This window comes from Pseudomonas sp. FG98 (assembly GCF_057808595.1).
On sequence record NZ_JBMDIJ010000025.1, the window covers coordinates 1 to 57,671 of the forward strand.

General features: G+C 65.2%; 46 protein-coding genes and 2 pseudogenes. 36 read left to right on the forward strand and 12 right to left on the reverse strand.

What is annotated here, in order from left to right:
- Positions 1-337: 337 nt before the first annotated feature.
- The 9 genes and pseudogenes from benA to ACODSK_RS16500 form a co-directional block, all read left to right on the forward strand.
- Positions 338-1,693, forward strand: a complete 1,356-nt coding sequence (benA, locus tag ACODSK_RS16460; protein ID WP_489017582.1) for a benzoate 1,2-dioxygenase large subunit — start codon at positions 338-340, stop codon at positions 1,691-1,693.
- Complete coding sequence (gene benB, locus ACODSK_RS16465) at positions 1,693-2,181, forward strand: benzoate 1,2-dioxygenase small subunit (RefSeq protein WP_489017584.1); 489 nt, start codon at positions 1,693-1,695, stop codon at positions 2,179-2,181. Before benA ends, benB begins: the two co-directional genes overlap by 1 nt.
- A gap of 67 nt (positions 2,182-2,248) precedes the next feature.
- Entirely contained in the window at positions 2,249-3,259 is a 1,011-nt protein-coding gene (gene benC, locus ACODSK_RS16470) for a benzoate 1,2-dioxygenase electron transfer component BenC (RefSeq protein WP_489017586.1), read from the forward strand.
- Positions 3,260-3,319: 60 nt separating this feature from the next.
- Positions 3,320-4,084, forward strand: a complete 765-nt coding sequence (locus ACODSK_RS16475; RefSeq protein WP_489017588.1) for a 1,6-dihydroxycyclohexa-2,4-diene-1-carboxylate dehydrogenase — start codon at positions 3,320-3,322, stop codon at positions 4,082-4,084.
- Positions 4,085-4,134: 50 nt separating this feature from the next.
- The gene (locus tag ACODSK_RS16480) at positions 4,135-5,463 is read left to right on the forward strand and encodes an MFS transporter (RefSeq protein ID WP_489017590.1); all 1,329 of its coding nucleotides are present in this window, start codon (positions 4,135-4,137) and stop codon (positions 5,461-5,463) included.
- A gap of 42 nt (positions 5,464-5,505) precedes the next feature.
- On the forward strand, positions 5,506-6,432 hold the full coding sequence (catA, locus tag ACODSK_RS16485; RefSeq protein WP_489017591.1) for a catechol 1,2-dioxygenase: 927 nt from the start codon (positions 5,506-5,508) through the stop codon (positions 6,430-6,432).
- A gap of 159 nt (positions 6,433-6,591) precedes the next feature.
- Positions 6,592-7,794: a benzoate/H(+) symporter BenE family transporter gene (locus ACODSK_RS16490; protein ID WP_489017593.1), complete on the forward strand. Its 1,203-nt coding sequence runs from the start codon at positions 6,592-6,594 to the stop codon at positions 7,792-7,794.
- 90 nt (positions 7,795-7,884) lie between these two features.
- Positions 7,885-9,141 (forward strand): OprD family porin, encoded by a 1,257-nt coding sequence (locus tag ACODSK_RS16495; protein ID WP_489017594.1) that lies wholly within the window; start codon positions 7,885-7,887, stop codon positions 9,139-9,141.
- A 432-nt stretch (positions 9,142-9,573) separates the two neighbouring features.
- Positions 9,574-10,002: pseudogene (locus ACODSK_RS16500) on the forward strand (methyl-accepting chemotaxis protein); the annotation flags it as partial.
- Positions 10,003-10,121: 119 nt separating this feature from the next.
- Here the strand turns inward: ACODSK_RS16500 and ACODSK_RS16505 are convergent.
- Positions 10,122-10,940 carry an NAD-dependent epimerase/dehydratase family protein gene (locus tag ACODSK_RS16505; protein ID WP_489017595.1) on the reverse strand — a complete coding sequence of 273 codons (819 nt, stop codon included), beginning with the start codon at positions 10,938-10,940 and terminating at the stop codon, positions 10,122-10,124.
- A 55-nt stretch (positions 10,941-10,995) separates the two neighbouring features.
- On the reverse strand, positions 10,996-11,721 hold the full coding sequence (locus ACODSK_RS16510) for an oligogalacturonate-specific porin KdgM family protein (protein WP_489017596.1): 726 nt from the start codon (positions 11,719-11,721) through the stop codon (positions 10,996-10,998).
- A 350-nt stretch (positions 11,722-12,071) separates the two neighbouring features.
- Between ACODSK_RS16510 and ACODSK_RS16515 the strand changes: the two genes are divergently transcribed.
- The 9 genes from ACODSK_RS16515 to ACODSK_RS16555 all read left to right on the forward strand — a co-directional run bounded on the left by ACODSK_RS16515 (position 12,072) and on the right by ACODSK_RS16555 (position 22,478).
- Positions 12,072-13,226, forward strand: a complete 1,155-nt coding sequence (locus tag ACODSK_RS16515) for a mandelate racemase family protein (RefSeq protein ID WP_489017597.1) — start codon at positions 12,072-12,074, stop codon at positions 13,224-13,226.
- Between the two features lie 70 nt (positions 13,227-13,296).
- Complete coding sequence (locus ACODSK_RS16520; RefSeq protein ID WP_489017599.1) at positions 13,297-14,907, forward strand: ABC transporter substrate-binding protein; 1,611 nt, start codon at positions 13,297-13,299, stop codon at positions 14,905-14,907.
- A gap of 31 nt (positions 14,908-14,938) precedes the next feature.
- Positions 14,939-15,976, forward strand: a complete 1,038-nt coding sequence (locus tag ACODSK_RS16525) for an ABC transporter permease (RefSeq protein ID WP_489017601.1) — start codon at positions 14,939-14,941, stop codon at positions 15,974-15,976.
- A gap of 43 nt (positions 15,977-16,019) precedes the next feature.
- The gene (locus ACODSK_RS16530; protein ID WP_489017603.1) at positions 16,020-17,618 is read left to right on the forward strand and encodes an ABC transporter substrate-binding protein; all 1,599 of its coding nucleotides are present in this window, start codon (positions 16,020-16,022) and stop codon (positions 17,616-17,618) included.
- A 53-nt stretch (positions 17,619-17,671) separates the two neighbouring features.
- Positions 17,672-18,589: an ABC transporter permease gene (locus ACODSK_RS16535; protein ID WP_489017605.1), complete on the forward strand. Its 918-nt coding sequence runs from the start codon at positions 17,672-17,674 to the stop codon at positions 18,587-18,589.
- Positions 18,590-18,600: 11 nt separating this feature from the next.
- The gene (locus ACODSK_RS16540; RefSeq protein ID WP_489017607.1) at positions 18,601-19,440 is read left to right on the forward strand and encodes an ABC transporter ATP-binding protein; all 840 of its coding nucleotides are present in this window, start codon (positions 18,601-18,603) and stop codon (positions 19,438-19,440) included.
- A gap of 11 nt (positions 19,441-19,451) precedes the next feature.
- Positions 19,452-20,231 carry an ABC transporter ATP-binding protein gene (locus ACODSK_RS16545; protein ID WP_489017608.1) on the forward strand — a complete coding sequence of 260 codons (780 nt, stop codon included), beginning with the start codon at positions 19,452-19,454 and terminating at the stop codon, positions 20,229-20,231.
- Positions 20,216-20,563 (forward strand): 5-carboxymethyl-2-hydroxymuconate Delta-isomerase, encoded by a 348-nt coding sequence (locus ACODSK_RS16550; protein WP_489017610.1) that lies wholly within the window; start codon positions 20,216-20,218, stop codon positions 20,561-20,563. Before ACODSK_RS16545 ends, ACODSK_RS16550 begins: the two co-directional genes overlap by 16 nt.
- A gap of 151 nt (positions 20,564-20,714) precedes the next feature.
- Positions 20,715-22,478 carry a glycosyl hydrolase family 28 protein gene (locus ACODSK_RS16555; RefSeq protein ID WP_489017611.1) on the forward strand — a complete coding sequence of 588 codons (1,764 nt, stop codon included), beginning with the start codon at positions 20,715-20,717 and terminating at the stop codon, positions 22,476-22,478.
- A gap of 147 nt (positions 22,479-22,625) precedes the next feature.
- On the opposite strand, the gene ACODSK_RS16560 is transcribed toward ACODSK_RS16555, so the two are convergent.
- Complete coding sequence (locus tag ACODSK_RS16560; protein ID WP_489017613.1) at positions 22,626-23,369, reverse strand: FadR/GntR family transcriptional regulator; 744 nt, start codon at positions 23,367-23,369, stop codon at positions 22,626-22,628.
- A gap of 98 nt (positions 23,370-23,467) precedes the next feature.
- On the opposite strand from ACODSK_RS16560, the gene ACODSK_RS16565 reads away from it, so the two are divergent.
- On the forward strand, positions 23,468-24,154 hold the full coding sequence (locus tag ACODSK_RS16565) for a FadR/GntR family transcriptional regulator (RefSeq protein WP_489017615.1): 687 nt from the start codon (positions 23,468-23,470) through the stop codon (positions 24,152-24,154).
- Here ACODSK_RS16565 and ACODSK_RS16570 read toward each other — a convergent pair.
- The gene (locus ACODSK_RS16570) at positions 24,151-25,119 is read right to left on the reverse strand and encodes an NAD(P)-dependent alcohol dehydrogenase (RefSeq protein ID WP_489017617.1); all 969 of its coding nucleotides are present in this window, start codon (positions 25,117-25,119) and stop codon (positions 24,151-24,153) included. The two genes, ACODSK_RS16565 and ACODSK_RS16570, sit on opposite strands and share 4 nt — an antisense overlap.
- Positions 25,120-25,613: 494 nt before the next feature.
- Here ACODSK_RS16570 and ACODSK_RS16575 point away from each other — a divergent pair.
- Positions 25,614-25,886: pseudogene (locus ACODSK_RS16575) on the forward strand (helix-turn-helix transcriptional regulator); the annotation flags it as partial.
- A 3-nt stretch (positions 25,887-25,889) separates the two neighbouring features.
- Here ACODSK_RS16575 and ACODSK_RS16580 read toward each other — a convergent pair.
- On the reverse strand, positions 25,890-26,783 hold the full coding sequence (locus tag ACODSK_RS16580) for a LysR family transcriptional regulator (protein WP_489017618.1): 894 nt from the start codon (positions 26,781-26,783) through the stop codon (positions 25,890-25,892).
- A gap of 147 nt (positions 26,784-26,930) precedes the next feature.
- Between ACODSK_RS16580 and ACODSK_RS16585 the strand changes: the two genes are divergently transcribed.
- From ACODSK_RS16585 to metC, 5 genes are all read left to right on the forward strand, one after another.
- Positions 26,931-28,010, forward strand: coding sequence for a 4-oxalomesaconate tautomerase (locus ACODSK_RS16585; protein WP_489017620.1), 1,080 nt, complete (start codon positions 26,931-26,933; stop codon positions 28,008-28,010).
- A gap of 59 nt (positions 28,011-28,069) precedes the next feature.
- A complete protein-coding gene (dctA, locus tag ACODSK_RS16590; RefSeq protein WP_489017622.1) occupies positions 28,070-29,389 on the forward strand; it encodes a C4-dicarboxylate transporter DctA in 1,320 nt (439 codons plus the stop codon).
- 113 nt (positions 29,390-29,502) lie between these two features.
- Positions 29,503-30,807 carry a CitMHS family transporter gene (locus ACODSK_RS16595; protein ID WP_489017624.1) on the forward strand — a complete coding sequence of 435 codons (1,305 nt, stop codon included), beginning with the start codon at positions 29,503-29,505 and terminating at the stop codon, positions 30,805-30,807.
- A 31-nt stretch (positions 30,808-30,838) separates the two neighbouring features.
- Positions 30,839-32,092, forward strand: a complete 1,254-nt coding sequence (locus ACODSK_RS16600; protein ID WP_489017626.1) for an OprD family porin — start codon at positions 30,839-30,841, stop codon at positions 32,090-32,092.
- A gap of 83 nt (positions 32,093-32,175) precedes the next feature.
- The gene (metC, locus tag ACODSK_RS16605) at positions 32,176-33,354 is read left to right on the forward strand and encodes a cystathionine beta-lyase (RefSeq protein WP_489017628.1); all 1,179 of its coding nucleotides are present in this window, start codon (positions 32,176-32,178) and stop codon (positions 33,352-33,354) included.
- 10 nt (positions 33,355-33,364) lie between these two features.
- On the opposite strand, the gene acuI is transcribed toward metC, so the two are convergent.
- Positions 33,365-34,345 (reverse strand): acrylyl-CoA reductase (NADPH), encoded by a 981-nt coding sequence (gene acuI, locus ACODSK_RS16610; RefSeq protein ID WP_489017630.1) that lies wholly within the window; start codon positions 34,343-34,345, stop codon positions 33,365-33,367.
- 47 nt (positions 34,346-34,392) lie between these two features.
- The gene (gene acuR, locus ACODSK_RS16615) at positions 34,393-35,025 is read right to left on the reverse strand and encodes an acrylate utilization transcriptional regulator AcuR (RefSeq protein ID WP_489017632.1); all 633 of its coding nucleotides are present in this window, start codon (positions 35,023-35,025) and stop codon (positions 34,393-34,395) included.
- A gap of 59 nt (positions 35,026-35,084) precedes the next feature.
- On the opposite strand from acuR, the gene gcvA reads away from it, so the two are divergent.
- The 10 genes from gcvA (at position 35,085) to treS (ending at position 49,932) form a co-directional block, all read left to right on the forward strand.
- Positions 35,085-36,017 (forward strand): transcriptional regulator GcvA, encoded by a 933-nt coding sequence (gcvA, locus tag ACODSK_RS16620; RefSeq protein ID WP_489017674.1) that lies wholly within the window; start codon positions 35,085-35,087, stop codon positions 36,015-36,017.
- Between the two features lie 176 nt (positions 36,018-36,193).
- Entirely contained in the window at positions 36,194-38,692 is a 2,499-nt protein-coding gene (locus ACODSK_RS16625) for a CoA transferase (protein ID WP_489017633.1), read from the forward strand.
- 84 nt (positions 38,693-38,776) lie between these two features.
- On the forward strand, positions 38,777-39,934 hold the full coding sequence (locus ACODSK_RS16630; RefSeq protein ID WP_489017635.1) for an iron-containing alcohol dehydrogenase: 1,158 nt from the start codon (positions 38,777-38,779) through the stop codon (positions 39,932-39,934).
- Positions 39,935-39,967: 33 nt separating this feature from the next.
- A complete protein-coding gene (locus ACODSK_RS16635) occupies positions 39,968-41,464 on the forward strand; it encodes a CoA-acylating methylmalonate-semialdehyde dehydrogenase (protein ID WP_489017637.1) in 1,497 nt (498 codons plus the stop codon).
- 93 nt (positions 41,465-41,557) lie between these two features.
- Positions 41,558-43,165, forward strand: a complete 1,608-nt coding sequence (locus ACODSK_RS16640) for a BCCT family transporter (protein WP_489017639.1) — start codon at positions 41,558-41,560, stop codon at positions 43,163-43,165.
- Between the two features lie 244 nt (positions 43,166-43,409).
- Positions 43,410-44,465: an ABC transporter substrate-binding protein gene (locus tag ACODSK_RS16645; RefSeq protein WP_489017641.1), complete on the forward strand. Its 1,056-nt coding sequence runs from the start codon at positions 43,410-43,412 to the stop codon at positions 44,463-44,465.
- Positions 44,466-44,528: 63 nt separating this feature from the next.
- Complete coding sequence (locus tag ACODSK_RS16650) at positions 44,529-45,611, forward strand: ABC transporter ATP-binding protein (protein ID WP_489017642.1); 1,083 nt, start codon at positions 44,529-44,531, stop codon at positions 45,609-45,611.
- A 36-nt stretch (positions 45,612-45,647) separates the two neighbouring features.
- Positions 45,648-46,922 carry an ABC transporter permease gene (locus tag ACODSK_RS16655; RefSeq protein WP_489017644.1) on the forward strand — a complete coding sequence of 425 codons (1,275 nt, stop codon included), beginning with the start codon at positions 45,648-45,650 and terminating at the stop codon, positions 46,920-46,922.
- Between the two features lie 5 nt (positions 46,923-46,927).
- Positions 46,928-47,776 carry an ABC transporter permease gene (locus ACODSK_RS16660; protein WP_489017646.1) on the forward strand — a complete coding sequence of 283 codons (849 nt, stop codon included), beginning with the start codon at positions 46,928-46,930 and terminating at the stop codon, positions 47,774-47,776.
- An 89-nt stretch (positions 47,777-47,865) separates the two neighbouring features.
- The gene (gene treS, locus ACODSK_RS16665; RefSeq protein WP_489017648.1) at positions 47,866-49,932 is read left to right on the forward strand and encodes a maltose alpha-D-glucosyltransferase; all 2,067 of its coding nucleotides are present in this window, start codon (positions 47,866-47,868) and stop codon (positions 49,930-49,932) included.
- A gap of 123 nt (positions 49,933-50,055) precedes the next feature.
- Here treS and ACODSK_RS16670 read toward each other — a convergent pair whose 3' ends face one another.
- From ACODSK_RS16670 to glcD, 5 genes are all read right to left on the reverse strand, one after another.
- Positions 50,056-52,239 carry a malate synthase G gene (locus ACODSK_RS16670; protein ID WP_489017650.1) on the reverse strand — a complete coding sequence of 728 codons (2,184 nt, stop codon included), beginning with the start codon at positions 52,237-52,239 and terminating at the stop codon, positions 50,056-50,058.
- A gap of 28 nt (positions 52,240-52,267) precedes the next feature.
- Positions 52,268-52,666, reverse strand: coding sequence for a heme-binding protein (locus tag ACODSK_RS16675; protein ID WP_489017651.1), 399 nt, complete (start codon positions 52,664-52,666; stop codon positions 52,268-52,270).
- 120 nt (positions 52,667-52,786) lie between these two features.
- Complete coding sequence (gene glcF, locus ACODSK_RS16680) at positions 52,787-54,004, reverse strand: glycolate oxidase subunit GlcF (RefSeq protein WP_489017653.1); 1,218 nt, start codon at positions 54,002-54,004, stop codon at positions 52,787-52,789.
- 6 nt (positions 54,005-54,010) lie between these two features.
- Complete coding sequence (glcE, locus tag ACODSK_RS16685; RefSeq protein WP_489017654.1) at positions 54,011-55,063, reverse strand: glycolate oxidase subunit GlcE; 1,053 nt, start codon at positions 55,061-55,063, stop codon at positions 54,011-54,013.
- Complete coding sequence (gene glcD, locus ACODSK_RS16690) at positions 55,063-56,562, reverse strand: glycolate oxidase subunit GlcD (RefSeq protein ID WP_489017656.1); 1,500 nt, start codon at positions 56,560-56,562, stop codon at positions 55,063-55,065. The genes glcE and glcD overlap by 1 nt, the downstream gene beginning before the upstream one ends.
- A gap of 211 nt (positions 56,563-56,773) precedes the next feature.
- Between glcD and glcC the strand changes: the two genes are divergently transcribed.
- Positions 56,774-57,532 carry a transcriptional regulator GlcC gene (glcC, locus tag ACODSK_RS16695; RefSeq protein WP_489017658.1) on the forward strand — a complete coding sequence of 253 codons (759 nt, stop codon included), beginning with the start codon at positions 56,774-56,776 and terminating at the stop codon, positions 57,530-57,532.
- Positions 57,533-57,671: the final 139 nt, after the last annotated feature.

Sequence of the window (57,671 nt, forward strand, 5' to 3'; positions counted from 1 at the left end):
TGATCCAGGTCAGACGCAGGACCCTGTGGGAGCTGGCGTTGCCAGCGATGAGGCCGGCAAGCACACCTGACCAGCAAGATCGATGTCGAGGCTGATGGCCTCATCGTCGGCAATCGGATCGCCGCCCGGCCGCTCCCACAGGGTTCCGGGTCAGCCGCATGATCCAGGTCAGACGCAGGACCCTGTGGGAGCTGGCGTTGCCAGCGATGAGGCCCGCAAGAACAACACGGACCCGCTCTGCAAGAAACGGATAGCGGTCTGCAAAAACCGGATATCGACCCCACCGCCACCCGCCTAATCTGGCCTCCGTCAGATAATAAAAACGGAGGTCCCGGCCATGACCCTGGGAATCGACTACCTGAATGCCCTGCTTGAGGAAGACAAGGACCAAGGCATCTACCGCTGCAAGCGGGAGATGTTCACCGATCCGCGCCTGTTCGAACTGGAGATGCAGCACATCTTCGAAGGCAACTGGATCTACCTGGCCCACGACAGCCAGATCCCCAACAACAACGACTTCCTCACCACCACCATGGGGCGCCAGCCGATCTTCATCGCGCGCAACAAGGACGGTGAGCTGAACGCCTTCCTCAACGCCTGCAGCCACCGCGGCGCCATGCTTTGCCGGCACAAGACCGGCAACCGCTCCAGCTACACCTGCCCGTTCCACGGCTGGACCTTCAACAACAGCGGCAAGCTGCTCAAGGTCAAGGATCCGAGCGCGGCCGGCTACCCGTCGTCGTTCAACTGCGAAGGCTCCCACGACCTGACCAAGGTGGCGCGCTTCGAGTCCTACCGCGGCTTCCTGTTTGGCAGTCTGAATGCCGACGTGAAACCCCTGGTCGAGCACCTCGGCGAGTCGGCGAAGATCATCGACATGATCGTCGACCAGTCCCCCGACGGCCTGGAAGTGCTGCGCGGCTCCAGCTCGTACATCTACGAAGGCAACTGGAAACTTACCGCCGAAAACGGCGCCGACGGTTACCACGTCAGCTCCGTGCACTGGAACTACGCTGCCACCCAGAACCAGCGCAAGCAGCGCGAAGCCGGCGATGAGATCAAGACCATGAGCGCCGGCAGCTGGGCCAAGAATGGCGGCGGTTTCTACTCCTTCGAACACGGCCACCTCCTGCTCTGGACCCGCTGGGCCAACCCGGAAGACCGCCCGGCCTTCGAGCGCCGCGACGAGCTGGCCCGCGACTTCGGCCAGGCCCGCGCCGACTGGATGATCCAGAACTCGCGCAACCTGTGCCTGTACCCCAACGTCTACCTGATGGACCAGTTCAGCTCGCAGATCCGCATCGCCCGGCCGATTTCCGTGGACAAGACCGAGATCACCATCTACTGCATCGCCCCCCGTGGCGAAAGTGCCGAGGCGCGGGCCAAGCGCATCCGCCAGTACGAGGACTTCTTCAACGTCAGCGGCATGGCCACCCCGGACGACCTGGAAGAGTTCCGCTCCTGCCAGACCGGCTACGGCGGCGGTCGCGGCTGGAACGACATGTCCCGCGGTGCCGAGCACTGGGTCGAGGGCGCCGATGAGGCGGCCAAGGAAATCGACCTGCATCCGCTGCTGTCCGGCGTGCGCACCGAGGACGAGGGCCTGTTCGTCCTGCAGCACAAGTACTGGCAGGACACCATGCTCAAGGCCGCCAGCACCGAGCCGCAACTGATCCCCGTGGAGGCCGTGTGATGAGCGCTCTCTATGCAACCGTGCGCGACTTCCTCTACCGCGAAGCGCGCCTGCTCGACGATGCCCAATGGGACGAATGGCTGGAGCTGTACGCCGCCGACGCGACCTTCTGGATGCCGTCCTGGGACGACAACGACACGCTGACCGAAGACCCGCAAAGCGAGATCTCGCTGATCTGGTACGGCAACCGTGGCGGCCTGGAAGACCGGGTGTTCCGCATCAAGACCGAACGCTCCAGCGCGACCATCCCGGATACCCGGACCTCGCACAACCTGAGCAATATCGAGATCGTCGAGGAAGGTGAGGGCCAGTGCCAGGTGCGCTTCAACTGGCACACCCTGAGCTTCCGCTACAAGACCACCGACAGCTATTTCGGTACCAGCTTCTACAGCCTCGACCTGCGCGGCGAGCAGCCGCTGATCAAGGCCAAGAAGGTGGTCCTGAAGAACGACTACGTGCGTCAGGTCATCGACATCTACCACATTTGAATCACCCGGCAAGACGTGGTTGGCGACCCTCGGGACGCCAGGCCCGCGGCCGCGTGCGAGGTGCACCATGAGCTACCAGATCGCGCTCAATTTCGAAGACGGCGTCACCCGTTTCATCGACGCCACCGCCAGCGAAACCGTGGCCGACGCCGCTTATCGCCAGGGCATCAACATCCCGCTGGACTGCCGCGACGGCGCCTGCGGCACCTGCAAATGCTTCGCTGAAGCCGGTCGCTACGACATGGGCGACAACTTCATCGACGACGCCCTGAGCGCCGACGAACTGGCCCAGGGCTACGTGCTGACCTGCCAGATGCGCGCCGAAAGCGACTGCGTGGTGCGGGTGCCGGCCTCGTCGCAGCTGTGCAAGACCGAGCAGGCCAGTTTCGAGGCGACCATCAGCCAGGTGCGCCAGTTGTCCGAAAGCACCATCGCCCTGTCGATCAAGGACGAGTCGCTGTCGCGCCTGGCCTTCCTGCCGGGGCAGTACGTCAACCTCAAGGTGCCCGGCAGCGAACAGACCCGCGCCTACTCGTTCAGCTCGTTGCAGAAGGACGGCGAGGTCAGCTTCCTGATCCGCAACGTGCCCGGCGGGCTGATGAGCAGCTTCCTCAGCGGCCTGGCCAAGGCCGGCGACCGCATGACCCTGACCGGTCCGCTGGGCAGTTTCTACCTGCGCGAGGTCAAGCGCCCGTTGCTGCTGCTGGCCGGCGGCACCGGCCTGGCCCCCTTCACCGCGATGCTGGAAAAGATCGCCGGGCAGGGCAGCGAGCATCCGCTGCACCTGATCTACGGCGTCACCAACGACTTCGACCTGGTCGAGCTGGAACGCCTGGAGCGCTTCGCCGCCGAGATCCCCAACTTCACCTTCACCGCCTGCGTAGCCAACCCCGGCAGCCAGTACCCGAACAAGGGCTATGTCACCCAGCACATTGCCCCTGGCCACCTCAATGACGGCGATGTCGATGTCTACCTGTGCGGCCCGCCGCCGATGGTCGAAGCGGTCAGCCAGTACCTGCGCGAGCAGAACATCGCCCCGGCCAATTTCTACTACGAGAAATTCGCTGCCGCCGTGTGAACCCTTTTCATGGGGCTGCCCCGTCGTGCGGGCAGGGTGGCCCCTTTTTTATTCGAGGTCGTGATGAACAGATTCGACGACAGGATCGCGCTGGTGACCGGCGCAGCCCAGGGCATTGGCCGCCGGGTGGTCGAGCGCTTGCTCGGCGAGGGGGCGAAGGTGATCGCCGTGGACCGTTCCGAGCTGGTGTTCGAGCTGGAGCAGGGCGACAGCCTGCTGGCGCTGACCGCCGATCTTGAGCAGTACGGCGATTGCCAGCGGGTGATGGCGGCGGCGGTGGAGCGCTTCGGCCGCCTCGACATCCTCATCAACAATGTTGGTGGCACCATCTGGGCCAAGCCGTTCGAGCATTACCAGCAGCACGAGATCGAAGCCGAAGTGCGCCGCTCGCTGTTCCCCACCCTGTGGTGCTGCCATGCGGCGCTGCCGTACATGCTGGAACAGGGCAGGGGGGCGATCGTCAACGTCTCGTCCATCGCCACCCGCGGGGTCAACCGCGTGCCTTATGGCGCGGCCAAGGGCGGCGTCAACGCGCTGACCGCCTGCCTGGCCTTCGAGAACGCCGGGCGCGGCATCCGCGTCAATGCCACCGCCCCCGGCGGCACCGAGGCGCCACCCCGGCGCATCCCGCGCAACGCCGCGCAGCAGAGCGAGCAGGAGCAGGTCTGGTACCAGCAGATCGTCGACCAGACCATCGACAGCAGCCTGATGAAGCGCTACGGCAACCTCGATGAACAGGTCGGCGCGATCCTCTTCCTGGCCTCCGACGAAGCCTCCTATATCACCGGAACGATTCTGCCCGTAGGCGGTGGCGACCTCGGTTGAGCACCGCTGCAACACGGTTTCTACAACAACAAAAACAAGAGATGGATGCCATGCGAAAAATCGACGTACACCAGGTCATCGACCAGGCGCCCTTTACCCGCTTTCACTGGATGGTGATGTGCTGGTGCGCATTGCTGCTGATCTTCGACGGCTACGACCTGTTCATCTACGGTGTGGTCCTGCCGGTGCTGATGAAGGAATGGGGCCTGACCCCGTTGCAGGCCGGCGCCCTGGGCAGCTACGCGCTGTTCGGCATGATGTTCGGCGCCCTGGCCTTCGGCAGCCTGGCCGACAGGATCGGGCGCAAGAAAGGCATCGCCATCTGCTTCGCCCTGTTCTCCAGCGCAACCCTGCTCAACGGCTTCGCCAGCAGCCCGACCGAGTTCGGCATCTACCGCTTCTTCGCCGGCCTCGGCTGCGGCGGCCTGATGCCCAATGCCGTGGCCTTGATGAACGAATACGCGCCCAAGCGCCTGCGCAGCACCCTGGTGGCGATCATGTTCAGCGGCTACTCGGTGGGTGGCATGCTCTCGGCCGGTATCGGCATCTACATGCTGCCGCGCTTCGGCTGGGAGTCGATGTTCTTCGCCGCCGCGCTGCCGCTGTTGTTGCTGCCGGTGATCCTCTACTACCTGCCGGAATCCATCGGCTTCCTGGTGCGCCAGGGCCGCAGCGAACAGGCCAAGGCCTTGCTCAAGCGCCTCGATCCGTCCTGCGCGCCGCAGGCCGACGATGTGCTGGAAGCCCACGACAACAAGGGCAAGAGCGTCTCGGTGCTGGAGCTGTTCCGCGGCGGCCTGGCGGTGCGCACCCTGTCGGTGTGGGTGGCGTTTTTCTGCTGCCTGCTGATGGTCTACGCCCTCAGTTCCTGGCTGCCGAAGCTGATGGCCAGCGCCGGCTACAGCCTGGGCTCCAGCCTGTCGTTCCTCCTGGCGCTGAACTTCGGCGGCATGGCCGGGGCGATTCTCGGCGGCTGGCTGGGTGACCGTTTCAACCTGGTCAAGGTGAAGATCGCCTTCTTTATCGCTGCCGCAGTGTCCATCAGCCTGCTCGGGGTCAACAGCCCGATGCCGGTGCTCTACCTGCTGATCTTCATCGCCGGCGCCACCACCATCGGTACGCAGATCCTCCTGTATGCCGGCGCCGCCCAGCTGTACGGCCTGTCGATCCGCTCCACCGGCCTTGGCTGGGCCTCGGGCATCGGCCGCAACGGCGCCATCGTCGGCCCGCTGCTCGGCGGTGCGCTGATGGGCATCAACCTGCCGCTGCAACTGAACTTCATCGCCTTCGCCATTCCCGGTGCGGTCGCCGCCCTGGCCATGACCATCCATGTACTCAGCGGCAAACGCGCAAGCCTGGCGGCTGCCCCGGCGGTTTGAGGCAGCCGCCACACCCATAGATCACAACAAGAGGTGAACACCATGACCGTGAAGATTTCCCACACTGCCGATGTCCAGAAGTTCTTCGAAGAGGCCGCCGGCCTCGGTAACGACGATGGCAGCCCGCGCCTGAAGCGCATCATGCTCCGCGTGTTGCAGGACGTGGCGCGGATCGTCGAGGACCTGGAGATTACCGAGGACGAGTTCTGGAAGACCGTCGACTACTTCAACCGCCTCGGCGGGCGCAATGAAGCCGGCCTGCTGGTGGCGGGCCTGGGCATCGAGCACTTCCTCGACCTGCTGCAGGACGCCAAGGACGCCCAGGTCGGCCTCACCGGCGGCACCCCGCGCACCATCGAAGGCCCGCTGTACGTGGCCGGTGCGCCGATCGCCCAGGGCGAGACGCGCATGGACGACGGCAGCGAGGAGGGCGTCGCGACCCTGATGTTCCTCGACGGCCAGGTGCTCGACCCGCAGGGCCAGCCGATCGCCGGCGCCATCGTCGACCTGTGGCATGCCAATACCAAGGGCACCTACTCGTTCTTCGACCAGAGCCAGTCCGAGTACAACCTGCGCCGCCGTATCGTCACCGACGCCGAAGGCCGCTACCGCGCCCGCAGCATCGTGCCGTCCGGCTACGGCTGCGACCCGCAGGGACCGACCCAGGAGTGCCTCGACCAGCTCGGCCGCCACGGCCAGCGCCCGGCCCATGTGCACTTCTTCATCTCGGCACCGGGTTATCGCCACCTCACTACCCAGATCAACCTGTCTGGCGACAAGTACCTGTGGGACGACTTCGCCTATGCCACCCGCGAGGGCCTGGTCGGTGAGGTGCAGTTCCGCGAGGACGGCGCCCGGGGTGTGGCGGGGCGTTATGCCGAGCTGAGCTTCGACTTCCAGTTGCAGGAGGCGCCGGATGCGGCTGCCGAGTTGCGTAGCAAGCGTCCGCGGGCGCTGCAGGAAGCCTGACCTCGCAGCTCTCACAGGCGAGCGCGATACCTGTGGGAGCGGGTTTACCCGCGATTGCCATGGTGAATTCACTACCGCAATCGCGGGTGAACCCGCTCCCACAAGGTCCCCGCAGCAGCCCCAAAACAATCAGCCGTTAACCGGCTCACGCGAGGTCCCATGAAAGACCTGTTCAAGGATTGCTCGCTGTCCGCCCTGGTGGCCGGGATGATCGCTACGGTGATCTCCTACGCCGGCCCGCTGGTGCTGGTGTTCCACGCCGCAGAAAGCGCCGGTCTGTCCCATGGCCTGTTGTCTTCCTGGGTCTGGGCCATTTCCATCGGCAGCGCCGTGCTCGGTGCGGTGCTCAGCCTGCGCTACCGGGTGCCGGTGGTGATCGCCTGGTCGATCCCCGGTTCGGCGCTGCTGGTCACCGCCTTGCCGCAGATCGGCCTGAACCAGGCCGTCGGCGCCTACCTGGTGACCAACCTGGTATTGCTGCTGATCGGTATCAGCGGCGCCTTCGACCGCATCATCGCCCGCCTGCCGGGCTCGATTGCCGCCGGGATGCAGGCGGGCATCCTGTTCAGCTTCGGCGTCGAGGTGTTCCGCGCGCTGCCGGCGCAACCGGCGCTGGTGCTGGGCATGTTCCTCACCTACGTGGCGATGCGCCGCTTGTGGCCGCGCTACGCGGTGGCGGCGGTGCTGCTGGTGGGCGTCGGCATCACCCTGTTCGGCGGGCATTTCCATAGCGACAAGCTGGTCTTCGACCTGGCCACGCCGCAATGGATCACCCCGGAGTTCAGCCTTTCCGCAGTGCTCAACCTGGCCTTGCCGCTGGTGCTGGTATCCCTGACCGGGCAGTTCATGCCGGGCATGGCGGTGCTGCGCAACGCCGGCTACCAGACCCCGGCAAGCCCGATCATCAGCAGCAGTGCCGTGGTCGGTGCGCTGCTGGCGCCGTTCGGCTGCCACGGGCTGAACCTGGCAGCCGTCACCGCCAGCCTCTGCACCGGCCGCGAAGCCCATGAAAACCCGCGCCGCCGCTATATCGCCGCGCTGTCCGGCTGCGCCCTGTACCTGCTGTTCGGCATCGCCGGGGCCACCCTGGTGTCGTTGTTCGCCGCGTTTCCCAAGGAGTTGATCGCGGCGCTGGCGGGGCTGGCCTTGTACGGCGCCATCAGCGAAGCCCTGGCCCGCAGCCTGGCCGAGCCCAGGGAGCGGGATGCCGGCTTGTTCACCTTCCTGGTGACCGCTTCGGGCGTGTCCTTCCTCGGTCTGTCGGCGGCGTTCTGGGGGCTGGCCTTCGGTCTGCTTGCCCATTGCCTGCTGGCGGCCCGGCGTCCTTCACCGACCACGGCTGCCGTGCCGCGCAGCCACTGAAACATCGGTTCCACCCAACGGCAGCGGCCTCACCGGACCGCCGCCTGGAAAGCTGCACCCCCAATAAAAACAAGATCAGAGAGCTTCCCGATGAAACACGTACCTTGCGTCATGCTCCCCCTCGGTCTGGCCGTCGCCAGCCCTTCGCTGCTGGCGGCCGAAGCGGACTTCTTCAAGGACTCCACCGCGACCCTGACCACCCGCAACTACTACTTCAGCCGCGACTTCTCCGACATCGTCGGCAGCAACCAGCAGTCCAAGGCCGAGGAGTGGGCCCAGGGCTTTATCCTCAACTTCAAATCCGGCTACACCCCTGGCACCCTCGGCTTCGGCGTGGACGCCATCGGCCTGCTCGGGCTCAAGCTCGACAGTAGCCGCGACCGGGCCAATACCGGCCTGCTGCCGATGCAGGAAGATGGCGTGGCCGCCGACAGCTACAGTCGCCTTGGCCTGACCCTCAAGGCGCGGCTGTCGAAGACCGAGCTGAAGTTCGGCGAGCTGCAACCCAACCTGCCGGTGCTGGCCTTCAGCGATATCCGCCTGTTGCCGCCGACCTACCAGGGCGTGGCCATCAGTTCGGCGGAAATCGACGGCCTGAGCCTGCAAGGCGGTCACCTCAAGTCCACCCACCTGCGCAACGAAAGCGGCGACGGCAAGATGGCCGCCATGCTCGGCCATGTGCCGCAGCGCCAGGCGGAAAGCGATGGCTTCAACTTCGCCGGTGCCGACTATGCCTTCAACGGCAACCGCACCACCGCCAGCCTGTGGTACGGCCAGCTTGAGGACATCTATGAGCAGGGCTTCCTCGGCCTCAAGCATTCCCAGCCGGTGGGCGACTGGGTACTGGGCGCCAACCTCGGCTACTACACGGCCAGGGAAGACGGCGACAAGTTGCTCGGCGATATCGACAACCAGGCGCTGTTCTCCCTGCTCTCGGCCAAGCGCGGCGGGCATACCTTCTACGTTGGCTATCAGGCCATGTACGGCGACAGCCCGTTCCCCCGGGTCTTCGCCAACATCACCCCGCTGGGCAACGAGGTGCCGACCTACGAGTTCGCCTACACCGACGAACGCTCCTGGCAGGCGCGCTACGACTACGATTTCGCCGCCCTCGGCATTCCCGGCCTGACCACCACCGTGCGCTACATCACCGGCGACAACGTCGATACCGGCCGCGGCTTCGAGGGCAAGGACCGCGAACGCGACCTGGATATCGCCTACGTGGTGCAGAGCGGGGTGCTTGGCGGCCTCGGCATCCGTGTGCGCAATGCCATGGCGCGCTCCAACTACCGCAGCGATATCGACGAAAACCGCCTGATCTTCACCTACACCTGGAAACTGCTCTAAGGAGGCGGCATGACGCGAAAAGGTCTGGCCCTGCTGGTTCAGGGCCTGTCCGGGCTCGCCTGTATCGCCGCGCTGTGGCATCCGGCCGGGATTGTCCTGGCCGTGACCGGCATGGCGTTGGCCGCCGTGCTCTGGCAGGGCGTGGTGGAGTATCGGGTGCGGGAGGTGATCGTCGAAATACCCGCTCCGCTACCGCCACCTTGTCCGCCGCCGGAGCCGCTGCAGGCGCCGGAGGACCCGCGCCTGCGCGGTTGCCTGGTGGCGCTGGGCGACGAGATCCACGCCACCGAGCAGGACATGCGCTTCGCCAACCAGCTGGCGCGGGAGGCGGGGGGCAAGGTCAATGCCAGTGCCGAGAGCATCCAGGTCTCTGCGGATATCCTCGGGCGCCTGGACAGTTCCATGGTCCAGGTCGCCAGCGCCTTCGACGAACTGGGTGCGCAATCGGTGCAGATCGGATCGTTGGTCGGCAGCATCCAGGACATCTCCAGCCAGACCAACCTGCTGGCGCTGAATGCCGCGATCGAAGCGGCCAGGGCAGGGGACCAGGGTCGTGGTTTCGCCGTGGTCGCCGACGAAGTGCGCAACCTGTCGCGGCGCGCGGCGGACTCCAGTGCGCGGATCCGCCAGATCGCCAAGGGCCTGGAGCAGTCGGCGGAGGAGGCGCGGTTGGGTATCGGGCAGCTTGGTGAGGCCGCACGTCAGGGGTTAGCGCAGTCCGGCGTGGCCTTGCAGGCCATGCAGGACATGCGCAGCGCGGCGGTGGCGCGGGTGGAGATTGTCGAGCGGGTGATGGGGCGTCTGGCCAGTCAGCGGGCGCTGGCGGGGGAGGCCGGGCGGTTGGTGAGTGCCATGGATTGAGGGGGCAATCGATGCCTCATCGCTGGCAAGCCAGCTCCCACAAGGATCGCGTGCACCGCGGACCTGTGGGAGCTGGCTTGCCAGCGATGAGGCCGGTAGCGACAACACAATTCTCCCTCTCAGTCGCCAAACGGCCCAGCCTGGGTAAACGCCCCGCCTTGCAAGCCGGCGCCGGCATCGCTCTTACCGTTCCCGCCCACCTGCTCCATCTTCGCTCGGAACTGCTCCGAACTGTCCTTCGGCGCAAAGCCCAGATGCGCCGCATACCGGTTGTCCCACCACAAATCGCGGTTCGCCGACACCCCATACACCACAGTGTGCCCGACATCCGCGGCGAGCAGCGCGCGCTCCACCAGGTGCGCCAGGTCGGCATAGCTCAGCCAGGTCGAGAGCATGCGCAGGTTGCGCGGTTCGGGGAATGACGAGCCGATGCGCAGGCTGACGGTTTCGATGCCGTAGCGGTGGAAGTAGAAGGTCGCCAGGTCCTCGCCATAGGACTTCGACAATCCGTAGTAGCAATCCGGCCGACGCGGCGAGTGCGCGTCCACCGTTTCTTCCTGCGGGTAGAAGCCGGTGACATGGTTGGAGCTGGCGAAGATCACCCGCTTGATCCCCTGTTTGCGCGCCGCTTCATAGATATGGAAGGTGCCGCGGATATTGGCCTCGAGAATCTCCTCGAAAGCGCGCTCGGTGGAAATTCCGCCGAGGTGCACGATGGCATCCACTTCGCTGGCCAGGGCCAGGACGCCAGCCTTGTCGGCCAGGTCGCAGGGGATCACTTCTTCATGGGCGCCAGCGGCGGGCGTCATGGTGCTGATATCGGAGACACGGACGATGTTCGCGTGGGCCTGCAGGGCTTCGCGCAGGATCTGCCCGAGGCCGCCGGCGGCGCCGGTCAGCAGCAGGCGGTGGAAGGGTTTTGTGGTGTCGAGGGTCATGAGGCTGCCTTTGCAAACATGACCGGGCAGCCGCAAGGGCTGCCCGGAGCGTGGATTACAGGAAGTTGTACTGGATCCCGATACGCCAGCGGGCCTGGCGGTCGTCGGTCGTGGAGTTGACCTTGATGTCACCCACTTCCATGAACGGTGCCCACTGCTTGTTGAGCTTGTACTTGATGATCAGGTTCTGCTCGTAGTCGCTCTTCTTGTTGTCGTAGCGGATGTAGTCGGTGTCGAAGTAGATGTACTGGTACTCGAATGCCCAGGGCCCTTTTGGGGTGTAGCCGAGCCAGCCTTCCAGACGGGTGGTGTTCTGGTTGTCCTTGGCCCGGTCGGCCTTGCTCCGGTCGATCTGGTCGCGGTCGAGGCTGCGGGCATCCTGGCGTACGCGGGTGGCGACGTACCAGGTGTCGGAGATCTTGTAGGTGTATTTCAGACCGAACTTGTAGGTGGTCGAGTCCTTGGAGCTGTCCATCTGGAATGCCGGGGTCAGCGTCGACTGCGGACTCAACTTGTAGTTGTAGTCCACGGTGAACTCATGGCCGTTGTTGACCATGTTGTCGTAGGCGACGTCTTCGCGATCGCCCGCTGTCTTGTATTTGATTTCGGCGGCAAACCCGAGGCCACTGTCCATCCGGTAGTTCATCTTGATCCGGTCGGAGTGGATGCTGTCGTCTTCGGTGAAACCGTGGCGGTAGTTGATGCTGGCCGAATCCGCGAAGGCGTGCAGGGACAGGCCCAGCGTAGTGACGGCCACAAGGCTGCGAAGTGTGATGTTCATGCGATCTTCTTTTGTTTTTGTTGTTGAGGTCGGTATGAGGCAGGTGTCGGTAGGGATGCTGTGGTCGGGGTGGCTCCGTGGCGGCAGGTGCAAACAAGTTATCGGACAACTCGATGGTTGTCTACGATTTCTTTCAATGTTGTCTGACGACAATTTATGATGGCTCTATTTAGCGGTTTACAGCGTATTCGCTAGGGGTTTAAGGCTGTTTTTACCCTGGTGAAAGGGTCTTGCATGTGCCTTGAGAAAGATTTCAAAGGGGTGCTTTTCAAAAGTTGTATGATGACGTAGGATCCTGTCCAGAGCGTGACTCTCCCGCCGCCAAACCTAATAAAAAGGCTCAGACGTCCATGATCATCACTGCTGTAAACGTGCAGATTTTTTCCTACCCCACCCGCCGCGCCGTCGACAGTGCCGGCCACGCCCACCCCGGTGACGTGACCCAGGCGAAGATGGCCCTGCTGCGCATCACCACCGAATGCGGCAACGAAGGCTATGCCCTGGGTGCTCCTGAACTGATCCGCCCCTATGTACTGGATGGCTTCGTGCGCAAGGTGCTGGTCGGGGCCAATGCCTTCGACCGCGAGAAGATCTGGCACGACCTCGCCCATTGGCAGCGCGGCAGTGCCAGCCAGCTCACCGACCGCGCTCTGGCCCTGGTCGAACAGGCCTTGTGGGACTGGGCCGGGCGCAAGCTGAACCTGCCGGTGCACAAGCTGATCGGCGCCTACCGCGACAAGGTGCCGGCCTACGGCTCGACCATGTGCGGCGACGAACTGCCAGGCGGCCTGTCCACCCCGGAAGAGTACGGCCGCTTCGCCGAGACCCTGGTCAAGCGCGGCTACAAGGCGATCAAGCTGCACACCTGGATGCCGCCGGTGTCCTTCGCCCCGAGCGTGGCCATGGACATCAAGGCCTGCGCGGCGGTGCGCGAGGCGGTCGGCCCGGATATCGCGCTGATGATCGACGGCTATCACTGGTACAGCCGCACCGACGCCCTGACCATTGGCCGCGCCCTGGAGAAACTGAACTTCGCCTGGTTCGAAGAACCGATGATGGAAGACTCCGCCGAGTCCTACGCCTGGCTCGCCGGCCAGCTGGACATCCCCGTCCTTGGCCCGGAAAGCCTCGGCGGCAAGCACCTGAGCCGGGCCAGCTGGGTGAAGAACGATGTCTGCGACATCCTCCGCGCTGGCGTGGCCGGGGTCGGCGGCATCGCCCCCTGCCTGAAGGTGGCGCACATGGCCGAGTCGTTCGGCATGGACTGCGAGATCCATGGCAACGGCGCGGCCAACCTGGCGGTGGTCGGGGCGATCAAGAACTGCACCTGGTACGAGCGCGGCCTGCTGCACCCGTTCCTCGATTACGACGAGGTGCCGGCCTACCTCAAGCGCCTGGTCGACCCGATGGACCAGGACGGCTTCGTCCATCTGTCGGACCTGCCTGGCCTGGGCGAGGATATCGATTTCAACTACGTCGAGACCAACACGCTGCACAGCTACTGATCCGTGCATGGCGGCGCGCGCCTGCGCGTGCCGCCCGAGAGTCCAATAACTACAAGAAAGGCAATCTCACATGAGCGTTCTCCCGAAACTTCGCGCGGGGGCCCTGGCGACGCTGCTGGCCCTGGGCGCCACGCCGCTGGCTTTCGCCAAGACTCCGGCCGACCAGTTGATCGTCGGCATGAGCATGATCAACCTGCTGTCCCTCGACCCGGCCGCCGCCACCGGGCTGGACGTGTCCGAGGTCAATGCCAACCTCTACGACATGCTGCTGGTCCAGGATGCCCGCCAGCCGGACAAACTGGTCCCGGCCCTGGCCGAAAGCTGGCAGGTCAGCGACGACCGCAAGACCCTGACCTTCAAGCTGCGCGAAGGCGTCAAGTTCCACTCCGGCAACCCGCTGAGCGCCGAAGATGTCGCCTGGTCGCTGCAACGGGTGCTCAAGCTCAACCTGGCCCTGGCCTCGACCTGGAAGGCCTACGGTTTCACCGCCGGCAACGTCGGCCAATACATGCGCGCCGCCGACGAGCACACCTTCGTCATCGAACTGCCGCGGCCGACCGACCCGCTGCTGGTGCTCAATACCCTGGCCACCTCGCCCAGCGCCTTTGTCCTCGATCGCAAGGTGGTGCAGCAGCACCAGAAAGGCGACGACATGGGCGGCGCCTGGCTGACCACCCATGCCGCCGGCAGCGGCCCGTTCGTGCTCAACGACTGGCGCGCCAACGACGTGATCCTGATGACCCGCTTCGACGGCTACTGGGGCGGCCCGGCAAAGCTCAAGCGCATCGTCATGCGCAACATGACCGAGTCGCAGTCGCTGCGCCTGATGGTCGAGCGCGGTGACCTCGACCTGGCCAAGGGCATGTCGGCACCGGATATCGAAGCACTGGAGAAGTCCGACAAGGTCCGCACCCAGACCGTGCAGCGCGGCACACTCTATTACGTCGCCCTGAGCGTGAAGAACAAACCCTACGACGACGCCCGGGTGCGCAAGGCCGTGCGCTCGCTGATCGACTACCAGGGCATCAACCAGACCGTCATGCCGCACTACGGCCAGCTCAACCAGCGGCCGCTGCCCCTGGGCCTGGCGGCGCGCCTGGACGATCCGGGCTATACGCTGAACGTGGCCGAAGCGAAAAGACTGCTGGCCGAGGCCGGTTACCCCGACGGCTTCAAAACCACCATCCGCGTGCTCACCGAGCCGCCGTTCATCAATATCGCCTCCAGCCTGCAAGCGACCCTGGCCCAGGCCGGGATCCAGGCGACCATCGTCACCGGCACCGGCAACCAGATCTACGGCGCCATGCGCGAGCGCAGCTTCGATATCCTGGTTGGCCGTGGCGGTGGCGGGGCCGAGCGCCATCCTCATTCCAGCCTGCGCACCCTGGTGTACAACCCGGACAACCGCGACGAAGCCAAGCTGAGCAACTTCCAGGGCTGGCGTACCTCGTTCTACAGCCCCGAACTGAACGGCCTGATCGAGCAGGCCGAAGTGGAAGCGGACCCGGCGAAGCAACTGGCCCAGTACCAGCAGATCCAGACCACCCTGGACCAGCAGGTCGGGGCGATCCTGCCGGTGTCGCAGATGACCGACACCGTGGTGCTGTACCACGACGTCCAGGACTACCAGGGCCATAGCGCCGCCACCACCCGTTACAAGGACGTCTACAAGGCCCGCTGAGGCCTGGTGCACGCCAATTCAGGAGTCCGTTATGTCTCTTTCCACTGCCTCCGTGCTGGGCGCCCGTGCGTCCGGCACCGCACGCCGGGCCGGCACGGTCCTGGTGACCCTGCTGGGCCTCTTGGCGCTGACCTTCTTCATCGGCCGGGTGATGCCCCTGGACCCGGTGCTGGCCGTGGTCGGCCCGGATGCCGACAGCTCCACCTACGACCAGGTGTACCGCGCCATGGGCCTGGACCAGCCGATCTGGACCCAGTTCGGCCTGTACCTGGGCGACCTGCTCCAGGGTGATTTCGGCAATGCCCTGCTCACCGGGCATCCGGTGCTGGAGGACATCAAGCGGGTGTTCCCGGCGACCATCGAACTGGCCACCCTGGCGATCCTGTTCGGCGTGCTGATCGGCCTGCCGCTGGGCGTGGTGGCCGCGAGCAACCAAGGCAAGGTCGGCGACCATGTGGCCCGGGTGATCACCCTGTTCGGCTATTCCACGCCGATCTTCTGGGTCGGCATGATGGGCCTGCTGGTGTTCTACGCCTGGCTCGGCTGGGCCGGCGGGGCAGGGCGCATCGACCTGGCCTACGACGGCATGGTCCCGGAAGTCACCGGCCTGCTGCTGGTGGACACCGCCCTGGCCCGCGACTGGGAAGCCTTTGCCAGCGCCCTGCGGCATATCGTGTTGCCGGGGCTGATCCTCGGCCTCAACTCGGTGGCCTACATCAGCCGCATGACCCGCAGCTTCATGCTCGAACAGCTGTCCCAGGAATACATCATCACCGCCCGGGTCAAGGGCCTGTCGCGGCGCCAGGTGGTCTGGGGCCATGCCTTCCGCAACATCCTCGTGCAACTGCTGACGGTAGTGGCCCTGGCCTACGGCTCGCTGCTCGAAGGCGCGGTGCTGATCGAGACGGTGTTCGCCTGGCCCGGTTTCGGCCAGTACCTGACCAGCAGCCTGATGCTCGGCGACATGAACGCGGTGATGGGTTGCGTGCTGGTGATCGGCCTGATCTTCGTCGCCCTCAACCTGATCAGCGACGCCCTGTACAAGGTGTTCGACCCAAGGACCCGCTAAGCCCCACGGCTACCTGGCATAACTACAAAAAGAAGGATGCCCCATGAAAACTGTATTTCCCGCCTTGCTCGGCGCCCTGCTGGCGCTGGGCCCGATGGCCGCGGCGCAGGCGAAGACCCCGGCCGACCAGTTGATCGTCGGCATGAGCCTGGTCAACCTGTTCTCCATCGACCCGGCCAACGCCCCGGGCCTGGATGCCTCGGGGATCAACGCCAACCTCTACGACACCCTGGTCAAGCGCGACAACGGCAACCCCGAGCAGCACCTGCCGCAACTGGCCCGAAGCTGGACGGTGAGCGAGGACGGCAAGCGCATCACCTTCCAGTTGCGCGATGACGTCAAGTTCCACTCCGGCAATCCGCTGACCGCCGAGGACGTGGCCTGGTCGCTGTACCGGGTGATGAAGCTCAACTTCGGCCTGGCCACCACTTGGAAGGCCTACGGCTACAGCCTCGACAACATCCAGGGCCTGATCCGTGCCACCGACGCCCACACCCTGGTGGTGGAGCTGCCGCAGCCGACCGATCCACTGCTGCTGATCGACTCCCTGGCCACCTCGCCCAGCGCGGTGGTGGTGGACCGGGTGGAAGTGCTCAAGCACGAGAAGAACGGCGACCTCGGCGGCGCCTGGCTGGTGACCAACGAGGCCGGCAGCGGCCCCTTCACCCTGAGCAAATGGAGCGCCAACGATGCCCTGGTGATGACCCGTTTCGATGGTTACTGGGGCGGCCCGGCGAAGATGAAGCGGGTGCTGTTGCGGCACATGACCGAGTCGCAGTCCCTGCGCCTGATGCTCGAACGCGGCGACCTCGACCTGGCCTACGGCATGGCCGCGCCGGACATCAAGGCCATCGAGGGCACGGACAAACTACAGGTCCAGTCCCTGCAACGGGGCACCATGTACTACGTGGCGATGAGCATGAAGCAGCCGGAATTCGCCAACAAAAAGGTGCGTGAAGCAGTGCGCAACCTGATCGACTACCAGGGCCTCGACCAGCAGGTCATGCCCCATTACGGCAAGCTCAACCAGCAGCCGATGCAGCTCGGCCTGGAAGCGCGCCTGCCTGACCCAGGCTACAAGCTCGACGTACCCAAGGCCAAGGCGCTGCTGGCCGAAGCAGGTTATCCGGACGGTTTCAGCACCACCATCCGCACCCTGTCCGAGCCGCCGTTCATCGATATCGCCGCGCGCATGCAGGCGACCCTGGCCGAAGGCGGGATCAAGGCCACCATCATTCCCGGCACCGGCAACCAGGTGTACGGCGCGATGCGCGCACGCAACTTCGAAATGATCGTGGCGCGGGGTGCCGAGCGCTATCCGCACCCGTATTTCAGCCTGCGCACCTTCGTCTACAACCCGGACAACAGCGACGCCGCCGGCCTGCCCAACTTCCAGGGCTGGCGCGCCTCGTTCTTCAGTCGCCAGCTCAACGACCTGATCGACCGCGTCGGCGTCGAGCGCGATGCCGGCAAGCGCCTGGCCATGTACCACGAGGCGCAGACGCTGTACGACCAGCAGGCCGGTCCGATCATGATGATTTCGCAGATGACCGACACCGCCGTGAGCGCGGTGGACATCAAGGGCTTTACCGGCGACGACGCCGAGGCGACCCGTTACCTGGGCGTCTACAAGCAACGCTGAGCACTGTCCGGGGTTGCCCCGGACAGCCATGAATCCACCGCGAGAACATGCCGATGATTGCCAACATGTCTTCCAGCGAAAGCGCCGCCAAGCGGCAACCCGACAGCACCCCGGCGTCCAGCCTGGATGCCCTGTACCGCAGCAGTCTGCGCGTACTGCGCCACCTGGTGCACAACCCCATGACCCTGGCCGGCTCGCTGGTGGCCCTGCTGCTGGTGGTGGTCGCGGCCTTCGCGCCGTGGATCGCCACCCACGACCCGATAGTGCAGAACCTCGCCAATGCCTTGCAGGCACCGAGCGCCGCGCACTGGTTCGGCACCGACGAATACGGCCGCGATATCTTCAGCCGGCTGGTCTACGGCTCGCGCATCACCCTCTACATCATTGCCCTGGTGACCGTCATCGTCGGCCCGATCGGCCTGTTCATCGGCACCGTCTCCGGCTACTTCGGCGGGGTGGTGGACACGGTGTTCATGCGCATCACCGATATCTTCATTTCCTTCCCCAGCCTGGTCCTGGCCCTGGCCTTCATTGCCGCCCTCGGCCCTGGCCTGGAGCATGCGGTGGTAGCCATCGCGCTCACCTCCTGGCCGCCGATCGCCCGTCTGGCGCGGGCGGAAACCCTGTCCCTGCGCAAGGCCGACTTCGTCGTCGCGGTGGAGCTGCAGGGCGCCTCGTCGAGCCGCATCATCCTCCGTCATATCGTGCCGATGTGCCTGTCGTCGGTGATCATCCGCCTGACCATGAACATGGCCGGGATCATCCTCACCGCCGCCGCCCTGGGCTTTCTTGGCCTGGGTGCCCAGGCGCCGCTGCCGGAGTGGGGCGCGATGATCTCCACCGGTCGCCGCTACATGCTCGAATGCTGGTGGCTGGTGGCAGTACCGGGGGCGGCGATCATGCTCGTCAGCCTGGCGTTCAACCTGCTGGGCGATGGCCTGCGGGACATTCTCGATCCGCGTAGCGAATAACCGGAGGCACCATGTCGACACCCAAACTCACTGTCGATTCGCTCAACGTGCGATTCGTCAACGGCAAGAAGGAAATGCACGCAGTGCGTGACGTGTCCTTCACCCTCGGCCGGGAAAAGCTGGCCATCGTCGGCGAGTCCGGCTCGGGCAAATCCACGGTCGGGCGCAGCCTGCTCAAGCTGCACCCGGCCAGCACGCAGATCAGCGCCAAGGCCCTGCGCTTCGGCGAGGTCGACCTGCTCTCGGCCAGCGAAAAGGCCATGCAGAAGATCCGCGGCAACCGCATCTCGATGATCATGCAGGACCCGAAATACTCGCTGAACCCGGTGGTCAAGGTCGGCGAGCAGATCGCCGAAGCCTACCTGGCCCACCACAAGGCCAGTCGTGCCGAGGCCCGCGAGCGGGTCCTGACCATGCTGGAAAAGGTCCATATCCGCGATCCGAAACGGGTCTACGACCTGTACCCGCATGAAGTCAGCGGCGGCATGGGCCAGCGCATCATGATCGCCATGATGGTCATCACCAGCCCGGAAGTGATCATCGCCGACGAACCGACCTCGGCCCTCGACGTCTCGGTACGCCAGCAGGTGCTCAACGTGCTGGAAGAGCTGGTGGTGGAAAACCAGATGGGCCTGATCTTCGTCAGTCACGACCTCAATCTGGTGCGCAACTACTGCGACCGGGTGCTGGTGATGTACGCCGGGCGGGTGGTCGAATCCCTCGCCGCCGCTGACCTGCACCACGCCGAACATCCCTATACCCGTGGCCTGCTGGCCGCCTTGCCGAGCATGGACAACCGCCGCCCGCGCTTGCCGGTGCTGCAACGCGACCCGCTCTGGCTGACCTGCTGAGGTAACCGACCATGTCCATGATCCAAGCCCAATCGCTGAACCTGAGCTTCGGCGTCGGCCCGGCGCTCAACCAGGTGCTGCACGACGTCAACCTGAGTGTCGAGGATGGCGAATCCTTTGGCCTGGTGGGAGAGTCGGGTTCCGGCAAGACCACCGTGCTGCGCTGCCTGGCCGGGCAGTACCGGCACTGGAGCGGGGCGCTGAGCATTGCCGGCGTGCCGCTGCAGCACAAGATTCCCAAGGAGCACTTTCGCAAGGTGCAGATGGTCTTCCAGGACCCCTACGGCTCGCTGCATCCGCGCCACACCATCGACACCGCGCTGCGCGAGCCGCTGATCATCCACGGCATGGACGAGCGTGACGACCGCATCAACGACATTCTGTGCAAGGTCGGGCTCAACGACAGCTTCCGTTACCGCTACCCGCACCAGTTGTCCGGCGGCCAGCGCCAGCGCGTGGCGATCGCCCGGGCGCTGATCCTGCAACCGCGGGTGCTGTTGCTCGATGAACCGACCTCGGCGCTTGATGTGTCGGTGCAGGCCGAGATCCTCAACCTGCTCTCGGACCTGCGCCAGCGCGAGAAGCTCACCTACCTGATGGTCACCCACGATCTCGGCGTGGTCAGCCACCTGTGCGACAAGGTCGCGGTGATGCAGCACGGCCGCATCGTCGAGCGCCTCGACTGCCAGGGCCTGAGCCAGGACCTGGCGACCCACGACTACACGCGCATGCTGGTCCAGGCCAGTCGGGATTTCAGTGCCGAGGGGAGCGGGCCATGCCTCACTGTCTGATCGAATGCCCGACGGCGCTGGCCGCGCGGGTCGGGGAGCAGGTGTTGCTGGCGACGGTGCATGACGCCATCGATGCCAGCGGCTTCTTCAAGCCTGGGGATATCAAGGTACGGATCGCCGGGTATGCCCATTACCGCTGTGGTGCGACGCAGGACGATTTTGTCCATGTGACCCTGTCGGTGCTCGACGGCCGCAGCGCTGACCAGCGCCGCAGCCTGGCCACCGCCACCATGCAAGCCCTGGTGGAGCTGCTGCCGGAGGTGGAGGTGCTGTCCATGGATGTCCGGGAAATGGAGCGGGCGGTGTTCGTCAACCGCAGCTCGCTTGGCTGACACCTATTCCCAGATCACCACAAAAACCTGTGGGAGCTGGCTTGCCAGCGATGAGGCCTGACCTGACAACACCTTTGTCAGCACCGGCCAAATCGCTGGCAAGCCAGCTCCCACAGGGTCCGCGTGCCTAACAAAAACAAGGAAGATAACAATGATGCGCCCCCTTATCGCAACCCTGGCCCTGACCAGCAGCCTGCCGCTCTGGGCCCTCGAAGCCCCGCCCAAACCCCAGGTCCCGACCCTGGCCCATGATGACCGGCAGATCATCCTGGTCTGGCAAAAGCCGGCCAACCACGCCGATATCGTCGACTACCACGTCTACGCCAACGGCAAGCTGCTCGGCGGCAGCAACGCCAATGCCGACCAGGTCTCGCCGGCCAAGCCGTATATCGACCGCTTCTACCAGCAGGACACGCGCAACTTCCATTACCGCATCGCCCTGCACAGCTTCACCGCCGAGGGCCTGCAACCCGACACCGAATACCGCTTCACCGTGCGCTCGGTGGGCCGCGACGGCAAGGAGTCCGCCGACAGCCCGGTGGTGGTGCAGCGCACCGGCAAGGTCCCGGCGCTGTTCGACGTGCGCCAATACGGCGCCAAGGGCGACGGCAACACCCTCGACACCGCCGCGATCCAGCGCGCAATCGACGCCTGTACGCTCGGCTGCAAGGTGCTGCTGCCCGCCGGCACCTACAAGAGCGGCGCCCTCTACCTGAAAAGCAACATGACCCTGGAAATCGCCGAGGGCGCGACCCTGCTCGGCTCCGAGCGCGCTGAGGACTACCCGCGCGATGGCTATATCCAGTACCCGTACTCGACCACCGTGCGCCCGGCCTCGCTGATCAACGCTTTGCCCCGCGACCCGCGCGCGCACCAGGCGTTCGAGAACATCCGCATCGTCGGCAAGGGCACCATCGATGGCAACGGCTGGCAGCGCAAGGAAGACGTGCGCGACGAACTTGGCCGCGCGCTGCCGTTCTACCTGCCCAGCGACAACACCCGCTACATGCACGACGGCGTGCTGGCCAAGGCCCAGGTCGAGCGGGCGGTGGCCGAGGGCATGAACGTCAAGGATGCCTACGGGCAGATGCGCTCTTCGCTGATCACCCTGCGCGATGTGAAGAACGTGTTCTACGGCGGCATCACCGTGGTCAACCCGGCGTACCACGGGATCATGAACCTGGAGACCGAGAACGTGGTGCTGGCCAACACCACCCACAAGACCTACGACGCCAACAACGGCGACGGCATCGAATTCGCCAACAGTCGCAACGCCATGGTCTTCAACAACTTCTTCGACACTGGCGACGACTGCGTCAACTTCGCCGCCGGTACCGGTGCCGAGGCGGTGAAGCAGAAGCCCCAGGACGGCGCGTGGATCTTCAACAACTACTTCCGCAAGGGCCACGGCATGGTGGTCGCCGGCAGCCACACCGGGGCGTGGATCGAGAACATCCTGGCCGAGGACAATGTTGCCGACGGCACCGATGCCGGGCTGCGCATGAAGAGCACCAACTTCATGGGTGGCGGCGCGCGCAATGTGGTGTTCCGCGACTCGGCGCTGCGCAATATCGTCAAGCAGGGCTTTATCTTCACCCTCGACTACAACGACCCCAACGCCAAGCTCGACTACCAGCGCTCGACCATCGCCGGGCAGTTCCGCGATATCCGCGTCAGCGATGTCAGTGTGGAAAATGCCGGCAGTGCGGCGATCGAGGTCAAGGGCGACAGTCAGCACGACGCCTGGCACCAGGGGCTGGTGTTCGAGCGGGTGCGCTTCAGCGGGCAGGCCAAGGCGAAGATCGATGGATTGCGTGATTCGCGGTTTGCTGGCGTGAGTTTCAGCGACCGGGAGCCTGGCAATCCATGGCAGGTCAGCAACAGTCAGGGCCTGGCCTTCAAGGATGTCGAGTAGCCGTCGATCTTGCGGCTGACCGAGGACCCTGTGGGAGCTGGCTTGCCAGCGATTTGGCCGGCCCTGGCAACCCCATTGCTCAAGCTGGCCTCATCGCTGGCAAGCCAGCTCCCACAGGTGTTGAGGTTGGCTGTGGAATGGGCGTTTTTACTCGCTATAGAACGCCTGCAGCTTCTGCGCCTCGCGCAGGCGCATGCGGCTGTTGTTCAGGTGCATGAACATCGCCGCACGCGCCGCGTCCACCTGGCGGCTGGCGATGGCGTCGAAGATCTGCTGGTGCTCGACGTTGATCCCGGCCAGGTAGGTGCTGCGGTTGCTCTGCCCGGTATAGGCGGAGTTCATCCGCGTGCGTGGGATCATCTTGGTGCCGAGGTTCTTCATGATGTCGATCAGGTAGCGGTTGCCCGAGGCCTTGGCGATCTTCAGATGGAACTGGAAGTCGGCATTGGTGCTGCTGCCGGATTTTTCCGGGCCCTGCATCAGAGCGTGCAGGGCCTGCTCCAGCTCTTCCAGGGCCTGGGGCGTGGCGCATTCGGCGGCCATGCCCGCAGCCTGGACTTCAATGCTGAGGCGGAACTCCAGCAGATCGAGAACGTCGGAAAGCAGACCGATGGTCGCCGGACCCACGTTGAAACCTTCCGGCGCCGGCATGTCGAGGACGAAGGTGCCGACGCCATGACGGGTCTCCACCAGCCCCGCCGCCTGCATGCGCGACAGCGCCTCGCGTACCACCGCGCGGCTGACGCCTTCGCTGTCCATGATGCTGGCTTCGGTGGGCAGCTTTTCGCCGCGCTGCAATTCACCGTTGCGCATGCGTTGGGCAAAGCGTTCGACCAGGGCTTCGGCGAGACGGCGGGGCTGCTGTGAGGCGAGGGCGATGAGATCCGGCATGGGCACGCTCTTGTTCGAATTGGCCGGCATTATAGTGCGTTTTGCCGGGAGGCTGCCGGTATACTGCCATCATCTTTTTCCTTGAGGGGACCCTCTGCATGCAACCCGCTTCCCCCGCCCGACGTCCGAGCCTGGCCCAGCGCCTGGTGCTCGAACTGTCGCAGAAAATCCACTCCGGCGAATGGTCGGCGGGCAGCAAGTTGCCGACGGAACAGGCGCTCACCGAGGCCCATGGCGTCAGCCGCACCACCGTCCGCGAGGCCCTGTCGCAGTTGCAGGCGGAAGGCCTGGTGGAAACCCGGCGCGGTATCGGCACCTTCGTGGTCGATGCGATTCGTCCGGGCGAGGTGGAGGATAGCGCAGCGGAAAAGGGCAGTAGCGGCGATGCTGTGGCGATCGCCGAACTGCGCTTGAGCCTGGAAGTGGAGGCCGCTGCCATCGCCGCGCAGCGGGCCAATGCCGAGCAGTTGCAGGCGATGCGTGCGGCGCTCGACCAAGCCGCCGCCCGGGGGCCGAACGATGAGGATGCGGTGCGTATCGACTTCGCCTTCAACCAGCAGATTGCCCTGTGCACCGGCAACAGTTTCTTCATCGATGCCATGACCCACCTGGGCAATAGCCTGCTGCAGGATGTGCCGTTCGACGACCGCCAGCGCTGGCTGCGCGAGCGCGAGCAGATCTTCGCCTCGATCAGCCGCAAGGACGCCGACGGCGCGCGGGCGGCCATGCGCCTGCACTTGGTCAATGGCCTGGTGCAGGCGCGGCGGGCAGCGCAGGGCGCCTAGCCCTCCGCCTGCAAAGTCGCCATATCGATCACGAAACGATACTTCACATCTCCAGCAATCATCCGCTCGTAGGCCTGGTTGATATTGCGGATATCCAGCATCTCGATATCGCAGCGGATGTCGTGCTCGGCACAGAAATCCAGCACCTCCTGGGTCTCGGCGATGCCGCCGATCAGCGACCCGGCAATCACCCGGCGCTTGAGCACCAAGTGCGCGGCATCAACCGCCGGCTCGATCGGCTCGATCAGCCCGACAAGAATATGTACGCCATTGAACTTGAGGGTTTGCAGGTACGGATTGAGGTCGTGCTGCACCGGGATGGTGTCGAGCAGGAAGTCGAAGCGGTCCGCCGCCGCAGCCATCTGTTCGGCATCGGTGGACACGATCACATGGTCGGCACCCTGGCTGCGTGCTTCCGCAGCCTTGGCGGCGGAGCGGGTGAACAGGGTGACTTCGGCGCCCAGGGCCTTGGCCAGCTTGATGCCCATATGGCCCAGGCCTCCCATGCCGAGGATGCCGACCTTGTGCCCCGGACCGACGCCATGATGACACAGCGGCGAGTAAGTAGTGATGCCGGCACAGAGGATTGGTGCCGCGCTGGCCAGGTCCATGCCCTCGGGAATGCGCACGACGAAGGCTTCGCTGACCACGATGCGGTTGGAGTAGCCGCCCAGGGTGTAGCTACCGTCGACCCGGTCCGGGGTGGTGTAGGTCATGGTCGGACCTTCCACGCAGTACTGTTCCAGGTCGGCATGGCAGGCTTCGCAACTGCGGCAGGAGTCGACCATGCAGCCGACGCCGACCAGATCGCCGACCCGGTACTTGCCGGCCTGGCTACCGACCGCGCTGACCCGGCCGATGATTTCATGGCCGGGCATCAGCGGGTACACGGCGATGCCCCATTGATTGCGGGCCTGGTGGATATCGGAGTGGCACACGCCGTAGTAGCAAGGGTGTCTACACATCTTTTGAGCGCAAGCGATTGGCAGGAAATCGCATCAGGGCCGCTAGGTGCATGCCTTGATTCTTGTTGTGCTCTTGAGATCGAGCGCCGCCCACGCGGCGCATCGCCGGCAACGCCGGCTCCCACATTTGTTGCAACGTGCCATGGCCTGTTGGATTTGAGTTGTCAGCCTTTTGCGCCTGCCGATTTATCGCGGTGCGGCTGTTGGGCTCGACTCGATACCGTGCTGTACAAACAAGGCAAACAACCATGGCCTGACAGACATAGGCACGTTACAACCTGTGGGAGCCGGCGTTGCCGGCGATGCGCCGCGTGGGCGGCGCTCGATCTTGAGGGCGCCAGACAAACATTGGCATGCACCTGTCAGCTTTGACCGGTTATTCTGCCGGGCACTCTACGGCCAACACGACGCAAAAGATGTGTAGATACCCATGCCTGCAGTAGAAGATATCGATGATCACATCGTCGGTGTGTGGGGCACGGCGTTCGAAGTGCATCGACGACCTCGCCGGGCGGGCGAACATGAGCGCCTCGGCCTTCCACGAGCACTTCAAGCGCACCACGCTGCTGTCGCCGATCCAGTACCTCAAGCGCCTGCGCCTGCTCAAGGCCCAGCAGATGCTGATCGGCGAAGGCCTCGGCGTGGCCCAGGTAGCGCACCGGGTCGGCTACCAGAGCAGCTCGCAGTTCAGTCGCGAGTACAAGCGCCAGTTCGCCCGCAATGCCGGCGACGAGCTGGCCCTGCACCGCGAGGCGAGCGTCGGCTGACGCTCACTGCTCGCGCCATTTCTCCAGCAGGATCGCGACGAATTTCTCCGCCGCAGGCGACAGCGAGGCACCGCGCCGATAGACCATGCCCAGGGTGCGGGTCACTTCCGGCTCGGCCAGGGGGATGCTGACCAGGGTCGGGTGATCGGCGCCGGGCATGGCCAGGCTGGGCATGGCCGAGACGCCGAGGCCAGCCTCGACCATGCCCAGCGAGGTGGACAGGTGCTGCACCTCATAGAACCACTTCGGCCTGACGCTGAGGCCGGCCAGGGCATGGTCGAGCAGCATGCGGTTGCCGCTCAGGCGACCGACGCCGATCAAGCGGTAGGGCGCCAGTTCCGACCAGGTCACCGCCTTGCGGCTGGCCAGTTCATGGTCGCGACGGCAGGCGAGAACGAACTTCTCTTCCACCAGCGGCACGAATTCGATATCGGCGTGCTGCCCGCTCATCATGTTGATGCCGAAGTCGGCTTCGCCGCGCAGCACCGCTTCCAGGCCGTCGTTGGCGCTGAGGTCGAGCAGGCGGATGCGGATCTTCGGGTACTGCTCGTTGTACAGGCGGATCACCGAGGGCAGGAAGTAGAAGGCGGCCGTGGGAATGCAGGCGAGGGTGACCTGGCCGCTCTGCCGCTCGGCCAGTTCGCGGATGCTCAGGATCGAGTCTTCGAAGTCATCCAGCAGGCGCCGGGCCTTGGGCAGGAAGTCGCGGCCGACGCTGGTCAGGCCGACACGACGGGTGGTGCGCTCGAGCAGCGGCGTGCCCAGGCCCTCTTCGAGCTTCTTGATCCGCCGGCTCAGGGCCGGTTGCGACAGGTGCAGGGCTTCGGCGGCTTCGTGGAAACTCCCGAGTTCGGCGATTTTGACGAAAGATCTCAGATCTTGAAGCTCATATTCCATGGAGAGGTGCCTTGAGCAGCGTGAATTTTATTGATGCTTGAAACGCAATAATGCGGACGATCTTTGCATTGGATTGATTTATCCGCGCCTGTCACTCTTGCTTCAACAACATCAATTATGCCGATTGATCAGCGAGAGTCAGTAGTCATGCAACGAATTCCCTGTGTGCTCATGCGCGGCGGTACCTCCAAGGGGCCGATCTTCCATGCCTGGGATCTGCCATCGAACGTGGTCGAGCGCGATGAAGTGCTGCTCAACATCATGGGATCGGGTCACGAGCTGGAAATCGACGGAATCGGCGGCGGCAGCCCGCAGACCAGCAAGGTGGCGATCGTCAGCCCGTCGCTGCACGCCGATGCCGATGTCGACTACCTGTTCGTCCAGGTGATGGTCGCCCAGCGCCGGGTCGATACCGCGCCGAACTGCGGCAACATGCTCTGTGCGGTCGGCCCGTTCGCCATCGAGCAGGGCCTGGTCAAGGGCCAGGACGGGCATACCCTGGTGCGCATCCGCAACCTCAATACCAACACCTTCGTCGATTCGCGGGTGGAAACCCCGGGCGGCATCGTCCGCTACGAAGGCCGTACCGCCATCGACGGCGTCCCTGGCACGGCGGCGCCGATCCATCTGACCTTCCTCGATGCGGTCGGCAGCAAGACCGGCAAACTGTTTCCCACCGGCCAGGCCAGCGACCTGATCGATGGTGTGCCGGTGACCTGCATCGACATGGCCATGCCGATGATGATCGTCGATGCCGCCCAGTTTGGCCTCAGCGGCGCGGAAACCCCGGCGCAGCTGGATGCCGACAGCGAATTGCTCGCGCGCCTGGAAGCGCTGCGGCTCAAGGCGGGGCGGGCGATGGGACTGGGTGACGTAAGCAGCATGGTCATCCCCAAGCCGGTACTGATCTCGCCGCCGCGCTACGACGGTACCTTGCAGGTGCGTTATTTCATGCCGCACAACTGCCACCGGGCGCTGGCGATCACCGGTGCCATTGGCCTGGCGACTGCCTGCGTCAGCCCCGGCACGGTAGCTATGGACATGCTTGGCGAGGCAGCGGCCGAACTGAGCCAGGTACGCCTGGAGCATCCGGGCGGCGGTATCGATATCGCCCTGTCGCGCAGCGGCGCCGACGGCCAGACCCTGCAGGCGTCGGTGGTGCGCACCGCCCGTCGGCTGTTCTCCGGATTCGTCTACGCGCCAACCCCGCGACGGCTCGCTGGCTGATACTGCAAGCACCGTCACCACAGCACATCCGCACAACTTCAAGAATTGGGTGATGCCTCATGAAACTCGCTAAATCGCTGTACTTCCAGATTCTCTGCGCCGTCCTGCTCGGCGTACTGGTCGGCCACTTCTGGGCGCAGCAGGCCATCGCCCTGAAGCCGCTGGGTGATGCCTTCATCAAGCTGATCAAGATGATGATCGCCCCGGTGGTGTTCTGCACCATCGTCACCGGCATCGCCGGGATGACCGATAAAAGCTCGTTGGGCCGGCTGATGAGCAAGACCCTGCTGCTGTTCCTGGTGCTGACGCTGATCAGCCTGGGCATCGGCCTGGCGGCGGTACACCTGTTCAAGCCCGGCGTGGGCATGAACATCGACCCGGCCAGCCTCAGCATGGCCGGCCTCAGCCAGTACACCGAGTCGGCGGCCAAATTGGGCGTGGTGGACTTCTTCATGCACATCATCCCCGACACCTTCGTCGGCGCCTTCAACAAGGGCGAGGTGCTGCCGGTGCTGTTCATCGCCGTGCTCTGTGGCTTTGCCCTGTCGGCCATGGGCGAGCGTGGCCGGCCGGTGCTGGACGTGCTGGAAGCGCTGTCGCAGATGGTGTTCCGCATCTTCGGCTACCTGATGCGCTTCGCCCCGGTCGGTGCCTTCGGCGCCCTGGCTTTCACTGTCGGGCAGTACGGCATAACTTCGCTGGGCTCGCTGGCCAAGCTGGTGATGACCCTGTACATCGCCTGCGCCTTCTTCGTCCTGGTGGTGCTCGGCGCGCTGTGCCGGATGCACGGCTTCAGTCTGTGGAAGCTGCTGCGCTACTTCCGCGAGGAGTTCCTCGTGGTACTTGGCACCTCGTCCACCGAGCCGGTACTGCCACGGATGATCGAGAAACTTGAAGGCCTCGGCTGCAAGAAGGGCGTGGTCGGGCTGGTGCTGCCCACCGGCTACTCGTTCAACCTCGACGGCACGGCGATCTACCTGTCGCTGGCGGCGATCTTCATCGCCCAGGCCTGCAATATCGACCTGAGCCTCGGCCAGACCCTGACCATGCTGGCGATCATGCTGCTGTCGTCCAAGGGCGCGGCGGGGGTGACTGGCAGCGGCTTCGTCGCCCTGGCCTCGACTCTGACCGTGATCCACGACATCCCGCTGGCCGGCCTGGCCTTGCTGATCGGTATCGACCGCTTCATGTCGGAGGCGCGTGCGCTGACCAGCCTGGCCAGCAACGCGGTGGCGACGGTGGTTATCTCGCTGTCCGAGAAGGCCTGCGACCGGGAGACGCTGCTGCGCGCACTCGACGAAGGCAAGTGTCAGCCGACTGTCGAGCCAGGCGAGATCGCCGCCTCCTGGAACCCCGGGCAAGCCCCGCGTCACCACTGATCCATCCCGTTCCACGTCCCACAACCCGAAGCCTTCGCCCGGCGCCATACTGCCGGGTGGGGACCCCGGCTGCCTGGCGGTAGCCGCCCACTATAAAAACAAGAGTGAATCCTATGCTCGCATTGCTGGGTTTGATCATGGTGGTGACCTTCACCTACCTGATCATGAGTAAACGCCTGTCGCCGATCGTCGCCCTGACCGTCGTGCCCATCGTCTTCGCCGTGATCGGCGGCTTCGCCCCGGACCTCGGCAAGATGATGCTCGACGGCCTGAAGATGGTCGCGCCGTCCGCCGCCTTGCTGCTCTTCGCCATCCTGTTCTTCGGCCTGATGATCGATGCCGGGCTGTTCGATCCGCTGATCCGCAAGATCCTCAAACGGGTCAACGGCGACCCGGTGAAGATCGCCATCGGCACCGCCTTGCTCTCGCTGCTGGTGGCCCTCGACGGCGACGGCACCACCACCTACATGATCACCTGCGCGGCGATGCTGCCGCTGTACAAGCGCATCGGCATGAACCCGATGATCCTGGCGACCATCTCCATGCTTTCGCTGAGCATCATGAGCGGCCTCAGCCCCTGGGGCGGCCCGGCCACCCGGGCCATCGCCGCACTGGGCCTGGATGCCACCGAATACTTCATCCCGATCCTGCCGACCATGATCGGCGGCGCGGCCTGGGTGGTGTTCACCGCGTTCCTGCTGGGCCGCACCGAGCGCAAGCGCATCGGCAATATCAAGCTGGAGTCCGGCGGCGGCAATTGCTACATCAAGGCGATCCTCGAAGACACCCCGCACAAGCGTCCGCGCCTGGCCTACGTCAACCTGGTGCTGGTGATCGCGGTGATGGTGGCGCTGGTGATGGGCCTGATGCATGCGGCGATCCTGTTCATGATCGGCTTCGTCGCCGCGCTGATGATCAACTACCCGCAGATCGAGCTGCAGAAAGAGCGGATCCTCGCCCACTCCGGCAATGCCATGACCGTGGTCTTGCTGGTGTTCGCTGCCGGGATCTTCGCCGGGATCTTCTCCGGCACCAAGATGGTCGATGCCCTGGCGCAGACCCTGGTCGCCTGGATTCCCGAGTCCTGGGGCCATTGGTTCCCGCTGGTGGTGGCGCTGACCAGCATGCCGCTGACCTTCGTGCTGTCCAACGATGCCTACTACTTCGGCGTGGTACCGATCCTGGCCAATGCCGCCGCGGCCTACGGCATCGACCCGGTGGAAATCGCCCGCGCTTCGGTGCTCGGCCAGCCGGTGCACCTGATGAGCCCGCTGGTGGCCTCGACCCTGCTGCTGGTAGGCATGGTCGACCGCGATATCGGCGACTTCCAGAGAGCCACGGTGAAGTGGGCGGTGCTGACCTCCCTGGTAATCACTGCCCTGGCCCTGCTGACCGGCGCGATTTCGTTCTTCGTCTGATCTCCCAACAACAATAAAAGAGTCTCCCATCATGACCCGTACCCTGAGTCGTGGGGCCGCCTGCGCCCTGTGTTTTTGCTACCTGCCCGGTGTCGGCGCCGCAGGCTTCATCGAAGACAGCAAGCTCAAGCTGCAACTGCGCAACGTCTACTTCAACGAAAACTTCCGCGACGAGCAGGGCCTGAGCGCCCGTGCGGCGGCCACCGCAAAAAGCGAGCGGGTTGAATGGGTCCAGGGTTTCCTGCTCGATTACCAGTCCGGCTTTACCCAGGGCACCCTCGGCTTTGGCGTCGATGCCCTGGGCCTGGTCGGCGTCAAGCTTGACTCGGGCAAGGGCCGCAGCGGCACCGGCCTGCTGCCGGTGCATGACGACGGACGGGCGGCGGACGAGTTCGCCAGCGCCGGGATGACCTTCAAGGCGCGCCTCGGCGACACGGTGATCAAGCACGGCACCCTGCTGCCGAAGAACCCCTTGCTGGTCTACAACGACGCCCGTCTGCTGCCGCAGACCTACCAGGGCTCGGAACTGGTGAGCAAGGACATCGCCGGCCTGACCCTCAGCGCCGGTCATCTCGACCGCTTCAAGCAGCGCGACTCGTCCGACAGCGTCGGCCTGTTCCTCGATGGCTACAGCGGCGGCGCATCGGGTGATTTCAGTTACGCCGGGGCCGAGTACGCCTTCAGCAAGCAACTGCGCGTGAGCTACTTCCACGGTGAACTGGAGAACTTCTACCGCCAGGATTTCGCCGGCATCCAGCACGACCTGGCGCTGGCCGGCGGCGTGCTGAGCAGCGACCTGCGCTACTTCAAGAGCCAGGATGCCGGCGCGGCGCATGGCGGCACCATCGATAACGACATGCTCAGCGGCCAGCTTGCCTACAGCCATTCCGGGCACACCGTCGGCGGCGGCTACCAGGTGCTCAGGGGGGATGCCGGGCTGCCCTATATCAGCGGCGCGACCGTGTACTCCTTCAGCAACGTCGGCATCGGCAAGTTCATCGAGGAAGACGAAAAGACCTGGATGCTCAGCTACGCCTACAACTTCGCCAGCGCCGGCATCCCCGGCCTGACCTTCATGACCCGCTACCTCAACGGCGACAACGACCATTCCGGCGCGGCCAGCCGCAGCGAATGGGAGCGCGACATGGAGCTGGCCTACGTGCTGCAATCCGGCCCGCTCAAGGGCCTGGGGATCAAGGCGCGCAACTATGTCTACCGTTCGGACTTCGCCCGTGGCCGTGACAGCAACAGGCTGTACCTCACCTACGACATCGCCATTTGGTAAAGCGCCACGGCGGGCCGGGTTGTGATCGGCCGGCACGCGGCATAGGCTGTGTGCCTGCCTTCACCCACCGCAACGGGTTCGCGATGACCGATTCGAACAAAGCATTCTCCCTGGCTACCCAACTGACCCGCCTGGGTCGCGACCACGACATGCAGCACGGCTTCGTCAACATGCCGGTGTTCCGCGGCTCCACGGTGGTGTTCAAGACCATGGCCGACCTTGAGGCGAACCGTGGCCGCTACACCTACGGGACCAAGGGCACGCCGACCATCGAGGCGCTGGAAAACGCCTGGAGCGAGCTGTCCGGGGCGGCGGGCACGGTGATGTCGCCGTCAGGCCTTGGTGCGTTGGCCCTGGCGCTGTTCACTACGCTGAAAAGTGGCGACCACCTGCTGATGCCCGATTCGACCTACCAGCCGACCCGCAGGCTGTGCGAGAACCTGGTGAAGAAATTCGGCGTCGAGGTGAGCTACTACGATCCCCTGGTCGGGGCCGGTATCGTCGAACTGCTCAAGCCCAACACCTCGACCATCTTCCTCGAATCCCCCGGCTCGCAGACCTTCGAAGTGCAGGACGTCCCGGCCATTACCGCCGTGGCGAAACCCAGGGGCATCAAGACCATCCTCGACAACACCTGGGCCACCCCGGTGTTCTTCCGCGCCCACGAGCATGGCTGCGACCTGGCGGTGGAGGCGGGCACCAAGTACCTCGGCGGCCATTCCGACCTGCTGATGGGACTGGTCACGGCCAACGCCGAAACCTGGCCGGAACTGCGCAAGACCTACGATTCCATGGCCATGCTGCCGGGCGCGGAAGACTGCTTCCTGGCCCTGCGTGGCCTGCGCACCCTGCACCTGCGCCTGGAGGAGGCCCAGCGTCGCGGGCTGGAGATGGCCCGCTGGATGGCTGCGCAGCCGGAGGTCGCCACGGTCCTGCATCCGGCCTTCCCGGACTGTCCGGGGCATGCGATCTGGAAGCGCGACTTCACCGGCTCCACCGGGCTGTTCTCGGTGATCCTCAAGCCCGGCTACAGCAAGCAGAACCTCGCCCACATGCTGGATAACCTGGCGATCTTCGGCATGGGCTATTCCTGGGGCGGTTTCGAGAGCCTGATCATTCCGTTCGACTGCACCAGCTACCGCACCGCGACCCGCTGGGACCCGGACGGCTTGGCGCTGCGCTTGCAGATCGGCCTGGAGGACATGGAGGACCTCAAGCGCGACCTGCGGGCCGGGCTGGATCGGTTGGCGGCCGTCTGCTAATCCGCTCGACTCAGCGGTTCACATCCACCACCAGGCGGCCACGCACTTCGCCGCGCAGCAGCCGCGCCGCCGCCTCGATGGCATCCCCCAGGCCGATTTCTTCGGTGATCAGTTCCAGGTGCTGCGGGCTGACGCTGCTGGTCAGCCGTTCCCAGGCCTCGACCCGCCGCGCGTAGGGCTGGGTCACGCTGTTGATCCCGAGCAGGCTGACCCCGCGCAGGATGAACGGCGCCACCGTGGCCGGCAGGTCCATCCCCTGCGCCAGGCCGCAGGCCGCGACGGCGCCCTCGGCGCGGGTCGCGGCGCAGACATTGGCCAGGGTATGGCTGCCGACCGAATCGATGGCTGCCGCCCAGCGTTCCTTGGCTAGCGGGCGACCGGGCTCGGACAGTTCGGCGCGGTCGATGATGCTGTCGGCGCCCAGGCGCTTCAGGTAGTCCGCCTCGTTGGCCTTGCCGGTGGCGGCAATCACCGAGTAGCCACGCCCGGCCAGCAGGCTGATGGCGAAACTGCCGACACCACCGCTGGCACCGGTCACCAGAACCGGCCCGTCGTTCGGGCTGAGGCCGTGGCGCTCCAGGGCCATCAGGCAGAGCATGGCGGTGTAGCCTGCGGTACCGATGGCCATGCTCTGGCGTTCACTGAAGGCCGAGGGGTGCGGGATCAGCCAGTCGCCATCGAGACGGGCCTTCTGCGCCAGACCACCCCAGTGGTTCTCGCCGACGCCCCAGCCATTGAGCAGCACGCGGTCGCCAGCCTTGTAGCGCGGGTGCGAGCTGTGCTCCACCGTTCCCGCCAGGTCGATCCCCGGCACCAGGGGAAACTGCCGCACCACCGGGCTCTGGCCGGTGATGGCCAGGGCGTCCTTGAAGTTCAGGGTGCTACAGGCGACCCGGACCGTGACATTGCCCTCGGGCAGGCGCTCATCGTCCAGTTCGGCCAGGCGGGTGGCGTAGTCGGGTTGTTTCTCTACCAGCAGTGCGTTGAACATGCTTCGGCTCCTGTTTAGACCGATCGTCTTTAAATGGGCCCGCGCGGTCATCGACGGATGCCGGCGAGAAAACCCTGAATGAAAATGTCCAGCGGCTGCACGCCCTGGACCAGGCGCGCGCGCAACACCGCGCCTTCCCAGCCGATCCAGAAATACGCGGCGAGGGCAGGGCAGTCGCTGTCGCGGGGGATTTCCCCGGCGGCGAGCGCCGCCTCCAGGCAGATCCGCAGGCGCTGCTCCCAGTCGCGCAGCACGCTGTCGAGCTGCGCGCGGAAACTCTCGGGCAGTACCAGCACTTCCTGGCCGAGATTGCCCACCAGGCAGCCGCGGCGGAAGTGATACCTGGCCATGCCGGCCTTGGCTTCTTCGACGAAATTGACCAGTCGTTGCAGGGGCGTGGCCTGCTCATCGAGAAAACAGCGATCGAGCTTGCGCGCGAAGTACCCGGCATAGCGTTCCAATACCGCCTGGCCGAACGCCTCCTTGCTGGCGAAGTAGTGATAGAACGAGCCCTTGGGCACCTGTACGCGCTTGAGCACGCTGTCGATACCGGTGGCGGCGAAACCCTGCTCGGTAAAGATCTCCATGCCGCAACGAAGCAGGAGTTCATGGGTTTCACTGTGGTCCCGGGGGACCTTGGGCGGGCGTCCTCTGCGGACGAGGGGCTTGGCGGAAGTCATGCCGATTAAATTAGACTGATCGTTTTTAAAGTCAACCCCAGGTGCGCTCAGGTGGCCGGATCATGAAAAAACGCCTTCCCCCGTTGAACTGGCTCAGGGCCTTCGAGGCTTCGGCCCGGCTGCTGAACTTTACCCACGCGGCCCAGGAGCTCAGCCTGACCCAGGCCGCCATCAGCCAGCAGCTCAAGGCTCTCGAATCGCAGCTCGGAGTGGCTCTGTTCAAGCGCTTGCCGCGCGGGCTGGAACTGACCGAGGCGGGCATGTCGTACTTTCCGGTGGTGCGCGAGTCGGTGGAGCGCCTGGCCGCAGCTACCGACGAGATCTTCGGCCAGGGCCATCGCAGCACACTGGTGATCCGCAGCAGCCTGGTGTTCTTCACCCACTGGATTGCCTCGCGGCTGCCTGAGTTTCGCCTTTTGCACCCCCAGATCAGCCTGCGTATCGCCAGCAACATCTGGGTCGACGACTCCGAGTCCGACGCCGACCTGGAGATCCGCTACGGCCAGGGTCGCTGGCCTGGCATGAAATCCGAGCGCCTGACCTGGGACACCCTGGTACCGGTCTGTGCGCCTCATCTGGCCAGTGCCGAGCGACCGCTGCAACGCCCCCAGGACCTGGCCCGCCACGAGTTGTTGCATGTGCTGGGCTACGAGGAGGGTTGGGGTTACTGGTTGAAGAAAAATGGCGCGGAACGGGTCGATTCCTCCCGGGGATTGCAGTTCGATACGCTGATTTCCGCACTGGAAGTTGCCGAGCAGGGGCAAGGTGTGGCCCTGGCCCGTTCCTCGCTGGTCGCACATCTGCTCGACAGCGGTCGCCTGGTCGCCCCGCTGGGGAGTGCGATCGCCACCCAGGAGGCGTTCTATCTGGTCTACGCCCCGCACAGCCGGGTCAATCCCGATGCTGCGGCCTTTGCCGACTGGCTGTGCCAGGCCGCCATCGCGTTTCGCGACCGCACCTGGTCGGGCAACCCCGACGACTACGGGCCATAAGCTGTCTCCGTCGCCCATAAGAAAAATGGCCCCTCAGGGCCATTTTTTATTGCTTTCGCCAATGGCGCATTTTTCTGAAAGTAGCGCCAGATCGCACACCGATCGCCAAGCCTCGACAACAACAATAAGACCCGGGCGGTTGCTGCAACCGCCCCGGCGCTACCTAGGGTTTCCGTATGGAACACACCAAGCAACTTCCCCTGCAGGGCGTCAATGTAATCGACTTCGGGCAGTACATCGCCGGCCCGGCAGTGGCGATGATCCTCGCGGACCTGGGGGCCACGGTCGTGCATATCGATCCGCCCACCGGCCCGTTGTGGGACAGCCCGGCCAACGCCACCCTGAACCGCAACAAACTGTGCTTGCACCTCGACCTGAAAAGCGCCGAGGGGCTGCATCAGGCCCGCGAATTGATCGCCCAGGCCGACATCGTGATCGAGAACTTCCGTCCGGGGGTGATGCCCCGTCTTGGCCTGGATTTCGCCGAACTGCGCCGCAGCCGGCCGGAGCTGATCACCCTGTCGATCCCAGGCTTTGCCAGCAACGACGAGCTGCGCCACGAGTGGCGGGCCACCGAGGCAATCATCGCGTCGGCCTCCGGAGTCTTCACCGACATGGGCCAGAACCGTGTGCTGATGGGCATCAACCCGAGCTTCTCGCCGCTGCCGCTGGCCTCCGCCTACGGCACCATGCTGGCGGTGTCCTCCGTGGTGCTGGCGCTGCAGGCGCGGGAAAAACACGGCGTCGGCGACCAGATCGAAGTGCCGCTGGCGGCAGCAGTGATGGAAGGGCTGTCTTACAACTCGATCCAGATTGATGGTTATCCGCTGCGCTACAAGACTCTGCGCGAGAAGGAAAGCGAGCGGCGCAAGGCGCAAAACCTGCCGATGAACCTCAGCTACGAAGACCTTCAGGAGTTTCTCGATCCCTTCTACCGCACCTACGAATGCGCCGACGGGCGCAAGTTCTATGCGGTCTGCCCGTCGCACCGTTCGCACGCCAAGCGCTGCCTGCAGGCCATGGGGTTGTATGAGGAAATGCTTGCCGCCGGCCTGCCCAAGGTCGAGGACCCGTACCTGCCGATCGCACAATGGGAAGGCAACGCCTCGCTGGGCGTCTACCCGCTGCCGGCCGACTGGGCCGCACGTATCTCGGCGCGGATGAAGGAGGTGTTCCTCACCCGCACCGCTGCGGAGTGGGAAGTGATTTTCGGCGAGGGGCGCTTCCCCGGCGCGGCGCACCGTTCCACCCAGGAGTGGCTGCACGACGAGCATGCCAATAGCGCCGGCCTGGTGATCGAGGTCGATGACCGCGAATACGGGCGGATGAAGCAAGCCGGCCCGGTTGCCTGGCTCGAAGGCTGTGCCGAAGCCATGCTCAAGCCGGTATCAAGGCGCGACGTGAGCTTCGACGAAGCCCTGGCCAGTCTGGCCGAGCGGCCGGCACCGAAGCTGCCGGCACCCCGCCTGGAGGCCCCGGCCGGCTGGCTGGACGGGGTCAAGGTACTGGACCTGACCAACGTGATCGCCGGCCCGCATTCGGCCTCCTTCCTCGGCCGCTTCGGTGCCGAGGTGGTCAAGCTCGACCCGGTCAAGCCCAACTACGACCCGTGGAACACCGTGGTCTTCGGCCTGTCGTCGGCGCGGGGCAAGGAAAGCATCCTGGTCGATCTCAACCGCGACGACGGCCGCGAGGTGTTCAACCGCCTGGTGCGCAGCGTCGACGTGATCGTGATGAACGCCCCCGACCGGCAACTGGCGCCGCTGGGCCTGGACGAAGCCAGCCTGCAGGCGGTCAACCCCGGGGTGATCTTCTGTCAGCTCGACTGCTTTGGCGGCCCACGCCGTGGCCCGCGCACCGATTACCTGGGCTACGACGACCTGATCCAGGCCACCACCGGCATCATGCTGCGCTTCGGCGGCGGCATGCAGACCCCGGAAGAGCACGCGCATGTCGGCACCATCGATGTGATGTGCGGTTTCGCCGCCGCGCTGGGGGTCGCCACCGCGCTGTACCAGAAACACCACAGCGGCCAGGCGTACCGGGCGCGCACCTCGTTGGCGGCGCTGGGCAACCTGGTGCAGATTCCGTTCTGCTACGACTACGCCGGGCGCGGTCCTTTCGACGAACCGTCCGGGCGCGAGGCCATGGGCTACAGCGATCTGTCGCGTTTCTATCGCACCGCCGACGGCTGGATCTACCTGGATGCCGACGAGGCTGACCTGCCACGCCTGCGCAGCATCGCCGAACTGGCCGGGGTGGAGCAGGCCGCAGACCGTGCCGCGTTCCTCGCCGCCGCCATCGGCCGCATGAGCGGCAGCGTGCTGCAACAGCGCTTGCAGGCGGCGAACGTCGCCGCGGCCGTACCGGACAACATCGACAGCCTGCGCCAGGCCCATAGCCGGGCTGCCGATGGCCTGCCCGGCACCGACAATGGCAGCTACTCGTTCAGCATCTACCGCGACCACCCCAGCGGCCATTGCATCACCCAGCTCGACCCCTATGCGATCCGTCCCCGTGTCGCGCGGATCCGGGCCTTGCCGCCAGCAGAGAAGTTCGGCGCTTCGACCCGCAAGGTGCTGCAGCGCCATGGCTACAGCGATGAGCGCATCGACGCCCTGATGCACAGCGGCGCCATCGGCGAGCGCTGGAGCGACGCCTACCTGCCGGGCTGACCGGCATCCTCGAACCCTTTCACCAGAACACGAGCTGCCGGCCCGCTTGCGGGCCCGCGCATGCCTCGAAAAAGAGAGTGCTGCATGACTTACTCGAGCATCCTTCCACGCTTCCTGCAAACCGGTGCCGGCGCCAGCCAGCAACTGCCCCAGGTGCTGGCCGCGCTGGGTTGCGCACGGCCGTTGATCATCACCGACCTGATGATGGTCGAACTGGGCTACGCCGGGCGTATCCGCGAGGTCCTGGCGGCCCATGACCTGCAGGCCGATATCTTCTCCGACACCGTGCCCGAGCCCACCGTCGCTTCGATCCAGGCCGGCGTGGCCTGTGCCCGGGACGGCGGCTACGACAGCATCATCGCCCTCGGCGGCGGCAGTCCCATCGACAGCGCCAAGGCCATCGGCATCCTCGCCCGTCATGGCGGGGCGATGCGCGATTACAAGTTCCCGCGCCAGGTGAACGAAGCCGGCCTGCCGATCATCGCCGTGCCGACTACCGCCGGTACTGGCTCGGAAGTCACCCGCTTCACCATCATCACCGACGAGCAGAGCGACGAGAAAATGCTCTGCGTCGGCGCCGGCTTCATGCCGGTGGCGGCCCTGGTCGACTTCGAGCTGACCCTGTCGCTGCCGCCACGGGTCACCGCCGATACCGGCATCGATGCCCTGACCCATGCCATCGAGGCCTATGTCAGCCGCAAGGCCAACCCGTTCAGCGATGCCCAGGCGCTGGCGGCGATGCGCCTGATCGGGCCGAACCTGCGCCGCGCCTATCACCAGGGCGACGACCGCCAGGCACGGGAGGCGGTGATGCTCGGTTCGACCCTGGCCGGGTTGGCGTTCTCCGCCGCCTCGGTGGCCCTGGTGCACGGCATGAGCCGGCCCATCGGTGCGTTCTTCCATGTGCCCCACGGCCTGTCCAACGCCATGTTGCTGCCGGCGGTCACCGCGTTCTCGATTCCCGCAGCCCGTGACCGCTACGCCGAGTGCGCGCGGGCCATGGGTGTCGCCAGTGCCGCGGACCTCGACGATGTCGCCGTGGAAAAGCTGCTGGCCGAGCTGGAAGCGCTCAACGAGGAATTGCAGGTGCCGACCCTGGCGCGTTTCGGTGTCGACCGCCAGCAGTTCTTCCAACTGATGCCGACCATGGCCAGCCAGGCCCTGGCCTCCGGCTCGCCGGGCAACAACCCGCGGGTTCCCAGCGAGGCCGAGATGGTCGAGCTGTATCGCAGCCTTTGGTAATTCCCCCCTTATTTCGCACACGAGGAGTACCCCATGAACACAGTAGGCCACCTGATCGACGGCCAGATCGTCACCGAAGGCAAGCGCACCCAGGATGTCTTCAACCCGGCCACCGGCGCCGCCAGCCGCCAGGTCGCCCTGGCCTCGGTCGCCACTGTCGAGGCCGCCATCGCCGCGGCCGAGGCTGCTTTCCCGGCCTGGCGCGACACCCCGCCGATCAAGCGCGCGCGGGTGATGTTCCGTTTCAAGGAACTGCTCGAACAGCACAGCGCGGAAATCTGCCGGCTGATCGGCGAAGAGCACGGCAAGATCAGCCACGATGCGGCAGGTGAGCTGCAGCGCGGCATCGAGAACGTCGAATACGCCTGTGGCATCCCCGAGCTGCTCAAGGGCGAACACAGCAAGAACGCCGGTCCCGGCATCGACTCCTGGAGCGAGTTCCAGCCGCTGGGTGTGGTCGCCGGGATCACCCCGTTCAACTTCCCGGTGATGGTGCCGCTGTGGATGGTGCCGATGGCCATCGCTGCGGGTAACTGCTTCGTGCTCAAGCCGTCCGAGCGCGACCCCAGCTCGACCCTGTTCATTGCCCAGTTGCTGGAAGAGGCCGGCCTGCCCAAGGGCGTGATCAACGTGGTCAACGGCGACAAGGAAGCGGTCGACGTGCTGCTGCGCGACCCGCGGATCCAGGCGGTGAGCTTCGTCGGTTCTACGCCGATCGCCGAATACATCTATTCCACCGCCACCGCCCATGGCAAGCGTTGCCAAGCCCTCGGCGGGGCGAAGAACCATGCCATCGTGATGCCCGACGCGGATATCGACAATGCCGTCAACCAGCTGCTCGGCGCCGCCTTCGGCTCCTCCGGCGAGCGCTGCATGGCCCTGTCGGTGGCGGTCGCGGTGGGCGATGCGGCGGCCGATGCCCTGGTCGAGAAAATGCAGGCGGCGATGGCCGGGCTCAAGGTCGGTGCCTACAGCGACAGCAGCAACGATTTCGGACCGGTGATCACCCGTCAGCATCAGCAGAAGGTGGTGGGCTACATCGACAGCGCCGAGGCCGATGGCGCCACGGTGGTGGTGGATGGTCGCCAGGTGCGGGTGGAGGGCTACGAGAATGGCTTCTTCGTTGGTGGCACTCTGATCGACCGGGTCACCCCGGACATGCTCAGCTACCGGGAAGAAATCTTCGGCCCGGTGCTCCAGGTGGTCCGGGTCGACAGTATGCAGCAGGCCATGGCCCTGATCGATGCCCACGAGTACGGCAACGGCACTTGCATCTTCACCCGCGATGGCGAGGCGGCGCGCTTCTTCTCCGAGCGGATCAAGGTCGGCATGGTCGGTATCAACGTGCCGCTGCCGGTGCCGGTGGCCTATCACAGCTTCGGTGGCTGGAAGCGCTCGCTGTTCGGTGACCTGCATGCCTATGGCCCGGACGCGGTGCGCTTCTACACCCGGCGCAAGACCGTGACCCAGCGCTGGCCGTCGTCGGGTGTGCGCGAGGGCGTCGAGTTCTCCATGCCGACCCTGAAGTAACCCTCTGCACCCGGCGGCGGCCTGCCACGATGTTGCCGCCGGGTGCGCTTTGCGTCACCGGTTTCAACCAACAAGAACAATGGAAAGGTTGTGATGCCCGATTTCAAACGCTCAAGTTCCACTCCAGTGCAGGGCAGGGTGGATATGCCCCTGATCATCATCAGCATCCTGGTCATCGCCGCCAGCGTCACCGGGCTGACCCTGTTTCCGGAGCGCTCGGTGGCGTTGGCCGAACAGGCCTTCGACGCCACCACCCGGCTGTTCGGCGCGCTGGTGCAGATGGTCGGCTTCCTGTGCGTGCTGCTGATTGCCTGGATCGCCTGCAGCAAGTACGGTCATATCCGCCTGGGCGAGGGCAGGCCGCAGTACGGCAACCTCAGTTGGGTGTTCATGTTCATCTGTGCCGGGCTGGGTTCGGCGACCATGTACTGGGCGTTCATGGAATGGGCCTACTACTACGTCACGCCAGGCCTGGAGGTGCTGCCGCGCAGCAAGCAGGCCCTGGAGTACAGCAGCGCTTACGCCTTCTTCCACTGGGGCATCACGCCCTGGGCGATCTACGGCATCGCCTCGCTGGCCATGGCCTATCACTTCCACGTGCGCCGCAACCCCGGCCTGCGCCTGTCCTCGGCGGTGGAGGCGATCACCGGCTTGAAGTCCACCGGGCCGGCCGGGCGGCTGATCGACCTGATCTTCCTGATTTCCACCTTTGGCGGTCTGGTGCTGACCATCACCCTGTCCTCGGCCACGGTCGCCAAGGGCCTGTCGATGCTGTTCGGCCTGAGTGACGGCTTCGTGCTCAAGGCGACCCTGGTGATCCTGGTCACCCTGGTGTTTTCCCTGAGCTCGTGGATCGGCATCGGCCATGGCATGCAGCGCCTGGCCCATGCCGCCTGCGGGCTGACCCTGGTGTTCGCCCTGGTGGTGCTGCTGCTCGGCCCTACCGAATTCACCCTGAACAACATCGCCAATGGCCTGGGCCTGATGCTGCAGAACTTCGTGCACATGAGCCTGGCCACCGACCCGGCCGGCAGTGGCGAGTTCGCCCGCGGCTGGACGGTGTTCTACTGGCTTTACTGGATCACCTATACCCCCGGCGTGGCGCTGTTCGTCACCCGGGTTTCCCGCGGGCGGCGGATCAGGGAGGTGGTGGTCGCCATGGTGCTGGGCGGCTGCGCCGGCTGCTGGCTGTTCTTCGGCAGCCTGCAGAGCTTTGCCATGCACCAGTTCATCAGCGGGGTGATAGACGCCCCGGCGTTGCTCGATGGCAGCGGTGGCGAGGCGGTGGTGTCGATGCTGCTGCTCAGCCTGCCGTTCGGCAAGGTGCTGGCAGTGGTGTATTTCCTGCTGATGCTGGTGTTTCTCGCCTCGCACCTGGATGCGGTGGCTTTCTCGGTGGCGGCCACCAGTACGCGCAACCTGCAGGAGGGTGAAGACCCGGCGCCGGGCCTCAAGCTGTTCTGGTGCCTGATGCTGGCGGCCATCCCCCTGGCGATGCTGTATATCAACGCGCCCTTGCACACGCTCAAGACCGTGGTCACCTGTGCGGCGATTCCGTTCGTGCTGGTGCTTGGGGTGAAAATGTACGGGCTGTTCAAGTGGATGAGGGAGGATTACGGGGATATTCCGGCGCACCTGATCGAGCTGGGCAGTGAATTTTCGCCGTCGGCGAGCATCGTGGAAAACCGCGCTATCGCCTGATTGCACGAGGCTTTGCGTGCGGATTGCCGAAAAGGGCAATCCGCTTTTTTCGTTTGTGCTGCAGGGCACGCATCCGGCTTTTCGGTCATAAGTTTTATAGGGGCTTTCCCCCTTTTTTTATTGCTTTCGCCCCCGGCCGATTTTTTCGACAGTACGTCAACGGTCAGCGCAAGCGCCCGTCACCACATAGTCTTCGCAACCGATTCAGAAACTCCATCGAACAGAATAATAGGGGTACATCTTCATGAAGCGAGCAACCTTGCTGTTGTTGGCCGGATCTCTTTGCGCCTCGGCTTTTGCCGCGGAGAAAATCACGGTCGTCTCCTACGGCGGCAGTCTGTCTGCCGCACAGGTCGAGTCGGCGCACAAGCCATTCACCAAGGCCACCGGGATCGACGTGGTGTCGGAGGACTATTCCGGGGGGATCGCGCCGATCAAGACCCAGGTCGACGGCAAGCAGGTCACCTGGGATGTGGTCGACGCCGAACTGCTCAATGTTCACCGCGCCTGCTCGACCGGCCTGTTGGAACGCATCGATCCGAAAACCCTGGCCCCGGCTCCGGACGGCACTCCGGCCGAGGAGGACTTCATTCCCGGCGCCTTGAGCGACTGCGGGGTCGCCAGTTACGTCTGGTCCACTGTGGTCGCCTATAACACCAAGGCCTTCAAGGGCGAACAGCCGAGCACCCTCAAGGACTTCTTCGACCTCAAGCGCTTCCCCGGCAAGCGCTCCCTGCGCAAGGCGCCGCAGGTCAATCTGGAGTGGGCGCTGATGGCTGATGGCGTGCCGCGGGAAGAGGTGTACAGCACCCTGGAGACCGAGGAGGGCATCGAACGTGCCCTGCACAAGCTCGACACCATCAAGGACCAGGTCATCTGGTGGGAAGCCGGGGCCCAACCGCCGCAACTGCTGGCCGACGGGCAGGTGAGCATGGCCTCGGCCTACAGCGGGCGCATCGTGCTGGCCAGCCGCAAGGAAAACCAGCCGTTCAGGATCGTCTGGGACGGCCAGGTCTACGATATGGAGGCCTGGGTGCTGCCCGCAGGCAATCCGCGCAAGGCGCAGGCTTTCGATTTCCTGCGCTTCGCCACGCAAACCACGGTGCTGGCCGACCAGTCCAACTACATCCCCTACGGCCCGACCCGCTACTCGGCGCAGAAGATGGTCAGTCCTGACGTACAGGCCGACCTGCCGACCAGCCCGCAGAACTTCGCCACTGCGCTGCAGGTGGATTCGCTCTGGTGGGGCGACCACGCCGACGAGCTCAACGAGCGTTTCAACGCCTGGCTGGCGCGCTGATCATTCCCGGGGCAGTGCGTGGCGCTGCCCGTCCTGACACAACAACAAGAAACAGGTGCTTCCATGGAATCGCAGGCGTTCGTCAGCTTCCGCAATGTGCAAAAGAGCTACGACGGGGAGTCCCTCGTCGTGAAGAACTTCAACCTGGAGATCGAACAGGGCGAGTTCGTCACCATGCTCGGCCCGTCCGGGTCGGGCAAGACCACCTGCCTGATGATGCTGGCAGGCTTCGAAACCGTCACCCACGGACAGATCTGCATCGAGCGCAAGCCGGTGAACGATATCGCCCCGCAGAAGCGTGGGATCGGTATGGTGTTCCAGAATTATGCGCTGTTCCCCCATATGACCCTGGAGGAGAACCTGGCCTTCCCCCTGAAAGTGCGTGGGCTGTCCCGCAGCGAGATCCAGGATAAGGTCGGCAGGGCGCTGGACATGGTTGCCATGGGCCGGCTGGGCAAGCGCATGCCGGCGCAGTTGTCGGGTGGGCAGAAGCAGCGGGTGGCCCTGGCCCGGGCGCTGATCTTCGAGCCGCGCCTGGTGTTGATGGACGAACCCCTGGGCGCCCTCGACAAGCAGTTGCGCGAGCAGATGCAGTACGAGATCAAGCGTCTGTCCAAGCAACTGGGCATCACCGTGGTCTACGTCACCCACGACCAGAGTGAAGCCCTGACCATGTCGGACCGTATCGCCGTGTTCAACGACGGTATCGTCCAGCAGCTGGCCACCCCGGCGGATCTCTACGAGAAGCCGCAGACGGCCTTCGTTGCCAGTTTCATCGGCGAAAACAATCGCTTGTTGGGCCAGTTGCAGGCGCGCCAGGGCGAGCACTGCACGGTGCGCGTCGGCGAGCACTCGATCCAGGCGCTGGCGGTGGACACCGCGGAGGAGGGCGCGGCGACCGTGCTGTCGATCCGCCCCGAGCGGATCCTGCTCAACCCCGGGCAGTGGGAAGCGGAAAACCGCCTGCCGGGACGCATCCTGGAAGTCATCTACCACGGCGACCATTTGCGTCTGCGCCTGGAAATCGCCGGCCATGATGACTTCATCGTCAAGCTGCCCAACGCCAGCGGGCGGGCCTGCCCGGCGCCGGGGGAACGCTTGCTGGTCGGTTGGGCGGTCGATGACTGCCGCGCCCTGAATGCCTGAGTGAGCAAGTCTTCCCGACGTATTCCGGAGTTTCCCATGAGCCGTTCATATCCTGTAAACCCAGGCCTCGTCCTGCCTGGCGAGGCGGGTGACACCCCGGGCCTGAAGGCCCGCCTGGCACGCGCCGAACGCATCAACAAGACCCGCTCGTTGCTGCTGGTCCTGCCGTTGCTGGCTTTTATCCTGGTGTTTTTCCTGTTGCCGATCGGCAGCATGCTGATGCGTAGCGTGGAGAATCCGACCCTCTCCACTCAGATGCCGCGCACGGCCCAGGCGCTACTGGCCTGGGACGGTCGAGAGCTACCGGGCGAAGCCCTGTACGCCAGCCTCGGCGAGGAAATGCTCGGTCTGGTCGATAGCGGCCAGCTGGATCTGGTCGGTTCCGACCTCAACCGGGTCCGCAGTGGCCTGAAAAGCCTGTTCGCCAAGAGTGCCCGTGAGCTGGCGAAGGCCCCGCCGCCTCCAGGCGGATACCGTTCCGAGCTGAGCCGCATCGATGCGCGCTGGACGAAACTGGATACCTGGAGCCAGCTCAAGGCCATGGCCCCGACGCATTCGGCGATTCACTACCTGGCTGCCCTTGATCTGCAATACGACGAGCATGGCGAAGTGGTCCGCCAGCCGGAGTCGCGGAGGCTTTACGTCGAGGTCCTGACCAAGACCCTGGGTATCACCCTGGGCATTACCCTGCTGTGCATGGTCCTGGCCTACCCGCTGGCCTGGATGCTTGCGACCCTGCCGGCACGCGTCGCTAACGTCCTTATGATCCTGGTGCTACTGCCGTTCTGGACCTCGCTGCTGGTACGCACCACAGCCTGGATGGTCATCCTGCAATCCAACGGCGTGCTCAACGCGACCCTGCTCAAGCTTGGTCTGCTCAGCCAGCCGCTGGACCTGATGTTCAACATGACCGGCACGGTGATCGCCATGACCCACATCCTCCTGCCGTTCATGGTCCTGCCGCTGTACAGCGTGATGAAGAGCATCGACCAGAGCTACATCCGCGCCGCCCACTCGATGGGGGCCAGCTCGCTGCGCACCTTCCTGCGCGTCTACTTCCCGCTGTCGCTGCCGGGACTGAGCGCCGGCGGCATCCTGGTGTTCATCCTCGCGATCGGCTACTACATCACCCCTGCTTTAGTGGGCGGGCGTACCGGGCAGATGATCAGCAACTTCATCGCCTACCACATGCAGACCTCGCTCAACTGGGGCCTGGCCGCGGCACTGGGCAGCCTGTTGCTGCTGATCGTGCTGTTCCTCTACTGGCTGTACGACCGCGTGGTCGGCATCAGCAACCTGAAACTGGGGTAATCGACATGAGCCTTCCTAGCTATACCGGCCCCTTGGGGCGCACCTGGTTCTACAGCGTGCGTGGCCTGGCCAGCCTGGTCCTGATGTTCCTGGTATTCCCGGTGCTGGTGGTGATACCGCTATCGTTCAACGTCGAGCCATACTTTAGCTTTACCAGTGGCATGCTCAGCCTGGATCCGGCGGCGTTTTCCCTGCGCTGGTACCAGACCCTGCTGGACGACCCGATGTGGCTGCTGGCGTTTCGCAACAGCCTGCTGATTGCCGTTGGCGCCACGTTGCTGTCCACCTTGCTGGGGACCCTGGCGGCGCTCGGCCTGAGCCGCGCCAACCTGCCGTGCAAGGCTCTGCTGATGGGCACGCTGATCTCGCCGATGATCGTGCCGGTGATCATTTCCTCGGCCGGCATGTACTTCTTCTACAGCCGCCTTGGCCTGGCGCAGAACCATCTGGGCCTGATACTCGCCCATGCGGTACTGGGCACGCCGTTCGTGATCATCACCGTCACCGCCACCCTGGTCGGCTACGATCATTCCCTGAGCCGTGCCGCTGCCAGCCTCGGGGCGTCGCCGGCCTACGGATTCTGGCGCGTCACCTTGCCGATCATCCGTCCGGGCATTATCTCCGGCGCGCTGTTCGCCATGGTGACCTCGTTCGACGAAGCGGTGGTGGTGCAGTTTCTTGGCGGCCTGGAGCAGCGCACCATTCCCCGGCAGATGTGGTCCGGCATGCGCGAGCAGATCAGTCCGACCATCCTCGCCGCAGCGACCCTGCTGATTCTTGGTTCGGTCCTGCTGCTGGTGCTGGTCGAGGTACTGCGGCGGCGTTCGTTGCGCCTGCGCGGGCTGGCAGGGTAAGTGCGCCAGTAATTTCCAGAACGATTGCCACAGCCTGCCGTCAGAGTTAGCAACGACTCGATCCGAGACCTGCTTGCAAGGAGGTGGCAATGACCGCAGCAAAAGGCGACTACATAGACTGGCTGGTGGCGCAATCCATGCTCAAGGCGGCCCAGGACCGGGCCCGGAGCTATGCCGGCCAGTCCCGGCTGTGGATGAACCCCTACGCCGAGGCCCGTCCGCGGCGGGCCATCGAGATCGCTTCGGTGTGGCTGACGGTCTATCCCGATTCCATCATCGCCGCCGAGGACAGTTCGGTGCTCGACGCCCTGGGCGCCGAGAGCCTGTGGAAGGGGCTGTCGGAGCTGGGCGTGCAGGGCATTCACACCGGGCCGATCAAGCGCTCGGGCGGCATCAGCGGCCGGGAATTCACCCCCAGCGTCGACGGCAACTTCGACCGCATCAGCTTCGATATCGACCCGCTCTACGGTACCGAGCAACAGCTGGTGCACCTGAGCCGCATGGCCGCCGCGCACAATGCCGTGACCATCGACGACCTGATCCCCTCGCACACCGGCAAGGGCGCCGATTTCCGCCTGGCGGAGATGGCCCACGAGCACTATCCGGGCATCTACCACATGGTCGAGATCCGCGAGGAGGACTGGCCGCTGTTGCCGGAGGTGCCTGCCGGCCGTGATGCCGTCAACCTCAGCCCGGCGCAGTGCGATGAACTCAAGCAGCGCCAGTACATCGTCGGCCAGTTGCAGCGGGTGATCTTCTTCGAGCCCGGGGTCAAGGAAACCGACTGGAGTGCCACGCCGCCGGTGGTGGGGGTGGACGGCAAGACCCGGCGCTGGGTCTACCTGCATTACTTCAAGGAGGGCCAGCCGTCGCTGAACTGGCTCGACCCGACCTTCGCCGCCCAGCAACTGATCATCGGCGACGCCCTGCATGCTTTCGACTGCCTCGGTGCGCGCGGCCTGCGTCTGGATGCCAACGGTTTTCTCGGCGTCGAGATCCGCGCCAACGACAGCGCCTGGTCGGAAAGCCACCCGCTGTCCCTGACCGGCAACCAGATCATCGGCGGCATGATCCGCAAGGCCGGCGGCTTCAGTTTCCAGGAGCTCAACCTGACCCTCGACGACATCGCCCAGATGTCCAAGGGCGGGGCCGACCTGTCCTATGACTTCGTCACCCGCCCGGCCTACCAGCATGCGCTGCTCACCGGCGATACCAGCTTCCTGCGCCTGATGCTCGGCGAAATGCAGCGCTTCGGCATCGACCCGGCGTCGCTGATCCACGCCTTGCAGAACCACGACGAACTGACCATCGAGCTGGTGCATTTCTGGACCCTGCACGCCAACGACATGTTCCTCTACAAGGGCCAGACCTTCCCCGGCAGCATCCTGCGCGAGCATATCCGCGAGGAAATGTACGAACGCCTGTCCGGCGAGCACGCGCCGTACAACCTGCGCTTCGTCACCAATGGCGTGTCCTGCACCACGGTCAGCATCATCACGGCGGCGCTGGGGATCCGCGACCTGGGCGAGATCAGCGCCGAGGAGCTGGCCCTGATCCAGAAGATCCACCTGCTGCTGGTGATCTACAACGCCATGCAGCCGGGGGTGGTGGCGCTGTCCGGCTGGGACCTGGTCGGCGCGTTGCCGCTGGCGGCGGAGCAGGTGGCCGAGCGCATGGGCGATGGCGACACGCGCTGGATCCATCGCGGCGGCTACGACCTGGCCGACCTGGCACCGGAGGCCGACAGTTCGCTGCGTGGCCTGCCCCGGGCCCGCTCGTTGTACGGCAGCCTGTCCAGCCAGTTGCAGCGGCCCGACTCGTTCGCCAGCCAGGTGAAGAAGGTGCTCGCCGTCCGGCAGGCCTATGGCATCGCCGCCAGTCGCCAGGTGCTGGTGCCCGAGGTGCAGAGCCCGGGCTTGCTGGTGATGGTCCATGAACTGCCGGCGGGGAAGGGTACGCAACTGACTGCGCTCAATTTCGGTAGCGAGGCGATCTCCGAGGAGATCGTGCTGGAGGGCTTCACCCCGGGGCCGGTGGTGGACATGCTCGGCGAGACACTGGAAGGGGATCTGCACGAGGATGGGCGGTTGCTGATCAACCTGGACCCGTATGAGGCGTTGTCGCTGCGGATTGTCAGTAGTAGTGGGCATCTGTAGATCTTGTGTTGTCTGGGCTGGCCTCATCGCCGGCAACGCCGGCTCCCACAGGTATGGCATGCACCCTGAAACCTTGTGGGAGCCGGCGTTGCCGGCGATAGGGCCATCAGCCACAGCGCATATTTACCCGCTGACCTCTTCCTTGAACCTCAACCGCCACCCATGCAACAACGGCTCGGTATACCCGCTAGGCTGCTCGCGCCCCTTGAACACCAGGTCGCAGGCCGCACGGAACGCATGGGACGCCTCGAACCCCGGCGCCATCGGCCGATACGCCGGGGCCCCGGCATTCTGCCGGTCCACCACCGCCGCCATGCGCTCCAGGGTCTGGCGTACCTGCCCGGCATCGACCACGCCGTGGTGCAGCCAGTTGGCCACATGCTGCGCCGAGATGCGCAGGGTGGCACGGTCCTCCATCAGGCCGACGTTGTGGATATCCGGCACCTTGGAGCAACCCACGCCCTGTTCGACCCAGCGCACCACATAACCGAGGATGCCCTGGCAGTTGTTGTCCAACTCCGCCTGGATCTCGGCGTCGCTCCAGTCCCGCTGCGGGCTGACCGGAACGCTGAGCAAACCATGCAGCAGCCCGGCCCGTTCGGCCTGCGCGTCGATCTCTTCGAGTCCGGCCTGGACCTGCTGCACATCCACCTGGTGATAGTGCAGCGCATGCAGGGTGGCGGCGGTGGGCGAGGGCACCCAGGCGGTATTCGCACCGGCCCTGGGGTGGGCGATCTTCTGTTCGAACATGGCCGCCATCAGGTCCGGCATGGCCCACATGCCCTTGCCGATCTGCGCTCGTCCACGCAGGCCGCAAGCCAGGCCGACCAGCACGTTGCTGCGCTCGTAGGCGGCGATCCACGCACTGCCTTTCATATCGCCCTTGCGCAGCATGGCGCCGGCCTGCATGGCGCTGTGCATCTCGTCACCGGTGCGGTCGAGGAAGCCGGTGTTGATGAACACCACACGCTGTGCCGCCTCGGCGATGCAGGCCTTGAGGTTGACGCTGGTGCGCCGCTCCTCGTCCATGATGCCCATCTTCAGGGTATGACGCGGCAGGCCGAGCAGGTCCTCGACCCGGCCGAACAGGGTGTTGGCAAACGCCACTTCCTGCGGCCCGTGCATCTTCGGCTTGACGATATAGACGCTGCCGCTGCGGGAGTTGCCTTTACGCTGCAGGTCGTGCAGGGCGGCGAGGCTGGTGACCACGGCATCGAGGATACCTTCGGGGGTCTCCTGACCATCCTGGTCGAGGATCGCCGGGTTGCTCATCAGGTGGCCGACGTTGCGCACGAACAGCAGCGAGCGGCCGGGCAGTGTGAGTTCGCTGCCATCGCGGCCGTGGTAGCGGCGGTCCGGGTTCAGGCTGCGGGTGATGGTCTTGCCGCCCTTGCTCAGGGTTTCGCTGAGGTCGCCCTTCATCAGTCCCAGCCAGTTGCGATAGACCAGCACCTTGTCGGCGGCATCCACCGCCGCCACCGAATCCTCGCAATCCATGATGGTGGTGATGGCGGACTCCACCAGCAGGTCCTTGACCCCGGCGGCATCGCTGGCACCGATGGGGCTGCTGCGGTCGATCTGCAACTCGATATGCAGCGCGTGGTTCTCCAGCAGCACGGCAGTCGGTGCGTCGGCGCTGCCTTGATAACCGGCGAACTGTTCGGGCTTGACCAGGGCGGTGTCGCGGCCATCAGCGAGGGCTGCCCGCAGTTCGCCGGCAACGATCCGGTAGCCCGTCGCCTCGGTATGGGAGGCACCCTGTAGCGCAAACACCTGATCGAGGAACGCCTTGGCCCAGGCCACCACCCTGGCGCCACGGGTCGGGTTGTAGTCGGCGCTTTTCCCTGCACCGTCGGTCTCGTCGATCATATCGGTGCCGTACAGGGCGTCGTACAGCGAGCCCCAGCGGGCGTTGGCGGCATTCAGCGCATAGCGGGCGTTCATCACCGGGACCACCAGTTGCGGGCCGGCCTGGGTGGTGATTTCGTGGTCGACCTGGCGGGTGCTGACCTTCACCTCGGCGGGCTGGGGCTGCAGGTAGCCGATGTCTTCGAGAAAGGCCTGGTAGGCCGGCATGTCCGCGATGGGGCCGGGGTGTTCGGCGTGCCAGCGGTCGAGCAGGGCTTGCAGACGATCCCGCTCCGCCAGCAGGGCGCGATTTTGCGGGGCCAGGTCGTGGACCAGCTGATCGAAGCCGGCCCAGAACTGCGCCGCATCAACTGCCGTGCCTGGCAGGACTTCGTCGTCGATAAAGCGTTTGAGGTTTTCCGCCACCTGCAGGCGGTGGCTGGCGATACGCTGGGTCACGGCATGTACTCCTGAAGAAATGATCGGTTCAAAGCGCGGCGACAGCCGCGGCCGCAACCTGTGCATCCTGTTCCGACTTGACGCCGGACACCCCCACGGCGCCAACCACCTGGCCCTCGACGATCACTGGCACGCCGCCTTCCAGCGAGGTCAGCAGTGGTGCGCTGAGAAAGGCCGTGCGCCCGTTGTTGACCATCTCCTCGTAGCCCCTGGTCTCGCGTCGGCCAAGGGCGGCGGAGCGGGCCTTTTCCGTGGCGATATAGGCGCTGATCGGCGCGCAGCCATCGAGGCGCTCCAGGGCCAGGGGATGGCCGCCGTCGTCGACGATGGCGATGCTCACCTTCCATTGGTTGCGTTGGGCTTCCTCGCGGGCGGCGGTGAGGAGGCGGGTGATGTCGCTGTGTTCCAGCACGGCTTTGCTTTGCATGGGGTTCTCCTTTTTTCGACTGTGTAAGCGGTCTCTGTGGGAGCTGGCTTGCCAGCGATGGCGATGCTGAATTCACCGACGCTATCGCTGGCAAGCCAGCTCCCACAGGGGACGCGTGTGTTATGCCAAGGCTTCTTCCACCAATTCGATCCAGTGCCGCACCGGCGTGCGCCCGGCGCCGTCGAGGTGGGTCTGGCAGCCGATATTGGCGGTGACGATGACTTCCGGATTACCGGCCTCCAGGGCATTCAGGCGGTTGTCGCGCAGGCGCCGGGACAGCTCGGGCTGGGTCAGCGAGTAGGTACCGGCCGAGCCGCAGCACAGGTGCCCGTCGCTGACCGTGGTCAGGCTGAAGCCCAGGCGCTGGAGAATGTCTTCCACCGCACCACCCAGTTTCAGGGCGTGCTGCAGGGTGCAGGGGCAGTGGAAGGCCAGGCGCCGTTCGGCATGAATACCAAGCTGCTCCAGCGGCTCGGCACCGAGCACCTGGGCCAGGTCGCGGCTGAGCTGGCTGACCCGCGCGGCCTTGGCGGCATAGGCCGGATCCTGTTCCAGCAGGTGCTCGTAATCCCGCACGAAAGCGCCACAGCCACTGGCGGTCTGTACGATCGCTTCGGCCCCGGCCTCGATCGCCGGCCACCAGGCATCGATATTCCGGCGCGCCCGTTGCAGCCCCTGTTCCTGGGCATTCAGGTGATAGTCGACGGCACCACAGCAACCGGCTTCCCGCGCGCTGACCACCGAGATGCCGAGGCGATCCAGCACCCGTGCCGCCGCCGCATTGGTATTGGGCGACAGCGTCGGCTGCACGCAACCTTCCAGCATCAGCACCTTGCGCGGATGGCGGTCGAGTGGACGTGCCTTGGCCGGCACGGGACGACGCGGCAGCTTGGCCTTGAGGCTCTCCGGCAACAGTGGACGGAACACCTGCCCGGTGCGGGCCAGCGCCTTGAACACCACGGGATTCGGCACCAGCGCCCGCAGGCCCTGGCGCAGCAGGCGTTCACCCAGTCCGCGCGGCACCTGTTCTTCCACCACGGCGCGGCCGATATCCAGCAGGTTGTGGTACTCCACCCCGGACGGACAGGTGGTTTCGCAGTTGCGGCAGGACAGGCAGCGGTCCAGGTGCTCGCGTGTACTGGCGGTAACGTCCTGGCCTTCCAGCACCTGCTTGATCAGGTAGATGCGCCCGCGCGGGCCGTCCAGTTCGTCGCCCAGCAACTGGTAGGTGGGGCAGGTCGCGGTACAGAAGCCGCAATGCACGCAGGAGCGCAGGATGCGTTCGGCTTCGGCGGCGCGGGGCAGGGCCTTGGCCTGTTCGCTCAGATGGGTTTGCATGGCGTTTCAGACCTCCGCGTACAGTCGGCCAGGGTTGAAGATGCCCTGGGGATCGAGCTGCTTTTTCAGGTTCTGGTGGTAGCGCAGGAGCAGCGCGGGCAAGGGCTGGAACGGCGTTTCGTGGGCGCCGTAGCGGGTCGCATGACCGCCTGCCGCGGCCACCACCTGGCGGATCTCCTCGGCCGGCGCAGCGCTCAGCAGCCAGCGTTGCGCTCCGCCCCAGTCGAGCAATTGTTCGCCGGGTAGATCCAGGCACGGGCTGCTGTTGGGCAGGGACAGGCGCCACAGCGGCTGTTCGCTGGCGAAGAAGGGCAGGCGGTGTTCGCGCAACTGCGTCCAGTAGCGGCTGTCGATCCGCTCGCCGCCGAGGCGCTGGCAGGCGGACTTCACCGAACCTTCGCCCCCTTCAAGGCGCAGGTACAGATGTTCGCTGTCGTGACAGGCGGCGCTGATCGGCAGCGGCTGCTGGCCCCATTCGGCCAGTTCGCACAGCGCTTCGGCGGCGCCCATTTGCAGTTTCAGGCTGACGCAGGTGCGCGGCTTGGGCAGCACCTTGAGCGACACCTCGGCCAGCACGCCCAGGCAGCCGAAACTGCCCGCCAGCAGGCGCGACAGGTCGTAGCCGGCGACGTTCTTCATCACCTCGCCGCCAAAGCGCAGGAGCTTGCCGTGGCCGGTGATCAGGCGGGTGCCGAGCACATGGTCGCGTGCCGATCCGGCCCAGGGCCGACGCGGGCCGGACAGGCCGCTGGCGATGGCGCCGCCAAGGGTCGCGTCGGGGCCGAAGTGCGGTGGCTCGAAGGGCAGCATCTGGCCTTTTTCCTCAAGCGCCGCCTCGATGTCCGCCAGCGGCGTACCGGCGCGGGCGGTCAGCACCAGTTCGGTGGGGTCGTAGCTGACGATGCCGCGATGGCTGCGGGTGTCCAGCACCTCGCCCTGGACCGGGCGCCCCAGCAGCGCCTTGCTGTTGCCGCCCTGGATGCGCAGGGCGATAGCGTTGTTCAGGGCGTGGTTGACCTGCTCCAGCAGGTCGGTGCTGTGATCGTGATCGATGCTCATCAGAAGCGCTCCAGATCCGGAAAGGGCAGTTTTCCCTGGTGGATATGCATCGAGCCAAACTCGGCGCAGCGGTGCAGGGTGGGGATGTTCTTGCCGGGGTTGAGCAGGCCTTGCGGGTCGAAGGCATGCTTCACCGCGTGGAACAGGGTGATCTCCTCGCTGCTGAACTGGGCGCACATCTGGTTGATCTTTTCCCGGCCGACGCCGTGCTCGCCGGTGATGCTGCCGCCTACCGCCACGCACAGTTCGAGGATCTTCGCACCGAGGGCCTCGGCCCGTTCCAGTTCGCCGGGCTGGTTGGCATCGAACAGGATCAGCGGGTGCATGTTGCCGTCGCCGGCATGGAACACATTGGCCACGCGCAGGCCGAACTGGCCCGACAGTTCCTCGATGCCGCGCAGCACCGCCGGCAGTTCGCGGCGCGGAATGGTGCCGTCCATGCAGTAGTAGTCCGGGGAAATCCGCCCCACTGCTGGGAAGGCGTTCTTGCGCCCGGCCCAGAAACGCACCCGTTCGGCTTCGTCCCGGGCCAGGCGCACGTCGCTGGCACCGGCCTGGCGCAGCACGGCATCGACCCGCTCGCAGTCCTCGCGCACGTCCGCCTCGACCCCGTCCAGCTCGCACAGCAGCATGGCGGCGGCGTCCACCGGGTAGCCGGCGTGGATAAAGTCCTCGGCGGCGCGGATCGACAGGTTGTCCATCATCTCCAGGCCGCCGGGGATGATGCCGGCGCCGATGATATCGGCCACCGCGCGCCCGGCTTGCTCCACCGAGTCGAAGCTGGCCAGCAGCACCCGCGCCACCTGGGGCTTGGGCAGCAACTTGACGGTGACCTCGGTGACGATGCCGAGCATGCCTTCGGAGCCGGTGAACAGCGCCAGCAGGTCGAAGCCGGGGGAATCCAGGGCATCGCTGCCCAGGGTCAGGTGCTCGCCCTCGACGGTGAGGATGTCGACGCGCAGCAGGTTGTGCACGGTCAGCCCGTATTTCAGGCAATGCACGCCACCGGCGTTCTCGGCGACATTGCCGCCGATCGAGCAGGCGATCTGCGAGGATGGATCGGGGGCGTAGTACAGGCCATGGGGCGCGGCGGCCTGGGAGATTGCCAGGTTGCGTACCCCGGGCTGGACCCGGGCGAAGCGGCCCTCGGGGTTGACCTCGATGATGCGGTTGAAGCGCGCCATCACCAGCAGGATGCCTTTTTCCAGAGGCAGGGCGCCGCCGGACAAGCCGGTGCCGGCACCGCGGGCCACCACTGGCACCTGCTCGGCGTGGCACAGGCGCAACAGGGTCTGCACCTGCTCCAGGCGTTCCGGCAGTACCACCAGCAGCGGCACCACACGGTAGGCGGACAGGCCGTCGCACTCGTAGGGGCGCAGGTCTTCGGCGCTGTGGAGGATTTCCAGGTCGGGCAGGGCCTGGCGCAACTTGCCTAGCAACCGGGGCTTGTCGACATTGGGCAGGGCCCCGTCGACCCGTTCGTCATAGAGGATATTCATCGGCTCGGGCGTCCATTTCTTGTTATTGGCTGAACGCCTTGCAGACTGCGGGGGACAGGCGGGTCGCGTCGATGCCGGAATGAACTGGTCCTACCAGTTTGTGGGCGGGTTTCAAGCAGAAGATCGCTATTGCGGCGATTGTGTCGATACACTCCGGAGACAATTCATAAGAAAAATCGTACTGGTCCTACCAGTCCTGGAGCGTCTTCTCATGGCCGATTCCACCCCGGGCAAGACCCAGGTCGCCGACCAGGTGGCCGAACGTATCGAAAAGCTGATCGTCGATGGTGTGCTCAAGGTTGGCCAGGCCTTGCCCTCGGAACGGCGCCTGGTGGACAAGCTGGGTTGCTCGCGTTCGGCCCTGCGCGAGGGGCTGCGCATTTTGCGTGGGCGCGGCATCGTCGAGACCGAGCATGGCCGTGGCTCCTACGTCGCCGACCTGAGCCGCGCCGAGGACACCACGCCGTTGATGCACCTGTTCGCCTCGCAGCCGCGCACCCTGTACGACCTGCTTGAAGTCCGTGCCCTGCTGGAAGGGGAGTCGGCGCGGCTGGCGGCCTTGCGCGCCACCGATGTCGACCGCCTGCTGATCAAGCGCCGCTTCGATGAAATGGTCGCCTCCACCGAGCAGGATGCCCGCGAGCAGGCCCGTCTCGACCATGCCTTCCACCGGGCGATCAGCGAGGCCTCGCACAACCCGGTGCTGGTGCACACCCTGCAGGGCCTCAACGACCTGATGCTCAGCACCGTGTTCGCCTCGGTGAACAACCTCTACTGCCGCCCGGCGCAAAAGCGCCAGATCGACCGCCAGCACTCGCGGCTGTACCACGCGGTCATGGAGCAATTGCCGGAGCAGGCGCAGCGCGTGGCGCGGGAGCATCTGGGCAGCATCCGCGACAACCTGCGCGAGATCGAGCAGGAGGAACAGCGGCTGGTGCGCGCGACCATGCGTTTGCAAGGTTGGGAGTGAGGGGGCGTCTGTGCGCCTCATCGCTGGCAATGCCAGCTCCCACAGGTTCTGTGACAGACCTGGATCATGCGGCTGGCCCGGTACCCTGTGGGAGTCGGCGTTGCCGACGATGAGGCCATCAGCCTTGACATCGATCTTG

Coding starts and splice junctions, on each gene's coding strand:
- benA (WP_489017582.1), top strand. CDS start 338: ATGACCCTGGGAATCGACTACCTGAATGCCCTGCTTGAGGAAGACAAG.
- benB (WP_489017584.1), top strand. CDS start 1,693: ATGAGCGCTCTCTATGCAACCGTGCGCGACTTCCTCTACCGCGAAGCG.
- benC (WP_489017586.1), top strand. CDS start 2,249: ATGAGCTACCAGATCGCGCTCAATTTCGAAGACGGCGTCACCCGTTTC.
- ACODSK_RS16480 (WP_489017590.1), top strand. CDS start 4,135: ATGCGAAAAATCGACGTACACCAGGTCATCGACCAGGCGCCCTTTACC.
- catA (WP_489017591.1), top strand. CDS start 5,506: ATGACCGTGAAGATTTCCCACACTGCCGATGTCCAGAAGTTCTTCGAA.
- ACODSK_RS16490 (WP_489017593.1), top strand. CDS start 6,592: ATGAAAGACCTGTTCAAGGATTGCTCGCTGTCCGCCCTGGTGGCCGGG.
- ACODSK_RS16495 (WP_489017594.1), top strand. CDS start 7,885: ATGAAACACGTACCTTGCGTCATGCTCCCCCTCGGTCTGGCCGTCGCC.
- ACODSK_RS16505 (WP_489017595.1), bottom strand. CDS start 10,940: ATGACCCTCGACACCACAAAACCCTTCCACCGCCTGCTGCTGACCGGC.
- ACODSK_RS16510 (WP_489017596.1), bottom strand. CDS start 11,721: ATGAACATCACACTTCGCAGCCTTGTGGCCGTCACTACGCTGGGCCTG.
- ACODSK_RS16515 (WP_489017597.1), top strand. CDS start 12,072: ATGATCATCACTGCTGTAAACGTGCAGATTTTTTCCTACCCCACCCGC.
- ACODSK_RS16520 (WP_489017599.1), top strand. CDS start 13,297: ATGAGCGTTCTCCCGAAACTTCGCGCGGGGGCCCTGGCGACGCTGCTG.
- ACODSK_RS16525 (WP_489017601.1), top strand. CDS start 14,939: ATGTCTCTTTCCACTGCCTCCGTGCTGGGCGCCCGTGCGTCCGGCACC.
- ACODSK_RS16530 (WP_489017603.1), top strand. CDS start 16,020: ATGAAAACTGTATTTCCCGCCTTGCTCGGCGCCCTGCTGGCGCTGGGC.
- ACODSK_RS16535 (WP_489017605.1), top strand. CDS start 17,672: ATGATTGCCAACATGTCTTCCAGCGAAAGCGCCGCCAAGCGGCAACCC.
- ACODSK_RS16540 (WP_489017607.1), top strand. CDS start 18,601: ATGTCGACACCCAAACTCACTGTCGATTCGCTCAACGTGCGATTCGTC.
- ACODSK_RS16545 (WP_489017608.1), top strand. CDS start 19,452: ATGTCCATGATCCAAGCCCAATCGCTGAACCTGAGCTTCGGCGTCGGC.
- ACODSK_RS16550 (WP_489017610.1), top strand. CDS start 20,216: ATGCCTCACTGTCTGATCGAATGCCCGACGGCGCTGGCCGCGCGGGTC.
- ACODSK_RS16555 (WP_489017611.1), top strand. CDS start 20,715: ATGATGCGCCCCCTTATCGCAACCCTGGCCCTGACCAGCAGCCTGCCG.
- ACODSK_RS16560 (WP_489017613.1), bottom strand. CDS start 23,369: ATGCCGGATCTCATCGCCCTCGCCTCACAGCAGCCCCGCCGTCTCGCC.
- ACODSK_RS16565 (WP_489017615.1), top strand. CDS start 23,468: ATGCAACCCGCTTCCCCCGCCCGACGTCCGAGCCTGGCCCAGCGCCTG.
- ACODSK_RS16570 (WP_489017617.1), bottom strand. CDS start 25,119: ATGTGTAGACACCCTTGCTACTACGGCGTGTGCCACTCCGATATCCAC.
- ACODSK_RS16580 (WP_489017618.1), bottom strand. CDS start 26,783: ATGGAATATGAGCTTCAAGATCTGAGATCTTTCGTCAAAATCGCCGAA.
- ACODSK_RS16585 (WP_489017620.1), top strand. CDS start 26,931: ATGCAACGAATTCCCTGTGTGCTCATGCGCGGCGGTACCTCCAAGGGG.
- dctA (WP_489017622.1), top strand. CDS start 28,070: ATGAAACTCGCTAAATCGCTGTACTTCCAGATTCTCTGCGCCGTCCTG.
- ACODSK_RS16595 (WP_489017624.1), top strand. CDS start 29,503: ATGCTCGCATTGCTGGGTTTGATCATGGTGGTGACCTTCACCTACCTG.
- ACODSK_RS16600 (WP_489017626.1), top strand. CDS start 30,839: ATGACCCGTACCCTGAGTCGTGGGGCCGCCTGCGCCCTGTGTTTTTGC.
- metC (WP_489017628.1), top strand. CDS start 32,176: ATGACCGATTCGAACAAAGCATTCTCCCTGGCTACCCAACTGACCCGC.
- acuI (WP_489017630.1), bottom strand. CDS start 34,345: ATGTTCAACGCACTGCTGGTAGAGAAACAACCCGACTACGCCACCCGC.
- acuR (WP_489017632.1), bottom strand. CDS start 35,025: ATGACTTCCGCCAAGCCCCTCGTCCGCAGAGGACGCCCGCCCAAGGTC.
- ACODSK_RS16625 (WP_489017633.1), top strand. CDS start 36,194: ATGGAACACACCAAGCAACTTCCCCTGCAGGGCGTCAATGTAATCGAC.
- ACODSK_RS16630 (WP_489017635.1), top strand. CDS start 38,777: ATGACTTACTCGAGCATCCTTCCACGCTTCCTGCAAACCGGTGCCGGC.
- ACODSK_RS16635 (WP_489017637.1), top strand. CDS start 39,968: ATGAACACAGTAGGCCACCTGATCGACGGCCAGATCGTCACCGAAGGC.
- ACODSK_RS16640 (WP_489017639.1), top strand. CDS start 41,558: ATGCCCGATTTCAAACGCTCAAGTTCCACTCCAGTGCAGGGCAGGGTG.
- ACODSK_RS16645 (WP_489017641.1), top strand. CDS start 43,410: ATGAAGCGAGCAACCTTGCTGTTGTTGGCCGGATCTCTTTGCGCCTCG.
- ACODSK_RS16650 (WP_489017642.1), top strand. CDS start 44,529: ATGGAATCGCAGGCGTTCGTCAGCTTCCGCAATGTGCAAAAGAGCTAC.
- ACODSK_RS16655 (WP_489017644.1), top strand. CDS start 45,648: ATGAGCCGTTCATATCCTGTAAACCCAGGCCTCGTCCTGCCTGGCGAG.
- ACODSK_RS16660 (WP_489017646.1), top strand. CDS start 46,928: ATGAGCCTTCCTAGCTATACCGGCCCCTTGGGGCGCACCTGGTTCTAC.
- treS (WP_489017648.1), top strand. CDS start 47,866: ATGACCGCAGCAAAAGGCGACTACATAGACTGGCTGGTGGCGCAATCC.
- ACODSK_RS16675 (WP_489017651.1), bottom strand. CDS start 52,666: ATGCAAAGCAAAGCCGTGCTGGAACACAGCGACATCACCCGCCTCCTC.
- glcF (WP_489017653.1), bottom strand. CDS start 54,004: ATGCAAACCCATCTGAGCGAACAGGCCAAGGCCCTGCCCCGCGCCGCC.
- glcE (WP_489017654.1), bottom strand. CDS start 55,063: ATGAGCATCGATCACGATCACAGCACCGACCTGCTGGAGCAGGTCAAC.
- glcD (WP_489017656.1), bottom strand. CDS start 56,562: ATGAATATCCTCTATGACGAACGGGTCGACGGGGCCCTGCCCAATGTC.
- glcC (WP_489017658.1), top strand. CDS start 56,774: ATGGCCGATTCCACCCCGGGCAAGACCCAGGTCGCCGACCAGGTGGCC.